This window comes from Mycoplasma sp. 'Moose RK' (assembly GCF_015708155.1).
GTDB lineage: Bacteria > Bacillota_I > Bacilli_A > Mycoplasmatales > Metamycoplasmataceae > Mesomycoplasma.
On record NZ_JADDYD010000001.1, the window covers coordinates 463698 to 521368 of the forward strand.

Annotated in this window: 59 protein-coding genes and 1 pseudogene (2 of these 60 cut by a window edge); 16 read left to right on the forward strand and 44 right to left on the reverse strand. The window is 31.3% G+C overall.

The annotated features are described in order from the left end of the window. From cas9 to IM807_RS01660, 6 genes are all read right to left on the reverse strand, one after another. A protein-coding gene (gene cas9, locus IM807_RS01635; RefSeq protein WP_196362824.1) for a type II CRISPR RNA-guided endonuclease Cas9 crosses the window boundary here: on the reverse strand, window positions 1-2783 show its 5' portion. Its footprint begins 778 nt before the window's first position; the window shows 2783 of its 3561 coding nt (coding positions 1-2783); its start codon is at window positions 2781-2783; the stop codon falls past the left edge of the window. 376 nt (window positions 2784-3159) lie between these two features. Beyond that, window positions 3160-3627: a hypothetical protein gene (locus tag IM807_RS01640; protein WP_196362825.1), complete on the reverse strand. Its 468-nt coding sequence runs from the start codon at window positions 3625-3627 to the stop codon at window positions 3160-3162. A 465-nt stretch (window positions 3628-4092) separates the two neighbouring features. Further along, window positions 4093-4581: a hypothetical protein gene (locus IM807_RS04260; protein ID WP_308699286.1), complete on the reverse strand. Its 489-nt coding sequence runs from the start codon at window positions 4579-4581 to the stop codon at window positions 4093-4095. A gap of 443 nt (window positions 4582-5024) precedes the next feature. Then, complete coding sequence (locus tag IM807_RS01650) at window positions 5025-5927, reverse strand: hypothetical protein (protein ID WP_196362827.1); 903 nt, start codon at window positions 5925-5927, stop codon at window positions 5025-5027. 391 nt (window positions 5928-6318) lie between these two features. Further along, the gene (locus IM807_RS03710) at window positions 6319-6615 is read right to left on the reverse strand and encodes a hypothetical protein (RefSeq protein ID WP_230861160.1); all 297 of its coding nucleotides are present in this window, start codon (window positions 6613-6615) and stop codon (window positions 6319-6321) included. Between the two features lie 292 nt (window positions 6616-6907). Beyond that, entirely contained in the window at window positions 6908-9904 is a 2997-nt protein-coding gene (locus IM807_RS01660) for a hypothetical protein (protein WP_196362828.1), read from the reverse strand. On the opposite strand from IM807_RS01660, the gene IM807_RS01665 reads away from it, so the two are divergent. Further along, complete coding sequence (locus IM807_RS01665; protein WP_196362829.1) at window positions 9855-12008, forward strand: hypothetical protein; 2154 nt, start codon at window positions 9855-9857, stop codon at window positions 12006-12008. The genes IM807_RS01660 and IM807_RS01665 overlap by 50 nt on opposite strands. Before the next feature lie 33 nt (window positions 12009-12041). Here IM807_RS01665 and IM807_RS01670 read toward each other — a convergent pair whose 3' ends face one another. Beyond that, the gene (locus IM807_RS01670) at window positions 12042-13043 is read right to left on the reverse strand and encodes a hypothetical protein (RefSeq protein ID WP_196362830.1); all 1002 of its coding nucleotides are present in this window, start codon (window positions 13041-13043) and stop codon (window positions 12042-12044) included. A gap of 419 nt (window positions 13044-13462) precedes the next feature. Here IM807_RS01670 and IM807_RS01675 point away from each other — a divergent pair, with 419 nt between their 5' ends. The 7 genes from IM807_RS01675 to IM807_RS04265 all read left to right on the forward strand — a co-directional run bounded on the left by IM807_RS01675 (window position 13463) and on the right by IM807_RS04265 (window position 20133). Next, complete coding sequence (locus tag IM807_RS01675; protein ID WP_196362831.1) at window positions 13463-14125, forward strand: 3-keto-L-gulonate-6-phosphate decarboxylase UlaD; 663 nt, start codon at window positions 13463-13465, stop codon at window positions 14123-14125. Continuing rightward, a complete protein-coding gene (locus IM807_RS01680) occupies window positions 14100-14993 on the forward strand; it encodes an L-ribulose-5-phosphate 3-epimerase (protein WP_196362832.1) in 894 nt (297 codons plus the stop codon). Before IM807_RS01675 ends, IM807_RS01680 begins: the two co-directional genes overlap by 26 nt. Further along, window positions 14980-15708, forward strand: coding sequence for an L-ribulose-5-phosphate 4-epimerase (locus IM807_RS01685; protein WP_196362833.1), 729 nt, complete (start codon window positions 14980-14982; stop codon window positions 15706-15708). The genes IM807_RS01680 and IM807_RS01685 overlap by 14 nt, the downstream gene beginning before the upstream one ends. Next, entirely contained in the window at window positions 15689-16573 is an 885-nt protein-coding gene (locus IM807_RS01690; RefSeq protein WP_230861161.1) for a Cof-type HAD-IIB family hydrolase, read from the forward strand. The genes IM807_RS01685 and IM807_RS01690 overlap by 20 nt, the downstream gene beginning before the upstream one ends. Next, window positions 16560-17096, forward strand: coding sequence for an MPN499 family protein (locus tag IM807_RS01695; RefSeq protein ID WP_230861162.1), 537 nt, complete (start codon window positions 16560-16562; stop codon window positions 17094-17096). Before IM807_RS01690 ends, IM807_RS01695 begins: the two co-directional genes overlap by 14 nt. 85 nt (window positions 17097-17181) lie before the next feature. After that, window positions 17182-18891, forward strand: coding sequence for a hypothetical protein (locus IM807_RS01700; protein ID WP_196362835.1), 1710 nt, complete (start codon window positions 17182-17184; stop codon window positions 18889-18891). A gap of 15 nt (window positions 18892-18906) precedes the next feature. Further along, window positions 18907-20133: a YbhB/YbcL family Raf kinase inhibitor-like protein gene (locus IM807_RS04265; RefSeq protein ID WP_196362836.1), complete on the forward strand. Its 1227-nt coding sequence runs from the start codon at window positions 18907-18909 to the stop codon at window positions 20131-20133. A gap of 11 nt (window positions 20134-20144) precedes the next feature. Here the strand turns inward: IM807_RS04265 and IM807_RS04020 are convergent, their stop codons facing one another. From IM807_RS04020 to rpsJ, 30 genes and pseudogenes are all read right to left on the reverse strand, one after another. Beyond that, window positions 20145-20279 (reverse strand): hypothetical protein, encoded by a 135-nt coding sequence (locus IM807_RS04020; RefSeq protein WP_255518533.1) that lies wholly within the window; start codon window positions 20277-20279, stop codon window positions 20145-20147. A gap of 301 nt (window positions 20280-20580) precedes the next feature. Beyond that, window positions 20581-20943 (reverse strand): 50S ribosomal protein L17, encoded by a 363-nt coding sequence (gene rplQ / locus IM807_RS01710; protein WP_196362837.1) that lies wholly within the window; start codon window positions 20941-20943, stop codon window positions 20581-20583. Window positions 20944-20945: 2 nt separating this feature from the next. Then, the gene (locus IM807_RS01715) at window positions 20946-21947 is read right to left on the reverse strand and encodes a DNA-directed RNA polymerase subunit alpha (protein WP_196362838.1); all 1002 of its coding nucleotides are present in this window, start codon (window positions 21945-21947) and stop codon (window positions 20946-20948) included. 6 nt (window positions 21948-21953) lie between these two features. Next, window positions 21954-22358: a 30S ribosomal protein S11 gene (rpsK, locus tag IM807_RS01720; protein WP_196362839.1), complete on the reverse strand. Its 405-nt coding sequence runs from the start codon at window positions 22356-22358 to the stop codon at window positions 21954-21956. Window positions 22359-22360: 2 nt separating this feature from the next. Then, the gene (locus IM807_RS01725) at window positions 22361-22774 is read right to left on the reverse strand and encodes a 30S ribosomal protein S13 (protein WP_196362840.1); all 414 of its coding nucleotides are present in this window, start codon (window positions 22772-22774) and stop codon (window positions 22361-22363) included. A gap of 105 nt (window positions 22775-22879) precedes the next feature. After that, on the reverse strand, window positions 22880-22993 hold the full coding sequence (rpmJ, locus tag IM807_RS01730) for a 50S ribosomal protein L36 (RefSeq protein ID WP_196362841.1): 114 nt from the start codon (window positions 22991-22993) through the stop codon (window positions 22880-22882). A 43-nt stretch (window positions 22994-23036) separates the two neighbouring features. Next, complete coding sequence (gene infA, locus IM807_RS01735; protein ID WP_196362842.1) at window positions 23037-23264, reverse strand: translation initiation factor IF-1; 228 nt, start codon at window positions 23262-23264, stop codon at window positions 23037-23039. Window position 23265: 1 nt separating this feature from the next. Next, a complete protein-coding gene (map, locus tag IM807_RS01740) occupies window positions 23266-24018 on the reverse strand; it encodes a type I methionyl aminopeptidase (RefSeq protein WP_196362843.1) in 753 nt (250 codons plus the stop codon). Beyond that, window positions 24009-24647, reverse strand: a complete 639-nt coding sequence (locus tag IM807_RS01745) for a nucleoside monophosphate kinase (RefSeq protein ID WP_196362844.1) — start codon at window positions 24645-24647, stop codon at window positions 24009-24011. The genes map and IM807_RS01745 overlap by 10 nt, the downstream gene beginning before the upstream one ends. A 52-nt stretch (window positions 24648-24699) precedes the next feature. Beyond that, the gene (secY, locus tag IM807_RS01750; protein WP_196362845.1) at window positions 24700-26112 is read right to left on the reverse strand and encodes a preprotein translocase subunit SecY; all 1413 of its coding nucleotides are present in this window, start codon (window positions 26110-26112) and stop codon (window positions 24700-24702) included. Then, window positions 26112-26555: a 50S ribosomal protein L15 gene (rplO, locus tag IM807_RS01755; RefSeq protein WP_196362846.1), complete on the reverse strand. Its 444-nt coding sequence runs from the start codon at window positions 26553-26555 to the stop codon at window positions 26112-26114. Before rplO ends, secY begins: the two co-directional genes overlap by 1 nt. Before the next feature lie 103 nt (window positions 26556-26658). Beyond that, window positions 26659-27291 (reverse strand): 30S ribosomal protein S5, encoded by a 633-nt coding sequence (rpsE, locus tag IM807_RS01760; RefSeq protein WP_196362847.1) that lies wholly within the window; start codon window positions 27289-27291, stop codon window positions 26659-26661. Window position 27292: 1 nt separating this feature from the next. Further along, window positions 27293-27658 carry a 50S ribosomal protein L18 gene (gene rplR / locus IM807_RS01765; protein WP_196362848.1) on the reverse strand — a complete coding sequence of 122 codons (366 nt, stop codon included), beginning with the start codon at window positions 27656-27658 and terminating at the stop codon, window positions 27293-27295. Then, the gene (gene rplF / locus IM807_RS01770) at window positions 27658-28197 is read right to left on the reverse strand and encodes a 50S ribosomal protein L6 (protein ID WP_196362849.1); all 540 of its coding nucleotides are present in this window, start codon (window positions 28195-28197) and stop codon (window positions 27658-27660) included. Before rplF ends, rplR begins: the two co-directional genes overlap by 1 nt. A gap of 6 nt (window positions 28198-28203) precedes the next feature. Next, entirely contained in the window at window positions 28204-28599 is a 396-nt protein-coding gene (gene rpsH, locus IM807_RS01775) for a 30S ribosomal protein S8 (RefSeq protein ID WP_196362850.1), read from the reverse strand. Window positions 28600-28604: 5 nt separating this feature from the next. Beyond that, window positions 28605-28790 (reverse strand): type Z 30S ribosomal protein S14, encoded by a 186-nt coding sequence (locus IM807_RS01780; RefSeq protein ID WP_196362851.1) that lies wholly within the window; start codon window positions 28788-28790, stop codon window positions 28605-28607. 75 nt (window positions 28791-28865) lie between these two features. Further along, window positions 28866-29408 (reverse strand): 50S ribosomal protein L5, encoded by a 543-nt coding sequence (gene rplE, locus IM807_RS01785; protein ID WP_196363081.1) that lies wholly within the window; start codon window positions 29406-29408, stop codon window positions 28866-28868. Between the two features lie 14 nt (window positions 29409-29422). Beyond that, entirely contained in the window at window positions 29423-29746 is a 324-nt protein-coding gene (rplX, locus tag IM807_RS01790; RefSeq protein WP_196362852.1) for a 50S ribosomal protein L24, read from the reverse strand. Between the two features lie 2 nt (window positions 29747-29748). Next, window positions 29749-30117: a 50S ribosomal protein L14 gene (rplN, locus tag IM807_RS01795; RefSeq protein ID WP_196362853.1), complete on the reverse strand. Its 369-nt coding sequence runs from the start codon at window positions 30115-30117 to the stop codon at window positions 29749-29751. A 1-nt stretch (window position 30118) separates the two neighbouring features. After that, window positions 30119-30400 carry a 30S ribosomal protein S17 gene (gene rpsQ, locus IM807_RS01800; protein WP_196362854.1) on the reverse strand — a complete coding sequence of 94 codons (282 nt, stop codon included), beginning with the start codon at window positions 30398-30400 and terminating at the stop codon, window positions 30119-30121. Further along, the gene (rpmC, locus tag IM807_RS01805) at window positions 30393-30749 is read right to left on the reverse strand and encodes a 50S ribosomal protein L29 (RefSeq protein ID WP_196362855.1); all 357 of its coding nucleotides are present in this window, start codon (window positions 30747-30749) and stop codon (window positions 30393-30395) included. Before rpmC ends, rpsQ begins: the two co-directional genes overlap by 8 nt. Continuing rightward, a complete protein-coding gene (gene rplP / locus IM807_RS01810) occupies window positions 30739-31167 on the reverse strand; it encodes a 50S ribosomal protein L16 (protein ID WP_196362856.1) in 429 nt (142 codons plus the stop codon). Before rplP ends, rpmC begins: the two co-directional genes overlap by 11 nt. A gap of 2 nt (window positions 31168-31169) precedes the next feature. After that, window positions 31170-31853 (reverse strand): 30S ribosomal protein S3, encoded by a 684-nt coding sequence (gene rpsC, locus IM807_RS01815; protein ID WP_196362857.1) that lies wholly within the window; start codon window positions 31851-31853, stop codon window positions 31170-31172. A 203-nt stretch (window positions 31854-32056) separates the two neighbouring features. After that, a pseudogene (gene rplV / locus IM807_RS04455) lies at window positions 32057-32401 on the reverse strand (50S ribosomal protein L22); the annotation flags it as partial. 18 nt (window positions 32402-32419) lie between these two features. Further along, window positions 32420-32695, reverse strand: a complete 276-nt coding sequence (gene rpsS / locus IM807_RS01825; RefSeq protein ID WP_196362859.1) for a 30S ribosomal protein S19 — start codon at window positions 32693-32695, stop codon at window positions 32420-32422. Next, window positions 32695-33543 (reverse strand): 50S ribosomal protein L2, encoded by an 849-nt coding sequence (rplB, locus tag IM807_RS01830; RefSeq protein WP_196362860.1) that lies wholly within the window; start codon window positions 33541-33543, stop codon window positions 32695-32697. The genes rpsS and rplB overlap by 1 nt, the downstream gene beginning before the upstream one ends. Window position 33544: 1 nt before the next feature. Then, on the reverse strand, window positions 33545-34111 hold the full coding sequence (gene rplW / locus IM807_RS01835) for a 50S ribosomal protein L23 (RefSeq protein ID WP_196362861.1): 567 nt from the start codon (window positions 34109-34111) through the stop codon (window positions 33545-33547). A gap of 1 nt (window position 34112) precedes the next feature. After that, window positions 34113-34763 (reverse strand): 50S ribosomal protein L4, encoded by a 651-nt coding sequence (gene rplD, locus IM807_RS01840; RefSeq protein WP_196362862.1) that lies wholly within the window; start codon window positions 34761-34763, stop codon window positions 34113-34115. Then, on the reverse strand, window positions 34756-35451 hold the full coding sequence (gene rplC, locus IM807_RS01845; protein WP_196362863.1) for a 50S ribosomal protein L3: 696 nt from the start codon (window positions 35449-35451) through the stop codon (window positions 34756-34758). The genes rplD and rplC overlap by 8 nt, the downstream gene beginning before the upstream one ends. Further along, window positions 35452-35769, reverse strand: coding sequence for a 30S ribosomal protein S10 (rpsJ, locus tag IM807_RS01850; RefSeq protein ID WP_196362864.1), 318 nt, complete (start codon window positions 35767-35769; stop codon window positions 35452-35454). Window positions 35770-36074: 305 nt separating this feature from the next. On the opposite strand from rpsJ, the gene IM807_RS01855 reads away from it, so the two are divergent. After that, a complete protein-coding gene (locus IM807_RS01855; protein WP_196362865.1) occupies window positions 36075-36944 on the forward strand; it encodes an MAGa3780 family membrane protein in 870 nt (289 codons plus the stop codon). A gap of 30 nt (window positions 36945-36974) precedes the next feature. Continuing rightward, the gene (gene mnmA / locus IM807_RS01860; protein ID WP_196362866.1) at window positions 36975-38090 is read left to right on the forward strand and encodes a tRNA 2-thiouridine(34) synthase MnmA; all 1116 of its coding nucleotides are present in this window, start codon (window positions 36975-36977) and stop codon (window positions 38088-38090) included. Between the two features lie 168 nt (window positions 38091-38258). Here the strand turns inward: mnmA and IM807_RS04275 are convergent, their stop codons facing one another. Next, window positions 38259-44102 carry an SGNH/GDSL hydrolase family protein gene (locus IM807_RS04275; RefSeq protein WP_196362867.1) on the reverse strand — a complete coding sequence of 1948 codons (5844 nt, stop codon included), beginning with the start codon at window positions 44100-44102 and terminating at the stop codon, window positions 38259-38261. 255 nt (window positions 44103-44357) lie between these two features. Between IM807_RS04275 and efp the strand changes: the two genes are divergently transcribed. Both efp and IM807_RS01875 read left to right on the forward strand, forming a co-directional pair. Next, window positions 44358-44918, forward strand: coding sequence for an elongation factor P (efp, locus tag IM807_RS01870; RefSeq protein WP_196362868.1), 561 nt, complete (start codon window positions 44358-44360; stop codon window positions 44916-44918). A gap of 3 nt (window positions 44919-44921) precedes the next feature. Continuing rightward, window positions 44922-46769, forward strand: a complete 1848-nt coding sequence (locus tag IM807_RS01875) for a transketolase (RefSeq protein WP_196362869.1) — start codon at window positions 44922-44924, stop codon at window positions 46767-46769. Window positions 46770-46828: 59 nt separating this feature from the next. Here the strand turns inward: IM807_RS01875 and IM807_RS04280 are convergent, their stop codons facing one another. After that, window positions 46829-47635 carry a MurR/RpiR family transcriptional regulator gene (locus tag IM807_RS04280; protein ID WP_196362870.1) on the reverse strand — a complete coding sequence of 269 codons (807 nt, stop codon included), beginning with the start codon at window positions 47633-47635 and terminating at the stop codon, window positions 46829-46831. A 121-nt stretch (window positions 47636-47756) separates the two neighbouring features. On the opposite strand from IM807_RS04280, the gene IM807_RS01885 reads away from it, so the two are divergent. The 3 genes from IM807_RS01885 (at window position 47757) to IM807_RS01895 (ending at window position 52033) form a co-directional block, all read left to right on the forward strand. Beyond that, window positions 47757-49418 (forward strand): Mhp366/Mhp367 family surface (lipo)protein, encoded by a 1662-nt coding sequence (locus tag IM807_RS01885; RefSeq protein WP_230861163.1) that lies wholly within the window; start codon window positions 47757-47759, stop codon window positions 49416-49418. A gap of 335 nt (window positions 49419-49753) precedes the next feature. Further along, window positions 49754-51133, forward strand: coding sequence for a hypothetical protein (locus tag IM807_RS01890; RefSeq protein WP_196362872.1), 1380 nt, complete (start codon window positions 49754-49756; stop codon window positions 51131-51133). A gap of 219 nt (window positions 51134-51352) precedes the next feature. Further along, window positions 51353-52033 carry a ribonuclease III family protein gene (locus IM807_RS01895; protein WP_196362873.1) on the forward strand — a complete coding sequence of 227 codons (681 nt, stop codon included), beginning with the start codon at window positions 51353-51355 and terminating at the stop codon, window positions 52031-52033. Here the strand turns inward: IM807_RS01895 and IM807_RS01900 are convergent. Continuing rightward, window positions 52030-52563, reverse strand: a complete 534-nt coding sequence (locus tag IM807_RS01900; RefSeq protein ID WP_196362875.1) for a DUF402 domain-containing protein — start codon at window positions 52561-52563, stop codon at window positions 52030-52032. The genes IM807_RS01895 and IM807_RS01900 overlap by 4 nt on opposite strands. 110 nt (window positions 52564-52673) lie before the next feature. Here IM807_RS01900 and IM807_RS01905 point away from each other — a divergent pair, with 110 nt between their 5' ends. Then, a complete protein-coding gene (locus IM807_RS01905) occupies window positions 52674-53498 on the forward strand; it encodes an ECF transporter S component (RefSeq protein ID WP_230861164.1) in 825 nt (274 codons plus the stop codon). A gap of 149 nt (window positions 53499-53647) precedes the next feature. On the opposite strand, the gene metG is transcribed toward IM807_RS01905, so the two are convergent. The 4 genes from metG to IM807_RS04285 all read right to left on the reverse strand — a co-directional run. Further along, window positions 53648-55189: a methionine--tRNA ligase gene (gene metG, locus IM807_RS01910; RefSeq protein ID WP_196362876.1), complete on the reverse strand. Its 1542-nt coding sequence runs from the start codon at window positions 55187-55189 to the stop codon at window positions 53648-53650. Then, the gene (locus tag IM807_RS01915; RefSeq protein WP_196362877.1) at window positions 55182-55952 is read right to left on the reverse strand and encodes a tRNA1(Val) (adenine(37)-N6)-methyltransferase; all 771 of its coding nucleotides are present in this window, start codon (window positions 55950-55952) and stop codon (window positions 55182-55184) included. Before IM807_RS01915 ends, metG begins: the two co-directional genes overlap by 8 nt. Further along, window positions 55942-56949, reverse strand: a complete 1008-nt coding sequence (locus tag IM807_RS01920) for a nicotinate phosphoribosyltransferase (protein WP_196362878.1) — start codon at window positions 56947-56949, stop codon at window positions 55942-55944. The genes IM807_RS01915 and IM807_RS01920 overlap by 11 nt, the downstream gene beginning before the upstream one ends. Before the next feature lie 220 nt (window positions 56950-57169). Then, window positions 57170-57671, reverse strand: partial view of an SGNH/GDSL hydrolase family protein gene (locus IM807_RS04285; protein WP_196362879.1) — the end only. Its footprint extends 5300 nt past the window's final position; 502 of the gene's 5802 nt are visible here — the last part of the coding sequence; its start codon lies off the right edge, out of view; it ends in the stop codon at window positions 57170-57172.

Here is a 57671-nt window from a genome sequence, read left to right on the forward strand (position 1 = left end):
TTCTTTTTATTTTCATTAAATTGATTAAAAATTTTTCTTAATTTTTCAAATTCAGATTTATGGCTTTTATACATCAAGACACCATTTTTTTCAGGATCAGCAAAACATTCTTGCAAATTTTTCAAATTTTTTGGATTAACTAAGTTAATTTTCTCAATTTTATCAAACTTACCATCATCATCTTGTCTAAGACCATACAATGTTTCGCCAAACAAAGACCCGTTTGTAGAATTTTTGATTTTTCTTGAAAACTTGATTTTAACTTTATCCTGAGCATTTTCAATTTTTTCTTTTACCAATCCGGAAATTTGTTTTATTAATTTAAGTTTTTTGCTTTCATATTCCGAATGTTTTGTAATTTCACCAGTTTCTTTATTGATTTTAGCACCGTCTTCGCCTAGTTCATATTTTGAAAACAAAACATTATCCTGGAGTGTTAACAACTTGGTTAAAGCATGTCGGTTTTCATTTGCCATTATGGCAATAATGGCAGCATCCATTGCATGGTGAGAGTTGTCCTCACGGTCTTTTTTTGGAAAAATTTGTTTTCTAATAGCAGCTGTGTGATGCCCGTTTAATGTAAATACTTTTATTTTTTGCTCATAGGCAAAATTTGGATTATCCTTAAAATGTTCTATGACAGCATCGCGAAATAATACTGTTGAATATCTTGTATCATTTAATTGTCTTGACAAAAAATCTTCCCTTTGGTGAGGGTCAATTTTTTCTAAATAAAGGAATTTTAACTTTTTAAGCATTGCTTTATTGTCCAGAGCAAAAGGATAATTATCACTATCTTTTTGTCTGTTTTTAGGATTAAATAATTTATTTATTGTTGCTCTATAGTTTTTGTAAATTTGTTCACCTTTTGTTTTCATGTATGCAGCCGCACACAAATCTGATTTAGCATTGTTTTCTTTGCGTGTTGTTAAAACAAGATTTGACAATGAATTATCAAGTGAATCAGATCAAGGGATAATGTGGTCAACTTCATATTGTTCACTATTATTTATTAGGTCAACAAGATCAATTTTTTCAAGTGAATTTTTTTCAAGTGAATTTTTTTCAAGTGAATATAGATCAATTCCGTCTTGTTGGTAATAAAGTTTTAATTTTTGCAACAATCGTGCTGGCTTATTGTCTAAATCCCGTCTTGAAATACCTCTTGATTCAAGGTCATATTTTATGGTTTCATAAACTTGATCAAGACCTTTGGAAAAATTAGTTTTTTGTTTTTTTGCTTTTTTTGCTTTTTTATCATTTTTATCACGTGGAATTTCGATGTAAATTCCGGAAATTTCGTAATTTTTTGAATATTTTTTAATAATTCTGTTCAAAACACTTATTGCTTGTTCAGAAGTTTGCTTAACTGCTGGGGGTAGAACTTCATCTTTAAGAACAAAAGGATTTAAGTATTTTGTTGGCGGTTTTTTGTTTTCATTGCTTTTTTGAACAATTTCTCTAATTTCTTCATCTTCTCATTTTATAGATTCAGAATTTTTGTTTGTTTCAAGCATTTTTGCAACAAATAATCTTGTTGTTTTTTCTGAAAGACTTCCTATTTTTTTGAAGCTAAGTTTTTTGTTTTTAAGCAAAGCGTTGATAAATTCATCTTTGTTTTTAATTTCAAAGTGTCCTAAAGCCCCTGTTTTGTTGAGTTCCTCAATAAACCTGTCTCTTTTTTCCTTATATTTTTCTAAAACAGAACAAATTGAATCAAGTTTTTCAAGGTGATCTACAAAATTATCAACACTAATTCAGTCTTTAGATTTTTCTGCATGTTTAGCAATTTCTTCTAGTAAAATATTTGTAGTTTTTGTTTTATCTTTTAATTTTGTTTCAATATCATTTTCATTTTTAAGAAGTTCATTACCCCGGAAATGACCATCATTTATTTCTTCATTACCGTCTAAACCAAGATCCTTGATTATGATTTTTTTAATTTTTTTGACGTCAATATTTTTTCGTTTAGAAAGCAATTCATTAAGCAAGTTATCCCTGTCTTCTTTTTTGAGTTTTCAATCAACGTCACATTCTGATCTTAAATTGCTTAATTCATTTAAAAGATTAAAAAATTCGTAAGAAACAAAATTAAGGGAGGATCTTAATTCATTTGGGAAAAAGCTACATTTTCCAACTGTTTTATCCCAAATATTTTCGAATTGTTGGACGATTTTATTTTGCTTTTTATCAAATTTTCAAATTCCATATTCACTGGCACTATGTTCAGATCCTGGTCCTTTTGCAAAATCTCTTATAAAATTAAAAAGTCTTAAAAAACTTTCTTGGAACTCATCATCAATTTTTTGCACTTCAAAAACTTTTTTGATTTCATCTGTTCATTGCTGATTTGAAAAGTTGATTTTGCTTGATTTAAAAAAATTATTTTTCCTGAAAAATTCATTTAAAACTTCAGTAGGAAATTTATCACCTGTATGTTTTTTATGTTTTTTGCCTTCCTCTTCTTCATCAAGTTCGTAAAAATAACCTCTGTTTTCAAGGTAGTCATGCAAAATTCAAGCAAGATCTTTTGGATCTATTTTTTCAGTAAGTGCTCTGATTTTTAGATTTAAAATGTTGGTATTTTCATTAGAACTTTTTATAAAAGAGTTTTTAATTTCATCAATGTTTTTAAAATCAAAAATGCTTTTTGACTTTAAAATTAATTTTAAGAATTTTTCATTTTTATATTGTCTACGACGGATGTTTCTTCTGCGTTTTCTGTTATCACGCCGACCGGCTGCTTTTTCCCTTTCTGAAAAAAGACGAGAACCTCAATTCAAGATTTCATTTGTTTCAGAATCAATAATTGCTCATCCAACTGAACCTATCCCTAAGTCAAAACCGATAGCAATTTTTTTTTTTTTTTTTGATTCATAAATTTCCTTTTAAATTAATGCGTCTTTCAAGTCCTGATTATATCAAGTAATCTGAAAACCATAAATAATTTTACCACAAATAAAGCTGAAGACAAAATAAGTTATGATCTAATTATAAAATACTACACAAAAATAGAGCTTGTTATAATATAGTGTCAGAATTACTACTATTTTTGCGGGTTTTTTCACTTTTATTTTTCATAAATCGAGGTCCGGCTAACATTTAGAAAACTACCAATTTTAGTACCATTTTTGATTCTTTGCTTATCCTTTTGACTTCCTACTTTCGTCTTTTAAGTTCAACATTTTCTGTTAGGCCGTTAGTAAAATAATCCACAGCTAATCAAAATAAAAATAAAAATAAAGCGTAATTAAAAACAAAATATATAAAATGAATAAAAAGCAAAATTTTCCAATTTTTTTGATTAATTTTTAATGTATGATGTTCGCTATTAAATAAAAAAACTTGCAAAACTATTTGTGCATAATGTTTAAAAAAAATTCTACCAACAAATAGTGGAGTAATTTTACTGTCAAATATTGTGAGAATATTGGTTACTATTTTACTAGTGTCATTTCGATCGTCTTTAGTTACACCTGCCCTAGAGTAAGTTTTTTCAGTTAAAATGAACTTGTAATACTTATCGTAATCAAAGTGAGTTAGGAAATCAAATTTATTTTCAATATTTAGTTGACCAAAATTTTGCTTAACTTTTCTTATTAGATAAAGTTGAAAAATTTTTTGCAAAAAACTGCAAAAATACGAATAAGGAAAATAAAAAAGCAAGTAAGTAGATATTTCGAAAGGAAGTATAATAAAATAACTATTAAAAAATTTTTAGATAAAAATGTCTTAAAAAATCTGCATTAGGATTGAGGATTAATGCTAGAACAATTGCAAAAAAAGGAAGTGGATATGTTATTAAAGAAGGTAAAGCAAGCAAAAAATAGTGCTTTTTTTGCTTGTTAGGATTAAATTTAAAAACTAAATAAGAAAAAAGTCTAAAGTACAAAATATTCGATAAAAACGGTATTTTTAAGAATTTTTTTGGAATTTTAAGGTTTACAAATTTTTCAACTGTTAATCAAAAACTCATGTTAAACTTGCTTGAATAAAAATAGTATTAATTTGCATTAAAAGTATAAACAATTAGCTGATTTATTTAGACTTTGTCTTTTTAAGATTAATTAAGGTTCTAATTAAAATAATTTTTTAGCTTTCAAATAGTCAAAATGTCACCCATCTTTTTGGATAATAATAAAGCGTCGGTATCAAGTTAAAACCTATAAAAACAAACCCTAATGGAATGACTCAAACAACATTATCGTCAAAAAGATTTTTGTATAGGTTCTCATTTAATTCACCTTCATGATAATATACATAAAACAATCAAAGCCAATATCACGTAAATATGAAATGTATTGTTGTAAAAATAAAATAAAATATTAAGAAATATTTTCAGTTTTTTTGATTAATTTTCAATTCTGAATTTTCAGCATTGAACAAAAAAACTTGTAAAATTATATGAGAATAGTACCTTGGTAAATAACCATCTGTAAGTCATGAAGAAAGGTTCATTGACTTGATAATATTTTCAATAATTTGATCAGATTTATACCAGTTTTGACTTTCAAAATAACGTCAATAAAGTTTTCTTTGACACGCAAAATTATAATATTTATTGTAATCGAAGTTAGCCAAAAAGTCAAATTTATTTTCTGGATTTAATTGACCTAACTTTTTCTTAACTTTTTTTGTTAAATAAAAACGAAAAATTTTCTGTAAAAAACTACAAAAATACCAACAAGGAAAATAAAAAACTAAATAAGTAGTTATTTCAAAAAAATGCATAATAAAATAATTATTAAAAATTTTTAAATAAAAATGTCTTAAAAAATCACCATTATGACTTAAAGTTAATACTGAAACAAGCGCAAAAAAAGGGAGTGGATATGTTATTAAAGAAAGTATAACAAGCAAAAAATAGTGCTTTTTTTGCTTGTTAGGGTTAAATTTAAAAACTAAATAAGAAAAAAGTCTAAAGTACAAAATATTCGATAAGAACGGTATTTTTGAGAATTTTTTTGGAATTTTAAGATTTACAAATTTCTCAACTGTTGACCAAAAATTCATTTTTTATTAACCTAAACAGAAATAATTGATTGAAAAAAATCAATCGCCAATAATATGATTTTAACTTGTGGAGTAGCTCATTTTACCGCTTGTAAACCAACGACTGCTGTTGTTTGTATTTTTCTTAATGAATTTAATTTCTTAACTATTTTTTCGGCTGAAGATCCGATGCTATAATAAGACAAAGTTCTGGAACCTTTTTCGAGTCAATAAGTAACATTTAATTTTTTAATAGCAGATCAATTTTTGTCATATACAAGAGCGTTATAAGTATTTTTGTACTCGATTGAAAGGTATGTTAGGATTCCGCCAGCTACTGTGCTAGCGGCCGCTGACCCAAACATTCAGGCAGATCCATAAGCTATAGCAAGACCATAATTTATTGCTGCGAATGCGGCACTAGAAACATGTTGGTCTCAAAGTTTGTTAGCAAATTCCTCCATTTTTAAGGAAGAAGCACTCTTAGAAGAAAAGGTTTGAGGTTTAATAATTGAATTTTGATTTTTAATTTTGCTATTTTTTAAACTTTTAGTGGCAAATATTTGTTCAATTTTATCAGCGGGAACACCTTTTTTAACTAATTTTTCTTTAGCAAGCTTTTTTAGATTTAAATTTAGATTTTGCGAAACTTCATCTATAAAATCTTGAAAATCTTTTTCAAATTTTGAAAAATCCTTAATTTGCTCTTTAGAACTGTCGCTAGTAGAAGAAAATGATTTAACATTTTTTTGTTTTAATGCAGAAATCACTTTCAAGGATTCGGATTTTAATTTTTTGACAAAAGCTGTGTCAGATATATTTTTATGATTTTTGACAGTTTTTTCATTAATACTTAATATTAAAAAGGGCAGTGTAAATGCTGTTGTAATAGTGACTATACCAAAAATAATTTTAAATTTTGATAGTTTTATCATTGGGTGCTTTCAAATTTTAGTTATCTAAAATTTTATCATAATTAATTTAAAAAAAATCAACTAAAAGATTGGCAAGAAAAATATTAACAATCTCATAAATTGATTGCTTAAATAGGAAATAACACTCTATTTGTTTTGCACAATTTAGATAAAAATTTGATGTTCAGTTAAATTTTTAAAATTAGCAATAGAATCTATACAAAATTTTTTTTGAATTCATTCAAACAACTTTTTGCCGTAAATCATTTTCTTTTGCGGGTTTTTTCACTTTTATTTTTCATAAATCGAGGTCCGGCTAACATTTAGAAAACTACAAATTTTAGTACCATTTTTGATTCTTTGCTTATCCTTTTTGACTTCCTACTTTCGTCTTTTAAGTTCATCAAAACTATTACAATATTAATTCCGCGCCTTTTTTTAAAGAGCATTTTCCCATTATTTCTTGATAAATTCCACGATTATTTTTAGAAAGATCGCTGATTGTGTACTTCTTTTTTAGTCTGCGAGAAGATTTGCTTTTTCGGCAAGCGCTCATTAGAATTTTCATAGCATTATTGAAAAGCTTTTGTTGTCAATTTCGTATTAAATTATTTCCATACACATGCAAAATTGCAATTTTTAACCCTTGAAATTCAGCAATTTTTGTGTATTTAATTTTCTGTTCAACTGTGAATTTATATTGTTTCATTTTGACACACCCTTTCTTAATGTGTCTAAATTAATATACTAATTTACCTTGTTTTTTATTGTTAAATATTTTGTTTTTGTAAGACCTTTTTAAAATCCTTTTAGAATCCTAAAATATTTAAAATTTTTGCAAAATTTTCCTAATTATTGCTGCAATAGATTTTTTATTTTACTCTAATTTTGCCAAAAATTACAACTTAGCGCTACATTAATGGCTAAATTATTATTGAATTTCTTTTTTTTTTCATTGTGAGTGTTTGAGACAATTTAATAGGAATAAGATTTAAAAATTATTAGTAAACAATACGATCCCAGGCATTATCATGTTTTGTTCAGGGTATAAAATACGGATTTTCAGCATCTACTTGTAACCCGTTGTAACCCTTTATGGGTAAAAGGTATTTAGATGTTTTACCATTTTTCATAAAGCTTTTGTATTGTTCATTCACTACATATTGGCGCCCGCCAACAAATTGTTTTAAATACTTGTTTTGTGCAAAATTTGGTGGTAAATATGGAAAAACAAGTATACCCATAAAATTTAGATTTGTATCAGTTGCAGGTAAGTCATTTTCTGATCAATTTAATGGCGCGAGGTTAATTTTTAATTCCCATTTTGAGGTATCAATATCATCTTGTAATCTGATTGGAAGGCCATTTTTATTACCAAATAAATAAATTTTTCCAGTTTGGTCAATAAATGTTGCATATGAAACTGTTGGCATAATTTCTTGGATTTTTGCATTTTTTACTGAATATGGGCTGTAAAAATTTATTGTAAATGTTTTGGAAGATTTATCATAACTTGTTGATTTTATACCAAAGGGTTCGCGCTTTTTTTTATTATCAAAAAAATCATGTTCTATATGACTTAAAATTGGTTTTCTAGAATATTGAACTATGCTTTGTTCAGGAATATTATCATCGGCTTTTCGAGGATTTTCACCTAAATATTTTATTGGGCCTGTAGGCCCAATAAAAAGTGTTTTTTCAAAATCATAATTTTTATAAGCACCGGTGAATTGTTGTTTTATTTTTTCATAAATGGATTTTTTAAATGCACCGACAACTAGAGAAGCTTGACTTCATTTGTCATATTGTCTAATTTCAGAAGTATACCAGACATCGCCACTAGGATTTGCCCAGAAATTACCTCAATAAGGGTCTTCTTTTTTGATAATTGGTGAAGTCATAAAAGTTAGATTAACATTTTTTGATAAATGTGGTATTAAAGGTTGGAAATTTTTAGCATCAGCGCTAGAAGCGCTAGTATTACCACTTAAAAATTTGGGAAAAATACTGATTATTTTCTTTGCAAAAGCATCAGGAAATCTATAATGACTTGTGATTATTAAACCAATTTTTACTATTTTTGGATCACTAGAACTTACGTTAACTTTTGCAAGTCTTAAAGTATAAAAAAGATTATTAAGCTTATTTTCTTGTAACACCACATCTGGATTCAATGTTTTTGGTATTGAATTTACAAGTTCAATGTATTTTTTGCTTTGGTCTGATAATAATTGAGAAAACGGATTTTTAAGATCATATTCATAACCTCTAACATCAAAATCAAGGTTATAATGGGAAGAATTGCTAGCTGTTCACTGATTTTTTGGGACAATTTGAATATTAGTACCTGTGTCGTTTGATGAATCAACTTTATATTTTGTATTGCCTTCGTATGTCGCATTCGGATTTTTAATTGTTTCAAACGTATCATTAAATAAAATATTTGATGTTAATTTAACTCAATCATTCAGATCATCCAAACTATACATTCAAGCTTTATTAAATTTATTTCTTAACTCGCTTAACAGCCCTTTTGGATCCTCAAATTCCATTTCAATATAAGCACCAATTTGATTTAAAGGTTTAATAAATGATTTTTTAAGCAAAATTCGGTTGGTGTATTTTTCAAAATCAGTTAATTCTAAAGTTGAAATTCTTGAAACGGCGGTTGTCTGAGAAGTCTGAGATGAATAGACTTCGGTTTTTGAGTTTGAATTTAATGTCTGATTTGTATTGGCGCTACTTATTAATTTTGCAAATTCAGATGCACTTCGATTATCATTGTCTTTAAAATATTTGTACTGAATTGCAACTCTCATTTTATAATATTTTAGTCAAGACGCATTTCCTTTAAGTGTGAAAGCAAAATAACGTCTATAAGGTTGTTGTTTTCTGATATTAGAAATAGATTTATTTTTATCTTGCTGTTGTTTTTCAAAATCTGCATAGGCCTTGATTTTTTTAAGTTCTTCTTGTCTTGCCTCAAGCTTTTGTTTCCTTGCCTCAATTGCTTGTTTGATTTTTTCACTTTCTTCTTCAAGTTGTGTTTGAAACTGGGCTTTAAAACTACTGCTAGCAAGTTGTTTTACTAAATCTATTCGCTTTTGATCATGAGTAGAAAAATCGTTAATTTCATTCTCAATTATTTTGATTTGGTCCTCAAGTCTTTGTTGCTCAACTAGAATTCTTTGCAATTCAGGATCTTCATTATATTGAAATTCTGGAGCATCTAATTCCCGTGGGTTAAACAAAACAACACCGTTTGAACTAGCACTTTCAGGTTCATATTTGGCTACTTGTTCCCATGAAGAAGCATCAGTTGCATCATTATTCTTGTTTTTATCAGTTGTTCCTTCAAGAATTAATTTTCAATCCTTAATTGATGATTCATCAATTGCTCGATAGGGATCATCAAAGGCAAAGTAAATATGTTGCTCAAAAGTGTCATCTAGCCCTTGTTTATTGTAAAAATTAGAAATTTTTACTTCTTTTAATGGCGGTTGGGCCAACTGGGTTGTAAATTGAAGGTTGTTAGTTTTTTGTTGTGAAGAATCAGTAAGATTTAAACTTATTTTATTTGCTCTATTAGTTTCAACTGTCTCAATTTTAGTGATTTTGTAAGTAGTTGAGGGAAAAAAGTTGTTGTCTTTGTTGTCAGTAACTTGTTGATTAGTCAATTTGGCTTCTAAGGTTTTTTTTGAAATATCTGAATTAACTGTAAATTCATATTCTTTTTCTTGACTATTTTCAGCAGGTTGTTTTAGTTCCTCACCTTTGGGACCTTGAGGTTTAAATTTAACCTTTATTTTTTTACCTGCAAGCGATCACATTGAAACAGGGTCAAGATTTAAGGTTAAATTTTCACTTTGATATTCTTGCGAAGTGGAAGAAGTTTGTGTTTTGTCACTTTGAGTTAAAAAGATTTTTTCAGGTTGGAGTTCAGAAAACGTGGTTTTAAATGTTTTTTCGGTTGCACTTGCATCTTCAGGTGGTGGCAATCAAAGTCAACAAAACGCTCCTTTACAAGATCTTACAGTAGAATTTGTCCCAGAAATTCAATCAGGGGCAAAACAATTTTTGCGTAAGTTTCGGACAACAGCAAAGAATTTAAGCCTTGCTACTGCTAACCCCGTAACATTAAAACCCCTTTCTACTTCAAGTGTAAATATTGAAATTGAATTAAAAGATGAAAAGCAAACTAGTTCAATTGCTGATGTTCCTTTTGTACTAAAATATAAAAAGATTTTTCCAACTGTTTTTGCTGAAAGTATTGAAAATACTTCACTTCCTGTTTTAATAAATACAAAAACCAAAAAATTAACTTTTAATATTTCAAATCTTGATCCGGGTGCTATTTATGAAGTAACTAGTGCTGAGCCTCTTGATGGTGCAGTTAAAGACAATCATAAAATAAGTGGTCTTAAACCAACTGAAGAATTACTTAAATTTCTTAAAGATGTTGAAGGATTACCTATTAAAAAAAGTAGTAGTCCTGATAAAATCTATTTTGCTCCTTTGAACATTCCAGTAAAACTTGAAAGTGGATGGTCACATCCAATCAGATATGATTATTATGAAGGTGAACAAATTTACATTAAATTCAACAAGGAAGCAGCAACAGCAATTAATATTGACTGGTTAAAAAATAACCTGAAATTAGAATTAATTCCTCATCATAGCTATAGTAGTAGTATTATTAGTGATAATACTCCAGATTTTCAAAGTGAAGCTACTCAGGGTTATTCACCTTTGCGAGTTGAACGTGAAATCACTAAATTCAAGCGCTATCTTACCATTTCTGATTTAAAATGGGATCCTGAAACTGTAACAGCAAGTTTAAAAATACAGCCCACAAGTTTAAAAAGCATAATCGCAGCCCAAATTGAAATTATTATTAAGGATGTAAGTAAATACCAAGAAAATCCAACTGATTCTTCTAGTACACAAATTGGTTATTTACAACAACAACAACAATCAATTAAATTTAAATTAACAACCCAATTGGCAATTGTAACGCCAATAAATGTTGATTATATGAACCCAGGACTTATGGGATTTACTTATGCAATTTATGATCCAAACGGGTTGATTCAACCAACCGGAAAAGAATATAATCCTTTTGGTGAATTTCCACACTTAACCCCTTATAAGGAACAAGATTGGCTAAAAGTAATTGCTACAAATGGTTGAGATAAATCTGATTCTTCAAAATCTTTGCAAAAACCTGATCGAGGTATTGTTGAAAACAAAGGTTGACAACAACCACTTGAAACCATTAAAATCCCAGGTCCACCAGTGGCAGTTAGAACAAAAACAAATGTTAAAAATAATATTAAATACTTAACTCTTTATTGAAGAATTAAGTCAAATACGGCTGGCTTCCGTGTGCCAAGTTCACTTGAAGGTGAAAAACTTTGGTACCCTGCAGGGAAAATTGTTAATCTACCAATTTCCTTGCAATTTAAGACGAACTCACAGGATTCAAAACAAAATCTTTATTCTTTTGCTGCCAAGTCACCTTATGGGCTTAATGGTTTTATTATGCCTTATTCACGATCAGAAAATCCGCATGATGCAGCATCTATTATTCAACAGGGAACAAATTATCAAAGATTTATTAATAAAGGCAATGAAGAAGTGATCCCCCGTATTGGAAAATTTGAAAAAAATGTCTCAAAAGTATTTTGGTCAGCTCCTTCTTATGCAGAATGAACAACTGATGATAGTGTTTTAAATAGTGTGTTTTACCGAAATAGGAAAAATCCGGAGTTACAGAGTGGAACAAGTGGGTGAAAAATCCAAACTGGTGATGATAATCCTATATATGGAACTAGATACACTGGTTGAAGCTGAAAAGTTATTTATATTAATAATAAAGAAAAAAACGACAAATATCCTAATATAAAACTAGAAAATACAAGCTGAAATTATTGATTTCAAAAACAACCAATAAATGGTTTTACAAATCAACCTGGCAAATCTTCTTGAATTGTTTCAATGTCAAATGGTGCTGGCTCACCAATTTTGTACGATCCGATTAACTATTATGAAATGTTAGGGCCTTTTGAACCACCTGAATTGCCGGATCCACAAGAATATTAACTGGTATTGTAAAAATATTTTACAAATTAATTTTTACTTGGTAATAACAACCAGGCGATCAAGTAATTCGCTAATTAATCCCTGGGTAAGGTCAATAAGTGAAACTACAACGCCGATTTTTGAAATTGCACTTGAAGTTAAGAGGATCGGTCTGACTGTCATTTGCATTTTTTTAAGGCTGCTCGCCAAACTTAAAACACCTCTGGCTCATTTGTTAACGCTTCCAATAATGCCAACAATTTGCGTTTCATTTGCTAACGGATTGTCAAATTTATTTCTAATGTCAAATGCAGCTTTTTCTAATTCATCATAAAGTTGTCTGTATTTTGTTGAAAGATAAGTAAGTGTTGCGCCCGCAGCACCTGCAGATACAGCAGCAATAAAGTTAAGCGCAATTCCATAAGCTACTGCAAGACCAAAACTTATTGCTGCAAATGTTGCCGTTTTCACATGAGCCTTTCAAATTCCTGCAGAAAATTGTTTAAATGATGAATCATCTTGTGGAATTCCTTCTGCTGGTATTCTCTGAAAACTTACCTTTTTTGGATCTCATGGAAGAGGTACGCCTCACATAGATTTTCGTCTTGGCATAATAACTGCGCTTGAAAATGAAGTAGTGAGAAATTTTGTTTTTGCTTGATATTGTTTCTTAATTTTATCAAAATCTATCCCCCTAGCAGCAAGTGTTGTTTTTGCAAGTGTTTCAAGGTTTGAATTTGGGTTTGCCTTTACTTTGTTAATAAAGTCATTAAAGTCCTTTTTAAATTTATTGATGTTAGTAATTTTTTTAGCTTCGATTTGAAGATCTTGAATATTGAGAAAATTTTCTGTTGAAGTTTGTTCAAGTTGATTAAGAACTTTACTTGCTTCGTGTTCTAGAGCGATTTTAAAATCTTCAGTAGAATTTTTGTCACCAGAATTTTTTGGCATAGCTGCTGCTTTAATTATTGGAACAATAATTAAAGAGGATGCAAATACTAGTTTTAATAATGGCGCAAACCTGAATATGTTTTTTATAGATTTGTTAGTTTTCATAGCGTTCCTTAAAATATATTTAATATAAAAAAATTGATATTAAGTAAATTATATATTGTTTTCTATAATAAAACACAAAATTGTTAATGTAAATTCAAAATCCAAAAATTCCTTCGTTTATATTAGAAAAACGCGATTTTTGCTTTTTTCTAAAATCTAAAACCAAAAATCTTGAACTAACTAAGTTAGAAAGTAAGTATTAGTAAATTATGGTTATTTTTTATCAAGGATTTTTTACACAAAATTTAATTATTTTACAACAAATTTCTTTTACAATTTATCAAAAGAAGATAAAATCACTTTGGTAATTTTATTTGCTAAAATTGCAGCTTTTTTTAAAAAAATTAAAAAATCTATTGTAAAAAATAACTTTATATGTATAATTTAAAATATATTATAAAATAGGGTAGGAGGAAAGTATGGCTTTACCACTTTTGCAGATTGCACTTGACAATCAAAAAATTGAAGACGCAATCAATTCAGCTAAAAAAGCTGAAAAGTATCTTGATATTCTTGAGGTTGGAACAATTTTGTTGGCTTCTGAAGGAAAAAAGGCAATCACTGAAATTCGCCATGCTTTTCCAGACAAAATTATTGTTGCTGACGGTAAAATCGCTGATGCTGGGACTATTTTTGGAAAAATGTTTTTTGATGAAGGCGCTGATTTCACAACAGTAATTTGCGCAGCTGAAACTCCAACAATTCGTGATCTTGTTAAGCTTTCAACAACCTACAACTCACCGCTGCCAAAAGAAATTCAAATTGAAATGACAAAAAATTTCACTTGACAGCAAGTTGAAGAATGGAAATCTGCTGGAGCTACACAGGCTGTTTGACACCGACCACGTGATTCACAAGCTTCAGGTTCAAAATGATCACAAACTGACATTGAAATTGTCAGAAGACTAGCTGATATGGGATTTAAAGTTACAATAACTGGTGGTGTTGAGGTTGAGGATATTAAGTTATTTAAAGATATCCCAATTTATATTTTCATTGCTGGCCGTTCAATTCGTGATGCCAAGGACCCTGAGGCAAAAGCAAAGGAATTTAAAGATGAATTCAAAAAATATTGAAAATAATTTTTTTGTTGGAATCTACGAAAAAGCAATTGACAAGCGTTTTTCTTTTGTTGATAAAATCAAAATTGCAAAGCAAGCCGGATTTGATTTTATTGAAATGTCAGTGGATGAAACTGATGAGTTTGCAGCTCGACTTAATTGAACAAGTCAAGATTTGAACCCTATTTTAGCTACTTTGCATGAAGAAAATTTTTTGATTAATTCACTCTGTCTTTCATTACACCGAAAATTTCCTTTTGGCTCAGCTAGTTTGGATGTTCGCCAAAAAGCGCTAGAAATCATGGAAAAAGCCTTGATTCTTGCCAAAAAATTAGGGATTAGAATTATTCAATTGGCTGCTTATGATATTTATTATGAAGAAAAACACCCAAATTCAGAAATTTTTTTCGTTGAAACAATGAAAAAAATTGCATTTTTGGCTAAAAGATATTCGGTTACAATTGCTTTTGAATCAATGGACAAAAAATTTGCTGGCACAATTTCGCGATGTCTTTATCTTTCAAATCAGATTAATAAAAATGTTTTTTTATACCCTGATATTGGTAATTTAACTCGTTTCAGCAATGATCTTGAAGCTGAAATTAAACTTGGAGCAAACAAAATTGTTGCCTTTCATTTTAAAGATACCCTACCTAATATTTTTAAAAATGTTGATTTCGGTACCGGTGATGTTGACTTTGTTAGTGCTTTTAAATTTATTTTAGCTGCTAAAATCAACGTTCCTTTTGTTATTGAAATGTGGCACAAAGAAAAAGATTACTTAGAAAGTGCAAGTTTTGCAGAAAATTTTGCAAAACAAGTTGCAATTATTCGCACAGCACGCGAGTTTTTTAATCAAAAATTGAGGTTAGCAAATGGCAAAAATTAGTGACAAAAATGAATTAATCGCATTACAAAAAGCGGTTCTTGAGGCCAATCTTCTTCTTTATAATTCAAAATTAGCAATTCACACTTGAGGAAATGTCTCTGCTATCAGCAAGGACCGTAGTTATTATGTGATTAAACCGAGCGGAATTCCTTATGAAAAGATGCAATATAGTGACATGGTTCCTGTTGACCTTGAAAATAATGTTTTAGAATCAAATCTGAATCCATCAAGTGACACGCCAACACACTCACTAATTTATAAAGCTGACTCACGAATCCAAGCAATTGTCCACACGCATTCACCGTTTGCGGTCGCTTTCGCGCAGGCAGGAAAAAGTATTTTACCACTTGGGACAACTCATGCTGATAATTTTTTTGGCGAAATTCCCTGCACAAATTCATTATCTGATGCCCAAATCAATGGCGAATATGAACACAATACTGGTGTTGTGATTGTTGACCATTTTCGCAATCACAATCTTGATTTTGTTGCTACTCCTGGTGTTTTAGTAAAGGAACACGGGCCTTTTTGTTGATCTGCCAAAAATGCTGATGATGCTGTCAAATTAGCAATGACTTTTGAAGAAGTTGCAAAAATGGCTTTTTATACAAAATTAATAAATCCTTCAAAGGACCAAGCAAACAAAGTTTTACAAAATAAACATTATGAACGAAAACACGGTAAAAACGCATATTATGGACAAACCAAAAATTAAAAAAAGTGACCTAAAAAAAGAATTAGATTCAATTGAAAATTTTGTTTTTGACCTTGATGGCACCCTTTTGAATTCTTCACATAATATTTCAGACAAAACTGCTAAAACTCTATTTGACCTTAAACAAAAGGGTAAAAAAATAATTTTTTGTTCTGGTCGTCCCTGATATTTTATCAAAAAATATTATCAACAAATTCTTCCTGATTTTCCAATTATTAGCTGTAATGGTTCGCTAATCTATGATTTTCAGCAAAATTCAATTATTTTTAGTAAGACATTTTTGTCTGAAAATCTTGATAAAATTTTCAAAATTCTTACAGAAAATAATATTATTTTCTTGATTTATACAACAACAAATATGCTTGCTTTTAGCAAGGGCAAAATTGAAACTAGTTGATTTTTCTACCTTAAGAATCAACAAAAAACATTAGGTCAAGAGCAAAAATTACCGCTAGAATTCTTTGATTATTCAGATTTTTCTGCCAAACAAGTTTCACAGCTAAAGGTTGTTAAATTCCTCTTAATTAAAAGGGATTCTGATCCTGAAAAATTTGAAAAAGCAACACAAGAACTAGACCAAATTAGTGGAATTTACCTTGTTCAATCCCAACCTGATGTTGTTGACATCATGATTTCTGGTTCAAATAAGGGTCAAGGACTCCAGTTTTTGGCGCAAAACTACCAGTTAGATTTGCAAAAAACGCTTGTTTTTGGTGATGCCAAGAATGATTTACCAATGTTTGCTGTAGCAAAATTTGCAATTGCAATGGGTCAGGCAACACAAGAAGTTGCCAAAGATGCTAATTTTGTCACTAAATCAAACGATGAGGATGGAATTTTTGCCTTTTTCAATGAATATGATTAATAATTTACAAGCTTTTTTACAAAAAACGAAAAAAGTGAAAATTAACCATCTTTCTGATGGGTATTGACTTGTTCCTCCATTTTTCGCTTTCCTTTCACCCCGACAAACTAAAAATGTGATCAAAAAGGCAAATTCTTTACCTGAATTAGTTCAAATAAACAACTTTTTGGAAAAAGAAATAATTTTCAGCTTCAACGGCGACCATCATTTTAAAAATTTCAATTTGGCAATGAAACTAAGAAAAATCGATTTTCGCCTTGATTTTAACAGTATTTTGCAAAAACCTGATAATGCCACAATTGAATTTTACCCTGTCAAGGATTGTAAAATCATCCTTGACAAACCCGGGTTGACACTTATTTACAATGGAATTATTCCCTTTTTTTCAAGGGAATATTACCAAAAAATGCTTGAATTTCAACAAAAATTAGCTAAAAAAAACAACTTAGAAACAAAATTTCTTGGTTTTTTATGACGCCGGTTTGGTTTTAAAGAGCTTTACCAAAAAACAAACCCTAATTAAAGATAAAAACCAACAATTATTTTAAAAAATTTTTCAAAATAATTGTTGGTTTTTTCAAAAAAAAAAAAAAAAGTGATTCTTAAATATGAAAAAAATTTTCAAACTTTTCTTGATTTTAGCAACAGCTAGTTTACCACTTGCGCTCATGTCTTGTTTTGAACATGAAAATAAAACAGATTCGCCAGTTTTTTCTAATCAAACTGCAAATGAAAAGTACAAATTACTAAAGGAATTTTTAAAAATACCTTTAGTAATTGAACAAACCGATATCGCCAATGATAATTTTTCAATTTTACTAAATGAAAACAGTCGTGATCTTAATGTTCAAAATTTTTTAACTAAAGAAAAACCTGAGTCAATTCGTAAAAAGCTACTTGACATTGCCAAAAGCCCAAAATTTAAGGAAATAGTGCAAAAAAAGTATTTAGGAACCTCTTATTTTACAGCTAGTGAATTTTTAGATCGCTGAAAACAATCACAAGAAAAATATTTAAGATCAGCTAATTTGCGCCAGATTCCCGATTTTGTTCCAGAACTTTTTGGTTCTGGATTTGCCGCTAACAATATAGAATTAACACCAGAATTTTTAGTTTACAAAATAGTTAATGTGCTCGCTAAAATTGCAATTAAATCTTTGCCTGAAAACCCTAAACCACAACCAAATGCACCTACAACTCCAACACCAAATCCTGATTCAAAACCACAAACTCAAGCAAAAAATGATATTGAAAAACCTCGTCAATTTACCAATAAAAATCTCGTTATTCCTGTGCCGATTCAGATTATAGTTAGTGTGCTTTCAAAAGTTCTTGATGCTGTAAACCAACCATTATCAAAAGCTTATTGATGAAATTATAATTATGAAATTCTTAGTAATTTGCGTAATTTATTTAAAAAAAGCTTTGAAGCTGACCTTGATTTGCCAATTTTTACTGACCCAGATTTTGAGAAAAAATTGGAACTAACAAGAAAACTTGATAAATTTGCAATTATTGGTAAGGATGGCCGCAAATACAAAGTTCAACCACGGGCATTTTTTTTAACAGACGAAAAAACTTATGTTGATGATTCAACAAACCAGATTAAAGATGCAATTTACCGAATTTATTGGATCGTTGATAGTAATCCTGATGAAAATGAAGTTTTAAAAACACAACAAACAACAAAAAATGATGCTAAAAACAACATCCAATCTATACAAAATTCATCACAAAATACAAAAATATCTTATGTTTTACAGCGTTTTTTGCAAACTTCAAAAAATAATTTCTCTTCAATCAATGGTCAAAAAACGAATGACTCTATGCAAAATAATACCAAACAACCCCAAGCTACACCAATTCAAAGCGTTCCAGAAAATCAACCTCCTATTATTCAAGGACCACAACCAAAACCAGAGGTTCCGAAAAATGATGGTCTAGTTGATGATTTTGACAAGTACAAATTTACTGATAAAATTCAAAAGTATAAAACTGATAATTCTAATAATTTTTCTTATGGCGGACTCTACAGCGCAACTTTGCTTGAACTTTTAGCTGCTGAAAAAAAACAGGACAAGGAAAATCCACAAATTTTTTCTGTTGAAAGAAGAATTAATATAAGTGGTTTTTTGAAAAAAGGTGAATTTTTGGACTACCAACCAATTGATCTTGCTAAAAAATTGAAAAAATTAACACTTATTGACAAATATTATCAATTTTTCATTGCAGTTTCAGAATCAATCCAAAGTGGAAGACAGGACCTACCGGTTCCTGCAGATCTTGTTTTAGATGATGAACAAAAAGAAGAAAATTAGGTTTTTGTGTAAAAAATGATTAAAATTACAATTCCCGATGTAAAAAAGGGTGTGCTTGACACCCAGTTTGGTAACGGCAATTTAGGAAAAAAATACCCTAATTCCGTTAGTTTTCCAATCAAGTGAACAAAAGTTAAAAATGCAAAATCTTATGCACTTGCGCTCATTGACTATGAAACAACTGCAGAATTGGGTTTTGTTTTTATTCATTGAGTTGCTGCAAACATCAAGAAAAACAAGCTTAAATGGGATGATTCATTTTCACGGCCTGATAAAATGTACCAATTTGAAAACTCAATGACCAGACATGCCAATAATTATTTATTGACTTCATTTTATCGTGAACATCCTGATGGTGTCTATTTTGGCCCTTTACCCCCAGTTGAAGATCATAATTATCGTTTGGAGGTTTTTGCCCTTGATGTTGAAAACATAGTTTTGCCTGATTTTGCAAATAAACCTTTATTTTATGATGACTTTCTTGAACTTACAAAAAATCATATTCTTGATTCAGGTATTACTTCTTTTTTTTACCGCTCACATGGGCAAATTGTTAATAATTCACTAGAACGGAAACCGCTTTCCAAGGCCGAATTGAATGCTCCCTTGCCTCCTGAAGAACAAAATTTTTTTCTCGATTTTAGCCCAATTAATTTTAGTTCTAACGCCCTTCGTCCCCGTGAAAATGATTATCACCTTCTTGACATCGATTTTTTGGGCAAGCAAGGAACCAGTCCATTTTTTAGTGCAAAAAATTTTGATCTTAGTATTTATTCTGAAAATGAGAAAATTAAAGAGTATGTGATCATGATTACCAGTTTTGCTGAAACAATTTCGCTTGGAGTTGGACTTAATGTTTGAACACGCGTGGGAATTTTAAAAGATCAGCAAAATTACAAAACCGACGTTGCTCAAGGTGAAAATTCTTTTCAGCTTTTGGATAACAAATATCCTGTTTTTAATAGTTTTGCGCAATTTTGCGCCGAAGCAATTGCACAAAAAATTGGTTTGGACAGTCCCGAAAAATTTGAATTTATCAAGGCAAAATATGGTTTAATTTACCTTCCTGGACTCACAAACGGTCAAGGCAAATACCAACTTGAAATTTTCGGAATCAATCAAGTTATTGAATGAGATCAAATTGCTCAAAATTCGCAAAAAGCTCTGAATTCCGCTGTAGTTTTGCGCCAAATTAAGGGCAAAATTGTTGGTTATAACAAAACAATTTTTAAACTTACTTAATTCACAGGATTTTAAATTGATTTTAGCAAGGAATCAAGTTTGCATTTTAAGGCAAAAACCCCAATTTCATTGTAAGGATCATCAAAAACAAAGTAAATTTGTTGCTCAAAATTATTTTCAAACTCTTTCTTTGTTGGTAAAATCACTAATTAACCCTAGTTGGTAATTGGATTGTAATCTATGTTTCAGTTACATTGCTAACATCTAATAACACAAAAGTTGGTGCGACTTCTGACACGTAGCAACAGGTTTTTACTACTATTGTTAAACCTCAATTTTTGAAATTTGGTAAGTTGCTGAAAAAAAAGTAGCCATCTCTAATAACATAATTAAGTTGCTTTTTCAATTCCTTAATTCAAATTTGGCACTATTTAATTGTAAAAGCAAAAAAAAAAAAAAATGAGCCCCAAGAAAGTGGCTCATTGAAATTTTTTAAACTAAATTTGTCTAGACTAGTTCAACAATCGCCATTTTTGCATTATCACCATTGCGGTTTGGAATCTTGATAATTCTAGTATATCCACCGTTACGGTTAAGGTAACGAGGACCTACTGTTTCGAACAAATAAGACAAAACCTTTGTCCCATCTTTAGTTTTTTGGTTATACAAGAAAGTTAAAACTTGGCGACGAGAAGCAAGGTCGTTTTTCTTTGCCTTTGTAATTATTTTTTCAACTTCAGAGCGCAAACGTTTTGCACGTGAAAGTGTTGTTTTGATATGACCATGCAAAATTAAAGAAGTTGTCAAGGAACGGAAAACTTGGCGATCTCAAGTTGCATCATGACGGTAAATTTGGTGTGGATTTGCCATAATTATTCAATTTCCTCTTTTTTTTCAGCGCGATAATTTTCTAATTTTTCGGCAATTTCTTGAATTGACTTACGTCCTAGATTCTTGATGTTTTCCAAGTCATCTTCGGATAAATTTTCAATATCAGAAATTTTATTATATTGTGCCCGTCGGAGAGCGTTAAGTGAACGAACTGATAGATCAAGTGTTTCTAGATCATCAGACACACGGCGTACTGGTTCTTCTTTTACAGGTTGGACTTCAAAAAATTCTTCAGTGAACTTTTCAAGATTTTCCACTTGGGTAAACAAATTAATGTGCGCTAATAAAATTTGTGCACCATGAGCAATGGCATCTTTTGCACTAAGCGAACCATCAGTTTTAATTGAAAAAGTTAGTTTTTCTTCAACAATTGGACTTGAAGAATTAATTTCATCAGCTTGATAATTAGCACTTAAAACTGGTGAAAAGTCGCTGTCAACAGCAAGGATGGTGCCATCAAGTTCAGATTCAAGGGTATCAAGAATTTCCTTGACAAATTTTTTGTTGGTTTCAAAATCAACAAATCCTTTACCTGCAGTAATGAAAACTTCAAATTTAAGGGCGCCTACTTGCGAAACATCTGCCAAATAAAGATCAGGATTAACAATTTTTAGTCCAGCAGTGTTAGTAATGTCGCGAGCAAAAATTTGCCCAGCCTTGTGACCCATAAAGCTAACTTTGTGAATTTGGTTATTTTCAAACAAATTTGGTTGAAAATAAAAACGAATTTTTTTGAGATTGTTTAAAAGACTAACAACATCTTCAGTGACATCATCAAGGACACTAAATTCATGTTTGACCCCAGCGATTTTAACTGCAAAAACAGCACAGGAAGAAATTGATGATAAAACGGTACGGCGGAGCGCATTACCAATTGTGTTTCCAAGGCCACGTTCAAGCGGCTTGAGTTCAAAAGAGGTTTCAAATTCATTAACTTGATCAACCAGATTTTCTGAATAATAAACTTTTGCGTGTTTTTTCATCTTCTATTACCTTTTTTCCTGACGTTTAAACCATTTTCGTGGTGGTCTTGTGCCATTGTGTGGGATCGGTGTGACATCTTTTGTTAGTAAAACATTGATTCCTGATGTCTGAATTTGTTTACGTGCTGCTTCTTTCCCCTGACCGGTGCCACGAAGGTGAATAGTAACCTCGCGAATTCCGTGTTCACGGGCTCTTTGCGCTGCAGCTGCAGTTGCTAAAGTCGCAGCATAAGCAGTTTTTTTCTTTGTGCCCTTAAAACCAATTGAGCCAGAAGAAGCTCAAGAAAGCACATTTCCTTGTTGATCCGTGAAGGAAATAATTGTGTTTTGGTGCGTTGAGTGAATGTGGGCAATTCCGCTGGTAATGTTTTTTGGCCGGAATTTTTTAACTTTACGAGTATTAGTTGCCATAATTATTTACCTTTTTCCTTTTTGGCCATAATTGTTCGTCTTGGACCCTTACGAGTACGGGCATTTTTTTGTGTTACCTGCCCACGAACAGGTAGTCCTTTCCGGTGGCGAATGCCACGGTAACACTTGATTTCAATCAGACGCTTAATGTTTTGTTGCACTTCACGGTTAAGATCACCTTCTGTTTTGTAGGTTTTGGCAATATCACGAATAATTTGTAAAATTTCTTCGCTAATTTGACTAACTTTGGTGTCTTCATTAATTAAGGGAAATTTAGTGCCGTATTTTTCTTCCTGGACTTTAGCGGTTTTAGCAATAATTTCGCCAGCCAGTGATTTACCAATGCCATAAATGCTTGTAAGTGCAATTACAACTCGTTTATGATTGGGGATTTCAATATTGAGGATTCGTGCCATATTTGAAAATATCTAATCGATTATACTCCTTTTTTTAATAAGTTTTCTGATTTTTTGGAAAAAAAATAACCTAAAATGGGATCAAAAAAAATCTTATTGAAACATTTAGCCCTGGCGTTGCTTGTGTTTTTTGAGAATACAAATTACGCGGTTGATTGAGCGACGCTTGATGATTTTACAATCTTTGCAGATTTTTTTGATACTTGCGCGGACTTTCATTTTTGAGTTCCTTTGAAAAAAATTATTGAAAATTGGGGGAAAATTACTTAAAACGGTAAACAATTCGCCCTTTTGTCAAATCATAAGGTGACATTTCTACCCGAACAGTGTCGCCTAGAATAATTTTAATATGGTGTAATTTCATTTTTCCAGCAACATGACAGTTTAATTTTACACCATTTTCGAGTGTTACCTCATATTCTTGGGAATTAAAAACTTGGGTAACTTTGCCCTGAAATAATAATTTTGTTTCCTTTTGTGAATTTTCCATTCTAATTTTGATCCATTTCTGTAAGAATTACCCCTTTTCCATTTTGAATCAGGATTGTTTGTTCATAATGGGCGGTTTTTTTACCATCTTTAGCAACCACGCTTCAATTATCTTTTAAAATTTTAATTTCTGGAGAAGTTTGAAGAATCATTGGTTCAATGCAAATTACCATGTTATTAGCTAATTTTAGCCCTTTTCTTGGTTTTCCAGTGTTAAAAATATTTGGATCCTCATGGAGCTTTCGGCCAATTCCGTGGCCACAAAACTCACGAGGAGTGTAGAAACCATAGGATTTTACCACTTTTTCAATGGCAAAACCAATGTCCCCAGTGGTTGCTCCAGGTTTAATTGCATTAAAACCAGCAAAAAATGCTTCTTTGGCGCAACTAATTAATTTTTCGTTTTCACTATTTTCGCCCAATGATTTTGAAAAAGCTGTATCAGCGAAAAAACCATTGTAGGAAAGTCCAAGATCAATTGAGACTAAATCATCTTTTTGAAGTACATAGTCACTTGGAATTCCGTGAATTAGCGTTTGGTTGACGCTTGTGCAAATTGTAGCAGGAAAACCGTGGTAATTCAAAAATGCAGGCTGTGCATTTTTGGCATTAATCTCTCGAAAAGCGATGGCATCAAGTTCTTTTAGAGAGACACCTGGTCTTACAAAGTCATAAACTTTTTGTTTGACTTCTGCCAGGAGTTTGCCAGCAATTTTGAGTTGGCTAACTTCAAAATCAGTTTTGATTAAAGCCATTTTTCAATCTCAGCAATCAATTCTTCTGGTTGCTTTTCAGCAACAAGATAATGGATTTTCCCTTGTTGCTGAAAATATTCTTCAATTGGTTTTGCTGATTTAGCAAACTTTTCAATTCGCACTTTCACAACTTCAGGTTGATCATCACTGCGATTCATTAAAGTTGCGCCATCAAGATCACACTTACCATTTATTTTTGGTTTTGCTGAAACTAAATGGTAAGATTTTTGACACTTTTGGCAAAAAACACGTTGTGAAAGACGAGTTAAAATTGTTTCATTTTCAACATTTAAATAAAAAACAAGATCAAGATCAATTTTGTTTTCAACCAAAAAATTGAGCTGAGCAAATGTTCGTGGGTAACCATCTAAAATAAAACCTTGATTTGCAGGGATTTTCTGGATAAAATCAAAAACAAGTTGATTGGTAATTTCATCAGGGACATAATCGCCTTTGGCAACAAAATGTTGAATTTTTTGGGCAAATTCAGAGTCTAATTCAATTTTTTTACGAAAAAGTTCACCAGTTGAAATATGAATGAGGTTGTGTTTTGTGGCAAGAATCTTTGAAAGCGTTCCTTTTCCAGAACCAGGTGCACCAATAAAAAGAATTTTTTTTGAACTTGTCATTTTGAAAATTGTCCTTTTTTTATTTAAAAACTAGAGAAAAACAAACTAACTCTTACCACAAAAGATCTTTATTTGAACTAGAAGAAGGATTATTTGCATAATTTTTACGAATTTTTCGTTGTTGTTTTAAAACTTTTTGCGCATCATGGCGAGCTTTGACTTGTGAAAGCGTTTCCATTGTTGTTGTTGCTAAAATAATTACAGATGTTCCTGAAAAAGTGATTGCTGAAGGGAGCCCAAAAATTAGTTCAAGGGGTTGAAGAATTCCAAGAGCTGTTAAATAAAAGGCGCTAAAAATTGAAAGACGAAGCACAACACCAATTAAATAATCTTCAGTTTGTTCACCTGGACGGATTCCGGGAATAAAGGTTGAATTTTTGGCAAAATCCTGGGAAATTTTGTCCACGCGAGACTGTTGCAATGACATTATGATGCTAAAAAAAATGTTAAAAACAATAAAAATTGTGAGCCCAATTGGCTGGTGAACTTGTAAATTATGATCAATTCAGTTTCTTGTTGCTGATGTATTTCGATCCAAAAAACCACTGAATAAAGTTGGTAGTGAAACAACAATCAACGAAAAAATAATTGGCATAATCCCAGCTGGATTAAGTTTTAAAGGTAAAACAGAAATTTCTTTAACATTTTTTGACATTCCTGAACCAGTTTGCTGGATCGGAATTTTTCGTTCAGCTAAATAAACAAAAATGGAAATAAGTAAAACTAATAAAAAAGCAACTAAATACAAAATAAAACTTAAAATTTGTGAAACTAATGAAGAGGGCGAACTTAAATCAACAAGATACTCAAAAGCATGTTTAAATCGGCGTGGTAATGCAACAATAATTCCTGAAAAAATTAACAAAGAAGTCCCATTTCCCACACCTTTGTCAGTGATTTGTTCAGCAAGAAAAAGGGAAAAAAGGGAACCTGCAACTAAAACTAATGGAATTATCAATCAAATAAAAACTGGCGTATTAATTTCCAAACGTACAAAACCAAAGTCAGGATTCAAAATAACTGTTCGAATTAGTACGATTGCTTGGACAAGTGAAATTAAAATTGTCAAAAAACGTGTGATAATGTTGATTTTTCTCCGACCAGCCGGCCCTGATTGAGAAAGCCGGTGAATTGGTGGAAAAAGTTTTGTCTGTGCAATCAACATCAATAAGGATGCCGTAATAAATGGACTAATTCCAAGAGCAACAACCGAAAAGTTCAACAAACCACCGCCGCCAACGGTGTTGATAATCCCCAAAAATGAGTTGGAATCCAATTGGAAATTAAGCAGCCTCACCCCGGGAATGGTTATTGTACCACAAATAACAAAAATTACAAGCAAAAAAAAGGTAAAAACTATTTTTCGTGTTAAAACTTTTTCCTTATAGGCTGAATGCAGCTTTTTTTTGGCGCTGACATAACCAGAAGCTGTTTTTTCCCAAATTTTGCCAAAAATTTTTGCCACTAGCGAACCTCGATTTTACCACCCAATTTTTCGATTTTTTCCTGTGCAGCCTTTGAAAAAGCATTAACGGTTACAATAAACTTCTTTGTTAATTTGCCATTGGCAAGCAGTTTTACTGGCAAATTGCGCTTTTTCAAAACACCTTTTAAATAAAGCGATTCAAGACTGATGTTATCACCATCTTGATAACGTGTTTCAAGATCACCTAAATTTAGGATTTCGAATTTTTTAGCATTAAAGTTATTAAAACCAACTTTTGGTACCCGACGGTACCAAGGATTTTGCCCTCCTTCAAAACCAAGACGAACTTTTGAACGTTTGTTTTGTCCAGATTGTCCCCTCCCAGCTTGTTTCCCTTTTCCAGCCGCGTGTCCACGACCTTTGCGATGTTTTTCTGGGCGAGATCCCGGGGTATAAGTTAAATTATCCAGTCTAATTGCCATGCTTTTTTCCATTCATCTAAATTTGCTTTAAAATCTATAATTATAAATTAAAATTCTTTATTTTTAACAATTTCTTTGTTAAAAATAAAGACCAAAAAATTAATTATTTTTTTTGCACAAGCGCTTCTTTTGGTGTTAAGTCACGTAATTCAGCGACTTGATTAATTGTTCTTAAGCCCAAAAGTGCTTTTAATGTGGCTCTAACAACGTTAATTTTTGTTCTTGAACCATAAGTTTTTGTATAAATATCAGTGTAACCAGCTAATTCCACAACAGCGCGAACAGTATTGGAAGCAACAATTCCTTTTCCTTTTGGTGCTGGTTTAATTAGAATTTTGGATGCTGAATATTTGGCATTAATTTCGTGTGGCACTGTTGAACGCAAGTGAATTGGCACACTAATCATGCGGTTTTGAGCATCTTTTACTGCTTTACGAATTGAATCTTGAACTTCGTTTGCTTTACCATGTCCAAAACCAACACGACCCTTACGATTACCAACAACAGCAAAGGCACTAAATGAAAAACGACGTCCACCTTTGACAACTTTTGTAACTCTTGAAACTGAAATTACCCGTTCTTCAAATTCAGGACGAAAATTTTTGTCCTTATTATTTCGTGGCCGTTGTTGACGACGACGGCGAGTTTCTGGATTGGGTTGCAAATTAGTATTGTCAATGGCAACTTTTTTTTGTTCTTCAGTTTGAAAGTTACTTTCTTTTTGTTGTTTTTCCATCTTAAAATTTTACTCCTTGGGCTCTAAGGGCTTCAGCAAAAGCTTTAACACGACCATGGTAAAGATAACCGCTACGATCAAAAATAAATTGTTGATCACTTAGATTATTTTCGGCAATTTTAGCAGCAAGATCAGGTGCTAAACCAGCAGCGGCAGCGATATTACCACTGTATTTGTCATTTTTATCAAGTGTTGAAACTGAAAAAATAAGTTTATTTTTTCAAGGGTCAAAAATATAGGCATAAAAATGGCGCAATGATTTGTAAACACCGATACGGTAGTGTAAATTTTTCTCTTTTTTTGAAACAAGTTTACTTAAAATCCGACGGTGCTTAGTTTTTCGGTGTAAATTACGTGATTTTTGCATTATTTAGAAGCTTTTTTCCCTTCTTTTAATCTTAGAACTTCATCAGAATAAGAAATTCCTTTTCCAGAATAAGGATTTGGTTTGCGAACTTGACGAATTTGAGCCGCAAATTGACCAACTTGTTGTTTGTCAATCCCTTTAATTTGAATTGTAGTTGCATTTGGGACAAGAACTTGCAATCCTGAAGGCACTTTTAGTTCAACAGGATGTGAATAACCCACTAAAAGTTCAATTAAATTTCCTTTTAGTGTTACTTTGTATCCAACACCTTTGATTTTCAATTCTTTTTCAAAACCTTTAGAAACACCAATTAGCATTGCTGACAAATGTGAATTTGTGGTTCCATGAAGTTGCTTGACAGTTTTTAATTCTGATTTCCGAACAGTTTTTAAATTTGCATCTTCTTGAGTGATAACAATTTCTGAAGAAAATTGACGTTCAAGAACACCAAGTGGCCCAGAAATTTTCACTTTTGAACCAAAAATTTCCACAAGAACTTGACTTGGAATTAGTAAAAGACGATTTCCGACACGAGACATATTTTTTTACCAAATGTAAGCAATGATTTCACCGCCTACATTTTCCTTTCTTGCTTGTGCATCAGTTAGAAGACCTTTTGAAGTTGATAAAATTGCGATTCCAAAGCCAGATTGAACAAGAGGGATTTTTTCTGCAGGTGTATAAACTCGCAAGGAGGGTTTGGAAACACGAACTAATTTGGAAATAACTGAAACATTTCCTTTATATTTAAGGTCAATGATAATATTTTTTTTCAAGTCACCTTCAACTTTAAAGTCTTTGATATATCCAGCTTCTTTGATGATTTCCAAAATTTTTTGTTTTAACATTGAATGCTGCACAGTTGCCTGTTTGTGCTTGCGACTTGTTGCATTACGAATTCGTGTAAGCATATCTGCAATTGGATCTGTAATAAATGCCATAATTTTTACCAGCTCGCTTTCTTAATTCCAGGGATTCGCCCTTGGTGTGCTAGTGTGCGGAAGCAAATCCGACAAATTTTGAACTTTCGTAAAACAGAATGTGAACGACCACATAATTGGCAGCGCGTGTATGCCCGCACCTTAAATTTAGGTGGGCGATTTGCTTTAACTTTTCAAGACATTTTTGCCATAAATTTATCCTTTTTGAAACATTATAATTATTTAATAAATATAAATTATATTAATGACATTTGCCAAAAAACCAATTAGGCTTTTTTGGCAAATGGAAAGCCAAGAAGTTCAAGTAATTTAAGTGCTTCTTGGTCATTTTTAGCACTAGTAACAATAATAACATCAAGGCCACGAATTTTGGTAATTTTATCAAAATTTACTTCAGGGAAAACAATAATTTCTTTGATTCCCAAAGCAAAATTACCATCTTTATCAAATGATTTTGGTGATAAACCACGGAAATCACGAATCCGAGGAATTGCAACATTAAGTAATTTTGTCAGAAAATTTCACATTTGTTGGCGACGCAAAGTAACTTTTCCACCCATTGGCATTCCTTGACGCAATTTTCAAGTAGCGAGTGATTTTTTGGCCACAGTTCGGTAAGGTTTTTGACCTGTAATTCGGGTAAGATCTTCAAGAACTGCTTCAACAGCTTTTGCATTTGAAGCCTGACCAGCTGTCATATTAATAACAACTTTAGTAATTTTTGGGACTTGAGCTGGAGATTTGAAGCCAAAATGAGATTTAAGTTCACCAAAAACTTTTTCACGATAACGTTTTTCTAATTCTGTCATGTTTTCTGGCATTTTTAGATCTCCTTTCCTGTTTTTTTAGCAAAACGAATTTTTTTACCATTTTCAATTTTAAAACCTACACGAGTTGGTTGTGCTGGTTTATCTTTTGTTTGCTTTTTAGCAACAAGAGCTAATTTTGACAAATAGATTGGGGCTTCAAAGTTGGCAATTTCGCCTTTTGTGTTACGATTTGAAGGTTTACGATGTTTTGTTTGGATATTAACACCTTTGACAATTGCCATTTTTTTTGAATTAAAAACTTGTAAAACTGGGGCAACTTTGCCCTTGTCATCACCTGAAAGAACTAAAACTGAATCATTTTTACGAATCTTTTGCATTTTTAGATTACCTCCTGCGCCAAAGAAGCAATTTTTAAGTAGCCTTTTTCACGAATTTCCCGGGCAATTGGTCCAAAAACACGGGTTCCTCGCGGAGTTCCATCTTCTTTGATGATCACAACAGCATTGTCATCAAATTTGATATGTGAGCCATTTGGGCGTCTTAGTCCATAAGTTGAACGAACAATTAAGCCTTTGACAACTTGCCCTTCTTTGAGCAAGCCATTTGGAATTGCTTTTTTAACTGAAACAACAACAATGTCGCCAATATTTGCTGTTTTTTTTACCGAACCACCTAAATTACGAATTACACCGACAACTTTTGCGCCAGTGTTATCAGCGACATTAAGACGAGAAAGTTCTTGAACCATCTTAGTTTTCTCCTTTTTTTTGCAATACTTCAACTAAACGAAAGTGTTTTGTTTTTGAAATTGGGCGACATTCGGCAATTTTTACAAAGTCACCAACATTTGCAACTCCATTTTGGTCATGAGTTGCAAATTTTTTCGTTTTTCGAAAACGCTTAGCATAAATTTTGTGTTTATAAGCGGTTTCAACAGCAACTGTGATTGTTTTAGGAAAAATTCTAATTACTTTTCCTTGTAGTGTTTTTCGCAAATTACGAACTGGTTTTTTATTTTCAAAACTATTCATTTTCAAGTTGCCTTTCAACTTTTTGGACTGATTTAAATTGTGGTTTTGCTTTTAAAAGTGGTTTAATGTGGTTTTTGAAATGAGCTTTGAGTGAAGTTGGTGCAGTATTCACTAATTTTCTGGTCTTCTTACATTTAACTTTTTTTGGCTTTGGATTTTCAAGTAATTTTTGTTGGTTCATAATTGTCAAAATTCGTGCAATTATTTTGCGTAATTTAGCAATTTTGTGTGTTTGATCCAAATTTGAGGATTGATTTTTAAAACGCAAAATAAACAATTCAGAACGATATTCAAGGAGTAGTGAGTTTAATTCTGTTGGCGTTTTTTTCAAGAGTTCTTTAAATTCCATGATTCCCCTGTTCTGTATCAACAATTTTCCATTTTAAAGGCAATTTGTGACCGCCAAGTCGTAAGGCGTCACGGGCAACATCATCTTTTACACCCTTGATTTCAAAAAGCATTGTATTCTTTTTGACAACAGCGACCCAACGATCAATTGAACCCTTTCCTGATCCCATTCTAACTCCGATTGGTTTTGAAGTTAACGACAAATGAGGGAAAATCCGGATTATAACTTGACCTTCACGACCCATTCGTCTTGTGATTGCAATCCTTGCTGCCTCAATTTGTGCAGCTGAAACTCAGGCAGAACCAACTGCTTGGAGGCCATAATCACCAAAGGCAAGTGAATTTCCTGAAAAAGCAGCACGTTTGTCATGATAAAGACGGAAAGTTTTGCGGTGTTTAGTTTTTTTTGGCTGTAGCATTTTTATCTCCTTTTATCATTCCGTACAATTGTTTCAATATCAAATTTTTGGCGAATTTCACCAAGGGAAACTCAGACTTTTACTCCCAAAATCCCGTAAGTAGTTTTGGCAATTGCAGTTGCATATTCAACATTTTGACGTAAAGTATGCAATTTCATTTCACCTTCGGCATAACCTTCAGAACGGGCCATTTCAACACCATTAAGGCGACCTGAAACAAGAGTTTTCACCCCTTTTGCGCCCGCTTTTAGGGCGGTTCGAATTGCAAATTTTTGGGCAATTCGGTAGGAAGCACGTTGTTCTAATTTTTGAGCAATTGCTTCGGCCATTAATTTTGCATTTAATTCTGGATTTTTGATTTCAATAGCATCAACATTAATTACAATTTGACGGTTTTTCAAGGTTTTTTTTAATTTTTCAATAATTTTTTTAAGATTTTCACCTTGATTGCCAACAAAAACACCCATTTTGGCAGTGTAAACAAGCACTGTAATTGCATTGTGACGATCACGCCGAATTACAGTGTTAGCAATTTGGTATTCACGAGTAAATTTTTCAAAAAAACGGTGAATTTTTACATCTTCTAATAAATTAGTAGCGAATTTGTCTTTGCCTGCATATCAAATTGCATTATGAGGTTTTGTGATTCCAAAACGAAATCCATTTGGATTAACCTTTTGTCCCATTATTTCACCGCCTTTTTCTTGTTAGTTTCAACTTCTTCTGAAGGTTCTTTGGTTGATTTGACATTATTTTCTACTTGTGATTCGTTTATTACAACTTCGTTTTCCTGAATAGTAGTTTCTAACTTTGGAGAATCAGGTTGCGTTGGCGCAACAAATGGAATTTGATTTGGAGCAATTGTAGTTTCTTCCTGAAGACGACTATTGTCAACTAGAACAACTTTAAAATGTGAAGTGCGTTTTAAAATTTGACTTGCTGCACCTTTGGCACGTGGACGAAATCGTTTTAAAGTTGGGCCTTCGTTGACAATTGCAGCAAAAATTACTAAATCTGGTTGGGAAAGACCATGATTATTAATGGCATTTGCTACTGCAGAATTAATCAATTTTGTAAAAATTGGCGCAGCTTTTTTGGACACATTTGCAAGCAAACCAAGGGCTTCAGAAACTTTTTTTCCTTTTAATAAAACAGCAACTAAACGAGCTTTTGAAGCAGAAATCCGCTGTGTTTTCAAGGATGCAACTGCAAAATTATTACTTTTTAAATTCATTGAGTTTCCTTTACTTTTCTATTTCTTTTTGGCTTTATCTTTGCCATGTCCATGATAAGTTCTTGTAGGTGAAAATTCACCTAATTTGTGGCCAACCATGTCATCAGTAACAAAAACTTCATTGAAAATTTTGCCATTATGAACAAGAAAAGTAAGACCAACGAACTGGGGAAAAATAGTTGAACGTCGTGATCATGTTTTAATTGGTTTACGAGATTTGTTTGCAATTGCATCATCGACTTTTTTAAGGAGATGATCATCAGCAAATGGACCTTTTTTGAGTGAACGAGCCATTATTTTTTAGATTCCTTTCGACTTCGGATAATCAATTTTGTTGATGGTTTTTTCGGATTACGGGTTTTGATTCCCAAGGCTTTTTTACCCCAAGGAGTCAGAGGAGATTTACGTCCAATTGGTTGTTTTCCTTCTCCACCACCATGAGGGTGATCATTTGGATTCATTGCTGATCCACGCACAGTTGGTCTGATTCCCTTATGGCGATTTCGACCGGCTTTCCCGATATTAACAAGTGAATTTTCCTCATTGCCAACAATACCAACAGTCGCACGGCAAGTTGCTAAAATACGGCGATATTCTCCTGATTTTAGTTTGATGATCACATATTTTCCGTTTTCATCACGACCTTGAATTTGTGCTCAACTTCCAGCAGAACGAATTAATTGACCTCCAGCACCAGGATATAATTCAACGTTATGCACAAAAGTTCCTTCAGGAATATTAGCAAGTGGAAGCGAATTACCAACTAGAATATCAGCTTCAGGACCAGAAGTGATTTTTTGACCAACTTTTAAATTTTTTGGCGCTAAAATATAGCGTTTTTCACCATCTAAATAAGCAACAAGAGCAATGTTTGCAGAACGATTTGGGTCGTATTCAATTGACTTAATTGTTCCAGGAACATTATCCTTATTTCTTTTGAAATCAATAAGACGATATTTTCTTTTATTTCTTCCACCTTGGTGACGAACAGTGATTTTCCCTTGAGCATTACGGCCTGAATGTTTTTTAAGTAAAACCAAAAGTGATTTTTCTGGTTTGTTTGTTGTCAAATTGGCATTGTAATCAAGCGAGGACATGTGACGACGACCATTTGTGGTTGGTTTGTAATGTTTAAGAGCCATTTTAATTACCTTTTTCTGAATTTTCTGTTTTTTCTGGCTGTGCTAATTCAGTTTTAGTTTCTTGTTTTTTTTCAGAGGGTGCTGCTGGTTTTAAAGCAGTTTCTGCAAAATCTGATGCTTGATTTTCTGTTGATTCAACATTTTCCTTATTGGAATTAGCAAATTTTTTGGCCACTTTTTCGTAAATTTCTTTTGATTTTTGCTCGTATTCAGTCTTTTTTTGCTCGATTTCAGCTTTTCTGTTGCTTTGCAAATCATCTTGGTCTTTGCTTGGAGTTTCATCATTAAATAGATTAATTGAAAATCCAGGCGCTAATTTAACGAAAGCTTTTTTATAAGCTGGCACAAATCCTTTTGATTTCCCAACTCTTTTGGCTTTTTTTGGTACATTGAAAAGGTTGACTTTAGCAACTTTAACATTAAAGATATACTCAATTGCTTTTTTGGTTTCACTACGATTTGTTTTGGGGCTAACTTTAAAAGAATAAACACTTTCAGACATCAATTGGTAAGATTTTTCTGTTAAAATTGGCCCCTTAATGATGTTATTTATATTATTTGAGCTCATTTTAAATTTTTCCTTCAAGAACTTTTAGATCTTTTTCTGAAATAACCAGCAAATCAGCCTTAATTAATGACTCAACTGTCAACGAAGTTGGTTTTAGAAGTTCAACATTCGGTAAATTTCTTGCTGATAAAAATAAATTTTGATCAGTTGAAGCAATTAAAATTCGGCGCAAGTGAGCAATTTCCAGTGATTTTAACTGGTTTACCAAAGTTTTTGTAGAAACTTTTGTCATTGCAAAATCACTAACTAAAACTTGTTGATGATTTGCAAGCTGGGAAAGCGCAGAAACAAAAGCCAATTTTTTCACTTTTTTGTTGACTTTCAATTGGTAATTTCGTGCTGTTGTTGGTCCAAAAGCACGACCACCACCAACAAAAATAGGCGATCTTTTTGAACCTGCACGAGCTTTTCCGGTTGTTTTTTGTTTCCAAGGTTTTTTTCCGGTTCCAGAAACTTCAGCACGATTTTTTACTTTATGTGTGGAAAAACGTCGTGATGCTCTTTCGGAAAGAATTGAATCAAAAATTGCTTGTGAATGGGGGGTTTTTAGTCCAAAAAGCGCTTCTGGAAGCTGAACTGTTGGGATAAATTTGACTGCTGTTTGATTTTGATCTGTCATGATTTGTGGATTTTCAACAACCTTCTTATTCATTTTTTGCCTCCACAAGATTATTTTGAATTTCAAAAAGATTTACTGGATTTTTTGCAACTTGTTTTTTAACAGCAGATTTAATCATTAAAAATGATTTTTTAGGACCTGGAACTGAACCTTTAACAACAATCAAGCCATTTTCCTTGTCTACTTTGATAACTTCAAGTGACTGTTTGGTAACACGAGAATGACCCAAGTGACCTGGCATTGTCATTCCTTTAACAACTTTATTTCCGGAAATATCACCAAGTGATCCGGTTTGGCGAATTGGTTTTGAACCACCCCCGCCACCATGAGATCTTGGACCAATTGCCTGATTGTAGCGCTTAATTGTCCCTGCAAATCCTTTACCTTTTGAAGTGCCAATGACATCAACAAATTCACCAGGACTGAAAATTGAAACATCTATAATTTGCCCCATTTCTAAATTTGCATAATTACGAAATTCACGAACAAATTTTTTAGGTTCAGTTTCTGATTTTTTAAAGTGACCAATTTCAGGTTTACGAATTTGTGACTTTTTTTTGTCAAAAGCAGCAAGTTGAACAGCTTGATAATTGTTTTTTTCAAGTGTTAAAACTTTTGTAACCACATTTTTAGGTACTTCAATAACTGTTACCGGAATTGCAGTACCATCAGTGGTAAAAAGTTGTGTCATGCCGACCTTTTTTCCTAAAATTCCTTTCATTTAAACAACCTCAATTTCTAATCAGACCCCAGCAGGTAATTGTGATCTTGAAATTTTTTCTGATACTGCTTTCTGATTTGTTGGATTTACATATAAAATAACGAGTCGCTTGTGGGTGCGGCTTTCAAATTGTTCACGTGATTTTTTGTTAACGTGAACTGACCGCAAAATTGTATAAACGGCCCTTGAAGTTGGTAGTGGAACTGGTCCACGTGTGTCAACATTGAGTTCACGAGCCAATAATACAATTTTTTTGGCTGCTGCATCAATTTGCCGATGGTCAAATGATTTTAACTTAATTCTTATTGATGTGTGCATAAAAATAAAAGATTGAGTTGCTCCTGTTCATAATTATTGAACGGGCTCCGCATAAAAACCGACCACAATAACAACTCCATCTTGTGTATCGCAACCTTATGCATCAATGCCCTTTCGGTTTAGAGAACATTATACAAGAAAATAGAGGTAATTAGTAAATTTTTTTTGAATTTTTAAAGAAGAATCTAAAAAATTCAAAAAAAATTTACAAACAAAATTGGGAAAATTTTGTTAATTTTTTGGCGAAAATTTACAATTTTTCTTTTTTAGTTCATCTTGTTATATAATTTAGATAAGTTTACATTATGATTGACAATAACACTTTTTTATCAAATAAACTAGAACACTTTTCGGCTTGAAAAAAACCACGGAAAACCGCGCTAATTTTTGCGCTAATCATCCTTGCAATCACAATATCGATGATTGGTTACTCAATGATTAAAAACCGCCGTGAATTTGTTGTTGACAAATTTTACTTTATTAGTTTTTCAAATTATTTTGAAAATTTTAGTGCTTTTTTTTACTTGACTTACCAATCAAATTTACTTTATGGCTTTGTTTTGCTAAGTTTTATTTTTAACCCAACAAGCAGGAAATTTCAGCTTCTGTTTGCTTTAACTGTAATTTTAACAATTGTTTTGCTTGTTTTTTGATCAATAATTGCTTGAAATCTTGACATGAGTTTCATAGTTTTACTAACAACTTCAACAGTGCATCTTTTGCACCCAGTTCTTGCAATTATTGTTCTTTTTTGGTTCCGAAAAGAATTTGCTTTAACAAAATTTGGACTCAGCATAGCTGTAATTTATTTAATAATTTATTACCTTTTTTGTTTATTTTTATACTTTTTTACAATTAGACAATGAGTTACCACTGAATTTATTGACAACCAAAAAAGTCAGGAAGAAAATGTGATTTATTTTTACACAGGATTGACAATTTATCCATTTTTGAATTTTTTACACCCTTTTTTTTATTCAGGCGGTAGTTATACAATTGTTATTTTGCTAAATTTGCTAATGGTCTTTTCTGTTATTGTTCTTCCATATTGAATTTCGCTTTTTTATATTAATGTTTTTGGAATTAGGTCAACTGAATGGCGCCTAATTGGCGAAATTAAATCGCTGATTAGGCGCTTTAAAGCCTTTTTTTGAGTCAACAAAACAAATAAATAACTTAATTTTTGTGTTAATTTGGAGAAAAAAATGGCAAAAATTGTAGTTGGCCTTTCAGGCGGTGTTGATTCAGCAGTTGCTGCATATTTACTGAAAAAAGCAGGACATGAAGTCATTGCTGTTTTCATGCGAAATTGAGATTCAACACTAAATAATGATTTCTTGGGGCAAAAATCGACTGATAATCAGACAATTTGCCCACAAGAAGCGGACTGAAATGATGCAAAGGCGGTTGCAAAACAACTTAAAATCCCGATTTTTCGGGTTGATTTTATCAACGAATATTGAAATGAAGTTTTTCTTGATCTAATTGAAAAATATCAGGCAGGTTTAACACCAAATCCTGATATTTTATGCAACAAGCACATTAAATTCAAGCATTTTCTTGACTATGCAAGCAAAATTCACAATGCTGATTTTATTGCCATGGGACATTATGCTAAAACAGTGAACGGAAATTTATTTGCAGGCGATGATTCAAATAAGGATCAAAGTTATTTTTTGGCGCAATTGTCAAAAGAGCAACTTGCTAGAACAGTCTTCCCTCTTGGCAGTTTTCAAAAAACCCAAGTGCGAAAAATTGCTGAAAAATTAGGGCTGATTAACGCTAAAAAGCGCGATTCTACTGGAATTTGCTTTATTGGTAAACGCAAATTCACCGACTTTTTACAAAATTACATTCCCGCACAACCTGGGAAAATTGTTGACATTAACACCAACGAAATTTTGGGCGATCACATTGGGATTATGTATTTTACAATCGGACAGCGCAAGGGTTTTGGTCTAAACGGAATGAAAGAACCTTTTTTTGTTGTTGGGCATGACATTCAAAAAAAAATTTTGTATGTTAGCCCTGCAAGTAAACCAAAATGACTAGAATCAAATAGACTTTTGGCGATTAATGCTAATTTATTGGCAAAAAATTTTGCCAATAAACCGCTAAAAGCTAAGTTTCGCTATCGTCAAGAATCAATTGAAGTCAAAATCGAAATCATTAACAAAAATTCCTTTTGAGTCAATTACCAAAATTTTCCTGCGGTGACCCCCGGCCAACAGGTTGTTGTTTATCAAGATGATAAAGTTGTGATTTCTGGCCAAATTAGTCAAGTTTTTCTGGATAAAAAGAAACTTGACTATCTAAATTAAAAAAGTAAATTAATTTACTAATTTATCAAATTTATTCCATATACAAGCACAAGTTTCTATATGGAATAAATTTTCAAAATTTTTAAAAGTGAAAAATAAAAAGAATTTATCTCGAAAATCATTGGATAAAAATAATTGTCTAATTTTTTTATACTGATTTAGCTATATCTATTTATTATTCTTTGGGTTATCACTTTGCGCTGGATAAGTTCCATCATGAATTTGTTCAAAAATTTGGTCTCTTAAAGTTGGTTGTGCTGTGTCTTTTTGGAATCTATTAGATTCTTTATTATAGTAAATCATGGTTATCATATCTGTTAATTTAACATCGTTTTCTTTGTAATATGTGTTACTAAATCAACCTTTTGATTTAACAGGGTCACCAATTAAATCATCAATTAATTTTGTATATCCACTGTCAGTGCTTACATTAGTTGTTGAATTTTGACTGCCGTTTTTCAATGCTGCTCTAATTACCTCAGATGCAGTTGATGAAGAGGCTGCTCCACCATAAAATCCTCAAGTTCTTATAAAATAATTGGCATCCTTAATCCGAGATTCATAGGCATAAAATAATAAAATTAGCACTAAACGGTACAATGTTCGTCCTTTTGCACTGTTTTTGAAATTGTTTTTATCAATTTTATTAGAAGATTCTGATTGATAAATTTTGTGAAATATTTTTGTAATTGCTTCTAGTTGTGGATCAGTTTTTCTTGATTTAAAAAGGTCAATGAATTGAATTCCAGTGTATTCAATGTGGTTTAATTTTTGAATTACCGGTGACATTTTAGTTTCATTTTTACTATCTCATTTTGGTGATGCAAGGAAAATCAAATCAAAAAAATCAACAAAACTGTCAACAGAAATTTTTTTATTACTTGGAATGGGGATATCGCGGGAATCAACAGTTAATTCTTGTTCATTTTGCTGATTTTCTGACGAAGAAACTATGTCAATTTTGGTTTCTAATTTAATAACAAGATCAAGATTGAGAATCTTTTCAAAATCAATTTTAGAAAAAATTTCACTAAAAAAGTTGCTCTTAAAATTAGCAGTTTTAATCCCTTCAACAACTTGATCCAAAACCTTGGAAATTAATTCATTTTCAAAACCAAGGCCAATAAATTCTTGTAAAAATTTCGTAATTATTGCAGTTGGATTAGTAATTTTATCACTCTTAAAATTCAAGTCTAATTTTAAGAAATTTGCGATTACTTTTACAATTATTTTACTAAAATCTTCATTTTTTGCTAAAAAATTAAGCAAATATCATAAATATGATTTAACAAAATCATTATTACTCTTGCTGACGACTTCAGTCTTACTTTTTTCTTGATCCTGTTGATGATTAGCTTCCAAAAATGTTTTGAAAATTCCAGAAAAAGTATTAACATCCTTAAATTTTTCACTATTTTTGTTAATTGATTCAAAAAAACGAAAAATCAAAAGCTTATTAACTGGAAGAGTCAAAAATTTTGCAAGTAAATCTTTTAATTGTAAATTAATTTTTTCTTTTTCTTCATTAGTAAGACTTTTAAAAAGTGAAAATTCACTAATTTTGCTGAAATCTAATTGTTTAATTTTTGTGATTAAAAAGTTAGATTTAAAAATTTTGTCAATTAATGTTCATAATGATTCCTTGTTTTGTTGATCAAGTTTATTAAAAACAAGACCAACCTGCTTGAAAAGTGAGACAATAAATTCTTCCTTTCCAATCTCAGTTTCCAAAATTTTACTAATGGACTCAATTTGAAAATCCGAATCAATCAACTTACCAATAATTTCTACAAATTTACTAATTAGAGCATTTTCCTTCTTGTAAATTGGCAGCTTTTTTTCAGATTCAGAGCCAATTTCACTCACTAAAACAGTAACTGGGGAAATTGCTACGTTGTCCTCTTCATTTTTATTATAAAAATTTTCAAGATTATTGGAAATTATTTCTTTGACAATTGAAAATAATGGTTTAAATTCAGCTTTACTGAAATTTGCATTGAAAATTTTACCAAATAAATTGGCAAAATTTTCCGCTAATTTAGGGGTTTTTTCTAATTCAATAATAAATTCACCAATAATTTTTGTAAAATATTGTCTTTTAAAAAGTGTTTTAATTAATGACAAACTGTCAACTGCCTTGTCAATTTTTGCTTTTGCAAGCAAAGAAAAATAAGCATTAACTAATTTTTCTAGAGCAGGATTTTCTAAGAAGGCATCAATGATTTGACTAATACTTTCTGAATATTGCTGTGGAATTCCTGACAAACCGTTTTTAATTTGTGTTCTGATTGCCTCAGTTTTGGCAAGCGCTACAAAAAGTTTGCCAATTTTTTCACTGGAAACGTTGTTTTTAGAAGGATTTTGGTTATCTTTTTTATAATAAAAGTTTGCAATATCAACGCTTAAACTGTCAATGAGAATTTCGTAAATTGATTTTTTTGAGGTTGAATTTGGCGAAATTGAATCAGTAACGATTTTCAAAACTGATTGCATAATCAAAGGTGGTTTGACTTTTTCACTGTCAGTTTTGTCAAGTGCTGAATCATGTAGTTTTGAAAAAAGATCACGAATTAGACCTAAAATTGTGTCTTTGTTATTTTCATCTAAATTAATCTTGCTTGCCTCAAGCAAATTAAGCAAAAAATCTTTTAAAGATGTTCAAGTGGCTGAATCACCAAGAAAAAGACTGAAAATTTTCTCAATTAAAACCTTGTTTTCATTAAGAAAATTATTTCCAAAGGTGGTAAAATCAGTTGCTTTTTCAAAGTTTTTCTTGTCAAAAATATAGTTGATAAACTTTGCCAATAATTCTTCAACAACACTTGATTCAAAAAAATTTTCAAGAAGGCGAAAAAGTGAATTTTTAACTTTTTCTTGTCCAAAAATAGTACTTTCTGCCAGTTTGTTCACTAATTGTTTTTCTAAAAAATCCTTACCTAACAATTCTTTAAAAAACAAAACAAGATCGTTGATGTTAATTATTGGTTCAATCTTAAGATCAGCTAAACCTCTCATTAATTCAAAAATTTGCTTTGTGGTAAGGAAGTTTTCAAGAAAAAAATTTAAAAAATTACTAAGATTAAGTTCTGCATCAACTGTAGCAATTTCTGTAGAAATTGCATCAATTTCAGTTTGATTTTTTGCTTTTTTAGCAGCTTCAAGTTTACTTTTTAGCTGATTGTATTTTTCAGAATTTTCCTTGGTAAATCTAGCAAAATTTTTAATCACCGATTCAACAAAGTCAAAAATTAGATTACCAGAAAAAACTGTCTGTTTTCCTTTTTGAACTTCATATTTTTTAACAAAATCTTGAAAAATTAACTTTATAAGTTTGACAAAAGTATCAATTGATTGTTGACTTAGACCATGTGAATCAAGTAACTTACCAAACGAATTAGAGATTGATTCTAAAAATTTTTCTGATTTGACGTTTTTTGCCAAAAAATCATAAACTTTTTCCCTTAATTTTGCTAAATTATTAGCTGCGAAGTTGAAACCAAAGCGATTTAATGAGTCAACTTGTTGGTACAAATGCTTGTTTTCAACCAAAAAATCTTCAATTGCAGCCATGACCAAATCATCAAGAACACGAAAGGAATTAGTACTCAAAAAATCTTTGATCGAGTCAAAAAATATCAAAAAACTACCGTAATTAGGTTTGGTTGGACTGATAAAATCGTCGAGTCTGATTTTTGCAACCAGAGGATAAAATTTTTTGGCTAAATTTTTAATTGAATTAATTTGATTTTTGTTTAAATCAAAGCGCAAAATTTCTTGCAAAAGTGTCAAAATATGACTAGGTTTCTTGAAAAAATCAGTGTAGGATTCCTCGATTTTTTTTGTAAAAATTTCAGAAACCTTTTCAGTTGTTGTGCTAAAGTCAGTTTTTTTGATTGCATTTAGGAAATTTTCGGCAACATTTTTAGTTAATTTATTCCAAGTTTCAGTGCGAATCACAATGTCACCAATTGACAAAAATAGATTGCCAATCACTTTTTGTTCCTCTTTCTTGATGCCAAAACTAAAATATTGATTGATAATTTTGACCAAAAGTTGTACTGATTCAGGATGCTTAAGTGTTTCTGAACTAAAATCCTTGGCAAATTTGACAATATTTTGGTAATTTTCGGAGTTTGAAAGAAAAATTCTGATAATGTCCTGAAAGCTTTTAGCAGGCAAATAATCCGCTGAGTTAATTATAAATTCATTAATTACTTTTGTAAAAAGCTGTCGCACCGAGTCAAATTTGAAAATAACCTTCAAATCATCCTGATATTCAGGCGAAATTTTGATAAATTCATTGATCAAAAGGTTCTGAATTGAATTTTCGCCAAAAATAGCAGCAAAAATTAGTTCCTTAATTTTGATCTGATTTTGGCTAACAAAATCAGAATTTATGGTTTCCTTGAAAAGTGAAACCAAGTTTTTTTCGTTAAAATTACTAAAAATAAAATTAATTAAACTAGAAAAAGTTGCCTTTTTTCATTCCTCTTTAGTTACAACATCTTTGATATAATTTTGCAATTTTTCGATAATATCAAGGAAAAAATTACTTTGAAGAATTTTTTGCAAAACTTGAAAAAAGGAAGTATTATTTTTTCCAAGTTTTGCAAAAAAATCACCTAATAAGTCAGCAAAATGAGACTTAATTTGTGAATTTGATTGCAAAAAACGTTGTAAAATCACGCCAAAATTAACACCATCACCAACCGCGGCCAAAATCGCGACTTGTGGTCCGGAATTTGGCGAAATTCCGGCAATGCTAATTTTTTCAATTTCTGAATCTTGCGACACAAAATCAGAAATTGAGTCATTGATCGTGAGCTTTTTTAAAATTTCCTCGTTTGTGCCAAGGTCCAAAATTCGCTGATAAGAATTCTCATCTTTTTGCAAATATTCCTTATTTCAGGTAAGTTTTTCGGAAATTTCACTTTCAAAGTCAGGATTTTTCTTAAGTGCAAGTTTAAAAATTAGATCTTGCGCCATTTTTTTGTAACCTTTTGGCGAAGGATGAATGTCAAACTCGTTTTTTGCAAAATTATTTGATTTTTCTTGTCAAAGTTTATCGTTAAAAAGGTCGACAAAATTGAATTTGCCGTTTTTTGCTAGCCTTTGAAGCAATTTGTTAAGCCTTTTGATTAGTGAACCGGCATAATTTTCCTCCAAACCAAGTTCATTTTCAAACATTTTTTCCAAAAATTTGATCGAAATTGAAGACAAAGTATTGTAACCAAGGAAAACAATTTTCAAATTTTTGTTAATTTGACGAATTTTTGTAACTAAAGTTTGCAAATTGCGTTCAATTTGCAAAAAAGCAGTTTCAATTTTTTGCAAAAATTGAAATTTAGCCTCATTTTTTGTGGCAATATTTTGCCCTGGTAAAAAAAGTGCGCCAAAATCCAAAGCTGACATCAAGTCATTTGCGCCCAGCGAAATTGTTAGCAAGTTTGCTTTGGCAATTTTTGCACGCAAGAGTGGAAAATTTTCACCGGAAAAATCCCCGAAAACCTCGCTAATTTGCTTTCCATAGGGTGAATTTGTCAATTTATCAAGTTGATGACTAAAATTTAAGTGCCCTTTGCTAAAATTTTTGAACTGCGGATTTGTGGGTTCAAGCAAATAAAGTCAATCGGCAATTGTTGTTCAAGAAAGCGCCAAATTATCAAAGGATTTTAAAGCTCCAGGCTTAATTTTTTGCACAAAATCTGCAAAAAATGCAGGATAAGAAAGGCCTTTGACTTGAGAATTATCATCAAGAAAACCGCGAAAATCAAAACTATAATCTCAATTGAAGCCAGCAGAAATTGAATCACCAAGCGCCAAATAGTTAATTTCTTTCAAAATTGGTTGATTTTCCGCAATTGAATAATTAACAATTGTACTGTTTTTTTGCAAATTACGCCTGTTTTTCAAAGAAATTGCTGCTGCAGTAACTGCGGTCGCAGCAAGAGTTGTGATGCCGAATAAAAGCTTGAAGGCATTAGAAAATACTGGTTTTCTGGAGTTTTTCAATGTTCAACCCCCTTTTAATATTCTTTTTTTAAGAACAACAAGCAGCTAATGCAACTAATATAGAAGAATAAAAATATAGAAGAATAAAAACGAATCAAATAATTATAGCAATTTTTATCAAAAACAAAAATTTTTTGCAGCCTAAAAAATTTCACGAAAAACAACTTTTATGCTATAATTTAAGCCAAATTTATCTTTAGACTGCTGATGCTTGAGTTAGTATTTACTTGTTGAGCTATGCAAGGAAGGAGAGCAATGATAAATGTCAATGAATTTCGGCCTGGAATTACTTTTCAAGTTGAAAATGATATTTTTGTGGTAATTACCGCTCAACACTCAAAACAGGGCCGTGGGCAGGCAAATCTTAAAGCAAAAGTAAAAAACCTTCGCTCAGGAGCGATTACAATTAAAACCTTTTCCGGAGGAGAAAAGGTGAGTAAGGCTCACATTGAAAAAGTTTCAATGTCCTTTTTGTATAATGATGGTGCAAATATTGTTTTGATGGATGACCAAAGTTTTGAACAAGTAGCTATTGAAAATTCAAGGGTTACTTGAGAGTTGAATTTTTTGGTTGCTGATTCTAAGGTAAAAATGCGGAAATTCAATGATGAAATTCTTGATATTGAACTTCCACCAAAAGTCGAATTAGAGGTAACTTCAGCCTTTGATGCTGTTAAAGGGAACACAACAACAAACCCAACTAAGCGTGCAACTCTTGAAACTGGTTTTGAAATTGATGTTCCACTATTTATTAAAGAAGGTGAAAAAATCATCGTCTCCACTGAAGATGGAAAATACGTTTCGCGAGGTAATTAGGATATGAAAATTGATCAACTAGCAATTAATTCTTTGAAAATGCATGGAGTTGCTGCTGTTAATAAAGCAAATTCAGGACATCCAGGCGTTGTTCTAAGTGCAGCCAAAATGGTTTACGCACTTTTCCGAGATCACATGCACTTTGATGTCAATGATACAAAATGAATCAATCGTGATCGTTTTGTACTTTCTGCTGGCCATGGCTCAGCGCTTTTGTATTCATTATTCTACAGTTTGGGAATAATTAATAAGTCTGATCTTGAAGATTTTCGTCAACTTGATTCCAAAACTCCAGGTCACCCTGAATTTGGGCATACACTTGGCGTTGAAGCCACTACTGGGCCGCTTGGACAAGGACTTGCAACTGCAGCCGGAATCGCGCTTGCGCAGGCTCACTTAAATTCAAAGTTCCCTGAAATTGATCATTTTACATATGTCTTATGTGGTGATGGTGACTTACAAGAGGGAATTTCTTACGAAACCTTTTCGCTAGTTGGCCACTTGCAATTGAAAAATTTTGTGGTTTTATACGATAGCAATGACATTCAACTTGATTCACCTGTGAAGACTGTTTTTAGTGAAGATGTTCAAAAAAGAGTTGAATCACAAGGATTTTTCTATCAATTAGTTCAAGAAAATGATGCTGATAAAATTTCGCAGGCAGTTTTCCGTGCAAAAGAATCAGGAAAACCTAGTTTTATTGAAATTAAAACAATAATTGGTGAAGGTGCGCCAAAAGCTGGGACATCCGATGTCCATGGCGCGCCGCTTGGTAAAGATATTGAATCCTTGCGTGAATCGCTTGCCTGAAATCATGATGATTTTTATCTTGATGAAACAGTAAAAAAACACTATCAAGAAACTTTAGGAAGAAGAACCCAATTAAAAAAACTTGACTTTAAAATGTCATCAGAATTAAAGTCGTTTTTGGAAAAAGCAGATAATGCTGATTTTCAAATCAATCTTGATTTGGCAAAAAATCAAGCAACAAGATCAACTTCCGGCCAGGTTTTGGACTATATTTCCCAAAATATTCCACACTGAATTGGTGGTTCGGCTGACCTTTCTGTTTCAACAAAAGCAAAAGGTGCTGACGGCTTTTTTAGTAACCAAAATTATCAAGGCCGTAATTTAATGTTTGGTGTTCGCGAATTTGCAATGGCAGCAATTGCCAATGGAATTGCACTTCATTCAGTATTACGACCATTTGTTTCAACTTTCTTTGTTTTTGCGGATTATTTGAAACCGGCTTTGCGACTTTCAGCAATAATGAAATTACCAGTTACTTATATTTTTACACATGATTCACTAATGGTTGGTGAAGATGGGCCAACTCATGAACCAATTGAACAACTTGCAATGTTGCGTTCAGTGCCTAATTTAGCAATTTTCCGTCCTGGTGATGAAATTGAACTACAGTCAGCTTACGAATTGGCATTGACTTCAAAAGATCATCCAAGTGCAATTATTTTGAGTCGTCAAAATGTAAAAACTGTTACTTCTTGCAAAAGAGGCTTCAAAAAAGGTGCTTATTTTGTGCGAAAATCAAATTCAAAATGGGCATTGATTGCAACAGGAAGTGAACTTGGTCTTGCTTTTGAAATCGCAGGAAAACTTGATTTAAATCTAATTTCACTTTCAAATTGACAAAATCAACCAATTTGGGACCCGAATTTTGCGATTTCAATTGAATTAGCGTCAACTTTTGGTTGAGCTATTCATGCAAAAAATAATTTTGGTTGAAATCAATTTGGGTTTTCTGCCCCTGGTGAAAAAATTCTTGAAAGGATTGGTTTTTCAACTGAAAAACTATTACAAGCTATTAAAAAAATTATCGATAATACTAACTAATTTGGCTAATTTTTTCTGAAAAAATTAAGCAACTTTGTAGAAAATAAGCAATTTTTTGCTTATTTTCTTTTTCTTCAAATTCGATTAAATTCGTTGTAAAAATCAGTTCTACTAGAATCCAATTTGCACTGAATCTTCATGGCAATTAAATCAGCGATAAATAATTGTGCAATTTTTGCACCAACTGAAAATGTGCGTTTATTCTGTTCAAGAGTATCAAAATAAATAATTTCCGTGTTTCCTTCAGTTTCTAATTTTGTATTTGTGGTGATAAAAACTACTTGAATTTGGAACTGTTTTACTAATTTTTGCATCAAAATCAAATCTTTTGAAGACATTAAAGTAGAAAAAACAAGCACAACTGTTTGATTTGGTTGACTAACTCAAGCGGCAATATCGTAAATTGACTTGGCAGTAAAAGCGTTTAGGTGCAAATTTCGCAAATTGTTTGACATTTCACTTGCAGCCATAAGTGAAGAGCCAATTCCAAAAGTGATAATATTTTTGGCATTAATGATTGCATCGGTAATCCGGTTTATCTGGTTAATTTCCAGCAATGACATCGTTTTTTCAATACTATGAGCATAAAGTAAGTTCACATTTTCAATTTCGTCATTTTCATCGTACAAATTATTTTCTTTGTCCATTCGTAGTCATTCAATTACAAAACGCTTTAATTCCTTAAAATTATTGAAACCTAATTTTTTTACTAGCTGTGTAATTGAACCCACACTTATGAACAAAGTAGCTGCGAGTTCGTTGATTGTTTGCTCAATAAATTTTCGTGGCTTTGCTTCAATAAAACGAATTATTAATTTTTCAATGTTTGTTAATTTAAAGTTTTTTGAAATTGTCAGTACACTCATAATATAAAAATTATACTTAAATTAGCATCAAACTTGTAAAAAAAGTGGCTAAATTTACTTATTTTTACATTTTTTTAATATAATTTAGTATAAAAATTATTTTAAACCAAAAAGGGAAAAAGTGTTAAGAAGGAAAAAAAAATATCTTTTTTTGGGATTAGTAATCCTAGCTGCTTCTGGAATTGGAGCTTATTTTGGTTATGTTAATTTTTTTTCTGCAAGCACAACCAAAATTAGTGGACTAAAATTAGTAATTGATTCTACTAAAAACAAGCAAAAAGACCTTAAAAAAGACACAAATCTTGCAAGTCAAATTGCCGAATATCTTAAATTTTCAAAATATTATGATGATTTAAATCAAGAAAATGAAGACTTAATTCCTGAATATGGCCAAAGAGAATCTTATTTTTCTTGACTTTCCCGACAGGACTTGAAAAAAATCAAGCAAAATCAAATCACTTTTCCTGCTGGGTACGAAAATTTTAACTTCAACACTGAAAATGGTTTTGTTACTAAAGAAAGTAACGAAAAATTTTTGGGTGAAGAAAATGACAATCTGCTTGTTTATGACCTTAATTATCCACAAATTAGTTCGTTAATTACAGAAAAAGAGCCTTTAAAATCAAATATTTTAAACCAAAAGTTTACAATATTTGATGTAAAAGCACGAAATCAAATTTTCAAACTTGACAAAATTGGTGTTTACGCTGAACCAATTGAATCATCAAAATATGACAAAATTTACCAAAAAAATGTTAAATTTAAAACCGGAACCGCAACAATTCTTGATGCAACAAGCGGTCAAGCACTCCTAATTACTAACAATCACGTCATTAAATCAACGGATTATAACCAAAAAGTGGACAATAATCTAGAAATTAAAGGAAAAAAAATGCGATTTTGAAATACTTTAGGCGGAAATTTTTTCGAATGGTATGAAAATGGCAAAATTCATAGCATGAATCGCGATGACATCGCGCTCCTTTTTTATGCAAAAAAAGTTTTCCAGGAAAAAATTAAACAATTTGAGGAAAACGCCGTTTTAGAATACTTGATCAACTTTTTCTCAGATTATTTTTCAATTCCAACTGATTTTGACAACAATAAATTTGATGTGGGAATTTTTTACTTTAATTATAGCAAATTTAATCAGGATTTGAAAGAACTTGCTGAATTTTATAGCAAGAATAAAACTGAATTTTTGGCAAAAGTTCAGCAGGACTCTGCAAAACAACAAGCAAATCCAGTCTTATTGACCACAAAAATTGATGAATTCTTGTCATCTTACCAAAAATTTATTGACTTTTGGGAAAAAATGAAACAGGAAAAACCAGTGAAAATTTCCCCTAAAGTTTGAAAAAAGGGCGATTCCTCCTACGATCTTAATGTCGGTCTTTTTTGACCAAAAGCAAATGCAATGAAAAATAATTTTAAGGGTGTTTATGCAACTGATCCGCAGGAAAATTTTGCCCGGCTTTCACTTTATTTTTACACAAATAACGGACCGGGAGCAAGCGGTTCTGGAGTTTTCAACAAGGATGGTGAACTACAATTTATCAACGCTTTCGGTTTGATCAACAATTTCTATGATAATGCCACCAAAGTCGAAAAAAATTACTATGACAAACTGAACACAAACATTTCACTTTCAGGCGGTGTTCCGCTTGTAACTGAAAATTTTAATCTTGCCAAAATAATCAAAAAATTTTATCCTTCAAACGGATCAAAAGTCCAATATCCTATCGAAAAACCGGAGATAACTGTAACTAAAATTGGCACTTAACTTTTTTGTGAAAAAAAAAAAAAAAAACCAAGTTTTAGAACTAAAACTTGGTTTTTTTTGGTTTCATACCGGCGCACCGGTTGCTAGAATTATTATGAGATGGGAATTTTAACCAATATTTGCAAGGAAACAATTTATTAATTTTCCTTGAAATCTCATAATATATATGAAATTAAAATAATTATACCACAAAAATATTAAAAATTTTTTTTGTTCAAAAAAACCACAGTTAACTCATTTAATTTAAGCTTAATTTTATGATAAAATTAACTAAGAATTTAGAATTCTAAGCAAACTAAGCGTGTATAAAAAATGAGGAAAAAAGGAGGCTTTTTATGAATCAAAACTGAAAATCAAACAGTGAAAACAAAAGAAACACTGATAATTTTTCTAATCTTAAAAATATAAATCGTAAAAAAAATGAATCAAAACCAAATGGGTTTGCTAGCCGCGATCGCGGTTACCAGTATTACAACAATACAAAAAAAGATAATTATTTAAGAGATTCTCAACCCGATTTTTCTAACCCTTTCGAAGGCAAAAATGACTTTAATAACAATGGATTTAATGATCAAGAAATTAACGAATACGGTGAAATTAATAATAGAAAAAACAGCGTTGATTCTCAGCAATTTGTTAATCAGGATTTTGTAGAAAACAAGTCGGTTGAAGAAGAATTTCAGGTAGAATCTTTTTCAAATGAACCTCGTTTTTCAGCAGAAAAAACAAAAACTCAACAAGCGCAAATTTGACCACTTAATGAATCAGAAATCGAATTCTTTAACTGCCTTGCGAGCGCAAATTCTGTTGTTCAAATCACAGATTTAAATGAAAAAATGCATTATCGCCAAAAACATGGCGACTGAATTGCTAGTTTCAGAAATTTAAATAATGAAATTTTGCTAAAACATGAAAAAAACAGCCAATTTGGTAAAAAAAATTTCCTTGAAAGACTTTGAAATAGCTTTTCTTTTTCAGCAAAATTAGTTTCCTATTCAATTTTTTACATCATTATTTCAATGTTAATGGCAACTTTTTGATTAGCTTTTGCAGGTTTTAATAGTTTTAGCTTTTGAAAATATTCAGTATTCACTGGTTCACTTGTTCTTTTTTTGGCTATTATTCAATTTTTAATTTATTTTAATAATGCCAAAAATCGAACAAAATTAGCCAAAATAACACTTTTTTATACAATGGATTCAATTTTTTTGCTTCTAAATTATATTGTATTACTAGTTTTTATAATTAGTCCAATTTTTAGTAAAAAATTGATTGTTGCAAATCAAATTGCTGAAATTATCCAACAAAATCCAAGTCTAATAGGCACTGTCAGTGAATACGCCACGATTTTATATTATGTTCCTTGGTTCCCAATTTTAACTTTTTTGTTTGGATCATTGCTTTTCATTCCTTTAAAATGGTCGCTTTTTGTCAAAAATTTTTGATTAATCTTTGGTATTTTTAAAATTATTTCTTACCAAAAATTAATGAAAAGATACCGTGAAAACGCTGATGAAAGCCTAAAAAGAAGACTGAACCAAAAATGAATCAGCCTTTATAAAATTGGCCGGCCACTTGGGGTTTCATTTCATCCAGCATTTATAAAAGCCTTTAAATTCCTCAAGACAAATCCAAACCCACCAATCGAACAACAACAAAAAATTGTTGATGTCATTTACGAAGCAATCAATAGCGACGTTGTTAACTACCGTTAGTTTGCCATAAATCTACATGAAAATGTATTATTTGACTTTTTTGCTTTTTGTGAACAAAATCCAAAAAAAAAAAAAAACTTTAAAAGCAGACTATAAACTCCAGAATTTTTTTTACAAGAAAATTTCTGGAGTTTAGTCAAGTAAAAACTTTAAAAATTTTGTTATAATTAGTTAGTTAATTGGGTTTTTGCCAAAAAAAACTAGATCAGGGTGGGAACAATGCAAAAAGAAAAGAAAATCCGTGAATTTCTAGCATCAATTGACATTGAACCAATTACAATTGGCATCTATGTGCAGGCCTTGACTCACAAAAGTTATAATTTCACTCATCCTGGAATGCCACATTACGAAATGCTTGAATTTCTTGGTGATTCAGCAATTAATTATGCAGTTTCAAAAGTGATTTACGATAATTTTTACCAAAATGAGGGTAATTCATCGCAATTACGCTCATCCTTAACTTCAACTGCTTATCTTTCTGAGGTTTGCCAAAATCTTGGTTTGCCTGATCTTGTTTTTCTTGGCAAAGGTTCGCATGTGATTCGTGAAAACAACAAATTGAAAGCTGACATTTTTGAAGCTTTTTCAGCGGCAATTTTAATCGATCAAGGTTTTGAAAAATTGGATAAATTTTTGGCAAAATACTTGTACAACAGTGTAAATTTTGCCGATGAAATTGAAAGAAAAGATCCAAAATCAATTTTTCAGGAAAAAATTCAGTCTTTTTCAACAAACAGTAAAATTAATTATTTTCACACAAAACTGGTTGACGGAACTTTTCGAGTTGACCTTGTTTGAGAACAAAAAAAATATGGAATTGGCTTTGGTAAATCAATCAAAGAGGCTGAATTTGCTGCAGCAACAAATGCCTTGAGCATTTTTGCAATTGATCTTGACTAGTAAAAAAGTGACAGATATTCCTGGTTAAAAAAGGATTTTTTCTGGAGATGCAAAAGGAAAATTTTACTAATTTCCCTTGACAAAAGAAAATCAAGATTTGCAGGATAATTCATAATTACTTTGTTTTCAACAAATTCATCACGATCGACAATGTCGAAGGTTTTTTTGTTATAAATTTTAATATCAAGGTCAAAATCAACAAATTTTATTGTATTTTCCTCAAAAATAAAATCAGAAGCCAAATTAATGTAGTAACGACAACTAAAATGCAAACCGGGTTTGAAAGTAATTATTGTGTTGTGCATGCTTTTTTTGGGAAAAATGAAAATCGCGGGCTCGGTCATGCGTCAAGATTTTGCACCATATTTTTTGACAACACAACCTTTTAGATTAACGACAAGATGAGTTTTTGAATTGGAAATAACGCGGGCATTTGATCATTGCCGGTACAAAAAACCGTTGTATTTATAGGCCTGAATGTTAATGATTTTGTTACGGTAAATTTCTTGTCCTTTTTTTTTATGGATCATTTTTTTCCTTCAATTTGAAAATTATATGTTATTTTTCGATTTTTGTTATAATATTTTTAATCGTGTTTAAAAAAATAGTGCCAAATTTTAGGGAAAAAATAGCAATTTTTTTGGAAAAAAACCGCCGAATTTTTTACTTTTCAAACTTTGATTTAACAATTTCTGGACTGTTAATGGCGATGTTTTTAGTAATTACTTACATCGCCAAAATTACAATTCCAACCCGATTTAATTTAGCATTTGAGTTGCCATTTTACATTTTGCTTGGCATAATTTTGCACTGATTTAAGGGGATGATTGTCGCTTTTAGCTTTGATTTTGGCAAATTGTTACTAACAAGTAGAATAATTTTTTGGACACCTGAATATGCAATCGTGCCAATTTTCATCACTTTTTTAGCGGCTGTTTTTTTCAATTTGGCAAAGAAAAATGATAAATTTTTGCTTATTCCTATGGGTTTATTTTTCCTTTCATCAGGTTCAGTTTTTCTTTACTATTTTTTTCTAGAAGAAATTGAGATCCAAAAAGTGCCCAAAGTTTGGGGTGATCTTTTCAATAAAAAAACCGTGCTAATTTTAATTGGAGTTTTTATAATTTCAGTTTGGACTCTCGCCATAATTTTATTCGTTTTTTATCGCAAAAAAAGGACAAAAAAACTAAAAATAGCACTAATTTCCTTAATTACACTTGCGGTTTGTTACCTAATTGCACGCTGGCTTTGACATCCTTTTGCTTTTATTCAATATTACAACCGTTTTTTGAATCGAACTGGCAAGGATAGGCTTATTCAGGAATATTTTTACTATTATTTGACACCGATAATTCTAAAATCAACTGTTTCCTTCCCGATTTATAGTTTTGTTGTTATTGAATTGGTGCCACTTTTCCTTTATTTAAACAAAAAACACAATTATCGCTGGAGATTCGGTTATTAATTCTGATTTTCAGATGCAACTTTGAGTAGTTTGTGGTGAAAATAAGAATTTTTTCTTAAAAATTTTTTTACTTTTTGGGTTGTTTTTTGCAACAAAAAAGTAAAAAAAGCACCTATTTTCAGCAATTTTTGAATCCTTTGTTTTTAAAATTATTTTTTCTGTCTTGGAAAAAAAGGTTTTTCTAATTTTTTTAGACAAATTTCATCAAATTTGTCTAATTTCGTAATTAATGCAAAACTTGCATGGTTAAGTTGCAAAAATTCTAAAATTTTTGCAACATTTTTTGGCATAACTGTGCTTAAAAAGGTTGCAATTGCGTAAATTCCATTTAACACCAAAATCAAACTTGCACCTAGTTTTTCAAGGTTTTTTTGGTTTCAAAGTTCCTTAATATCAAAGAAACCATTGAGATTTTTTGCCAAATCAAAGGCAATTTTATAAGCTTTTTCAACTTGAAAATTTGAAAAAAACTGCTCAAATTTATCAAATCCAACCAAAATTTGTTCATAATAATGAATGTCAGTTCAATCAAGATCTTCAACTCGAAAAATCAAGGGTTTTTCAAAATTTTTTTCAATTAATGCAACCGTACGGCTAATCAAATTTCCAAAAGTGTTTACAAGAAAAGAATTGTAAAAATTTTCCAGAAGTGTTTCATCAAAAACGCTATCATTTGTGATGTTAATTTGCGAAACTAAGTATAACTTAATAGTTTCGGGGTCAAATTTATCCAACAAATCAATGGGGTTGATGACGTTTCCCTTCGATTTGGACATTTTTCCCTCAGGAGTGATCAGTCAACCATGGGTTAAAATTGTGGTTGGTAAACGAAAATTCAATGATTTTAGAAAAATCGGCCAATAAATGCAGTGAAATCGGGCAATTTCCTTACCAACAACATGAACAATCTCCTCTGATTGATTCCAAAAATTGGATTTTTGTGGAAAATCAAGGTCAATATCTTCACTAAAAACTGACAAATAATTAAAAAGGGCATCAAGTCAAACATAAATTGTGTGGTTTTCAAAATTTTCAAGCTTAATTCCTCATTTTTGGTTTTTGCGCGTGATTGATAAGTCTTCCAAGCCTTTTTTAAAAAAATTTTGTTCTAATTCACGCGCAACTTTTGGATCAAATATAAATTTTGGATTATCACTTAAAAATTTTTCAAGTCAATTTTGAAATTTACTAATCACAAAAAAGTAAGAATTTTCGCTGATTAATTCCATTTTCGCCCCACTTACAGGATGAAAATAGGCATTGTCACGAAAAATTGCCTGTTTTGGCAACAAAAATTCCTCGTCACTTACTGAATAAAGGCCTTGATATTTGTCCTTAAAAATGTAACCTTTTTGGTACATTTTTTTAAAAACCTCTAAAACAAAGTCTTTGTGTTTTTTACTTGAACTGCGTAAAAAATAATTATAATTAATCCCGAATTTTTCCCATAAATCTTGAAATTTTTTACTATTTTCATCCACAAATTGCTGCGGACTCAATCCTTTTTTTTCTGCAAGTTGACTAATTTTTTGTCCATGCTCGTCAGATCCTGTCAACATTCGAGCTTCAAAACCGGCTAATTTTTTAAAATTATAAATTACTCAAGCCAGAGTCGAAGTGTAAAGATGGCCAATGTGCAAATTGCCGCTTGCATAATAAATTGGAGTTGTTATGAAAAATTTTTTAGTCATTTTTTACCTTTTTTACAACATAAAGTCGTTGAATTTCCTTGCGATATTCATGAGAATTTTTGTTTTTTGGATGCAAATATAAATTATGAAGATAATTTGTTCCTCAAGGTGCATTAAACTGTGCCTCGACAAGCACAAATTTTGGCGTTGAACCAACGCGAGTCATTACAAATTGCACTTTTTTGGGTTCAAAGCGATTTTCGCGCAATAATTGCACTAAATCAACGAATCTTTCAATTGGCAAAACAAGTGCTAATTTTCCTTTTTGTTGAATAATTTTAGCACATCCAAAAATTAATTGTTGCAAATTTAAGCAAAATTCGTAAATTGCATTTTGAAACTCTTTGTTAACTTTTTTGATAATTTTAGTGTCAACTTTAAAATAAGGTGGATTTGCAAAAATTAAGTCGTATTTTTGTGCCTGTTTTTTGTTTAAATCAGGTCAAAATTGATTAAAATCGCCCGCAATTAAATTAATTTGGGGCGATTTTTTGTTAATTTCAAGGTTTTTTTTGGCAATTTCTAGTGCTTTTGCGTTAATTTCCAAAGCATCAATTTTCAAATCTGACTTACGGTGAGCTACTAAAATTGCCAAAGCACCGTTATTCGTGCCGATTTCCAAGGCATTTTTTACTTTTCGACTCAAACTAATAAAATTCGCTAATAAGATTGTGTCAACTGAATAATTAAAACTGTTTTTATCCTGCCAAATTTTGAGGTCGTCATTGAAACCTAAATTATTGAGCACAAGTCTAGTTTTCATTTTCGTCGAAAGTGATTAATTTCGTATTTTTACGGTAAAAACGACCAAATTTTGCAATTTTTTGGTTGTTTAAGAGCGTCGCATCAGCACTGAAATGATGGCGAATTTGCAACATAAATTCGCCGACGCCGTAAGCGTCAACAGGAGTATTTTTTGATTCTAATTCCTTAATTTTAATAGGATTCAAACCTGAAGAAACAATGATTTTTACATGTTTTCCGTTATTTTCATCAAGTACGCTTCTTAATTTTTTGATCAACTTGGCATTAATACCAAATTCATCTTTTTGCGGTTTGACAAACATTTTGTCAGCAATATTTTTCGATGTATCTACACGAACTCCCGCTAAATTTTCACCAAAATGACTGAGAACTGCAAGCGAATCGGCGATCACATCGTTGTTAAAATCAACCAAAGCAATTAGTTTTTGGTTTGGAAAAACTTTTCGGTAAGCCTTTGATGCTTTTATCAGATCACCTTGAAAATTTTGGATTAAAGCATGTGGCATTGAACCAAAATTTTCGTTTTTTTGACCAGCTTGAGCTGCATTACTAAAAATTGTAACTCCACCGACGCGAGCAGCTTTTCCGTCAATTTCGTGCATTAAATAATGGTCGCAACGATCGGACATAAAAATAATATCCTTGTTTTTAGCGGCTTTTTTGCAGGCAAATGCATTTGTCGCAATTGAAGTTGAGCGCGCAAGAATACCATCAATCACACCTTCAAGGTATCCAAAAAGGTGCAAATTGCCTTCCAATTCCAAGACAGTTTCATATTTTACAACTCGAGTACCATTTTTCAAATAGCGAATTTTGTAATTTTTATAGTCAGTATTTTGAACTAGTAATTCCAAAACTTCATCCATTCCGGCAAGAATTGCAAAAGGTTTTCGTTGAAAAAATTGCAAAACAACAATGTTATCAGGATTAAGTTTGGCGAGAATTTTTTGACTTGTCAAAAAATAATCTGAAACATATTTAGTAATTTTTGACATAATTTAGAGGATTTTTTGTTAAAATAAAATTTCTATAAGGATCTTGCTTATACTTTTAAGCAAAAATCACTATAATTTTACCAAATTTTTTCCCTTTTGGAATAAACTTGTGCTTTTATTTTAAAATTGGCCTTGATTATGTAATTTTATTTTGAGTTTGAATAAGTAAATGCTGTAAAAACAAAGAGAATTTTTGCGTTTTAGCTTTATCGATGGATTTTTATTTTGGTTTTTCATAATTTTCAGGATACGTTCCATCTCTGATTTGTTCAAGAATTTGATCACGTAATTTTTGTTGATTAGTTTCCTTAAAAAAACGATTATCATTTTCATTGTAATAAATCATTGTGAGCATGTCATCAAGTTTAACATCATTATTGTCGTATCAATTGGTTCCTCACCACCTTTCAGATTTAATTGGATTACCTTTTAATTCATCGATAAATTTTGCATAATTATCGTTTGAATCACTGGAAGTTTTCGCATTTTTTAAAGCTGTAAAAATAATTTCAGACGCTGATGAAGATTTAAGAAATGAATTATTGTAAAATGCTGTTCCTCGTAAAAAACTGTGTTTTACTCGAGATTCATATGCAAAAAATAGTAAAATTAACAAAAAACGATACAAAACTCGCCCTTTTGCAGTTGTTTTAAAGTTATCCTTGGTGATTTTATTAGTGGGTTCTGAATTATAAATTTTGAAAAATAATTTTGAAATAGCC